Source organism: Pseudomonas sp. Hp2 (genome assembly GCF_006386585.1).
Lineage (GTDB): Bacteria > Pseudomonadota > Gammaproteobacteria > Xanthomonadales > Xanthomonadaceae > Pseudomonas_S > Pseudomonas_S boreopolis.
Window position 1 is genome coordinate 737,695 of sequence record NZ_VAHJ01000003.1, and the last position, 57,671, is coordinate 795,365.

Genomic DNA, 57,671 nt, shown 5'->3' on the forward strand with positions numbered 1-57,671 from the left:
CGCGCTGCTGCCGGCCGGCAGCCTGGACGCGCTGGTCGACCCGGGCGCCTACGGCCAGGCGCTGCCGAGCAGCCGCGCGGTCACCTTCGCGATCACGCACGACATCCCCAACAATGCCGGTTTCCGCTACGCGATCCTCGATCCGGTGGACGAGACCCTCGCCTACGCCTATCTGCTGGGCCGCGACGGTGGCGTCCCGATGGTCTATTCGGACAACAACGAGAGCGGCGACAACCGCTGGGTGAACGCCTACCTGCGCGAGGACATCAAGCGCATGGTCGGCTTCCACAACGCGATGCAGGGCAGCGACATGCAGGTGCTTTCGCACGGCGCCTGCCACCTGCTGTTCCGCCGCGGCAGCCTCGGCATCGTCGGGATCAACAAGTGCGGCAGCACCGTCAACGCCACGGTGGCGATGAACGGCAGCGTGCTGTGGTGGAACGTGGACTACGTCGACGCACTGGGCTCGGGCAGCGTGGTCAACATCGGCAGCGCCTCCTACACCTTCGTCCTGCCGCCGCGGCAGGCGCGGATGTGGCGGCGCTGAACGCATCCGCGGCGAGCCGGCCATGCGCAGCGGATGCGGCCCGCCGGCACTTGCCGGCCAGGCCGGAGGACGCGCAGCTCAACGGCCCCCGGCGCCGGCGGGAGCGTCGAGGCTGGCGCGCAGCGCCCCCTCCAGGCCAGGGTGCAGGAACGCGAACCCGGCATCCAGCGCGCGCGTAGGCAGCACGCGCTGCCCGGACAGCAGCAGGCCGGCCATTTCGCCGAGCGCGAGCCTCAGCGCGAACCCGGGCACGCGCAGCCTCGCGGGACGGCGCAGCACCGTCCCCAGCGTGCGCGCGAACACGCCGTTGGCGACGGGCCCGGGCGCGGTGCCGTTGAACGCGCCCTGCGCGCCCGGCTGGCCGATCAGCCAGATCGCCAGCCGCACCAGGTCCTCGCGGTGGATCCAGCTCATCCATTGGCGGCCGTCGCCCATCGGCCCGCCCAGGCCGAACCGGAACGGCGGCAGCATCTTCTCCAGCGCGCCGCCGCCGCGGTCGAGCACGATGCCGGTGCGCAACAGGCAGGTGCGCACCCCGAGCGCCGTGGCCCGCATGGCCTCGGCCTCCCAGTCGCGGCACAACCACGCCGCGAAGTCCTCGCCCGGGGCGACCGTCTCGTCCAGCGGGGCGTCGTCGCGCGGACCGTACCAGCCGATCGCCGAGCCGGAGACCAGCACGCGCGGCGGAGCCGGCTGCCGCGCCATCCAGGCCACCAGCCGGCGCGTGCCGTCGATGCGCGAGGCGCGCAGCACCTGCTTGTAGGCGTCGGTCCAGCGCCGGTCGAACAGCGAGGCACCGGCCAGGTTGACCACCGCATCGACGCCTTCCGCCTGTTCCAGCGCGACGACGAGGCGCGCTCCGGGTACCTGCGCGCGGGCCGGGTCGCGGGTCAGCACGCTGACGGCGTGGCCGGCCTCGTGCAGGCGCGCGCACAGCAGGCGGCCGATGAAGCCGGTGCCGCCGGTGACCAGGACGTGCATGTCGGCGATTCCGCTGGGAAGGGAACGCCAGTCTAGGCCGGGGAAGGCGGATCCTCGCTTGCGCGACGTTGACACCCGCAACCAATTTCACATTCATCGCGATGAAGCGATATTATTCTGGTCCCGTTTCCTCCCGTGCCGTCATGACCGCCCTCAGCTTCGAGTTCTACCCGCCCAAGACCGACGAGCAGCGCAGCCAGCTGGACCGTACGGCCAGCAAGCTGAAGGCCTACGCGCCCGAGTACGTCTCGTGCACCTTCGGCGCCGGCGGCTCCACGCTCAGCTACACCTCCGAGACCGTGCGCCACCTCAACCAGCACCATGGGTTCGAGGCCGCGCCGCACCTGTCGTGCGTCGGCGGCAGCCGCCAGGAGATCCGCGAGCTGCTCAAGCTGTACCGCGCCATCGGCTGCCGGCGCATCGTCGCGCTGCGCGGCGACCTGCCTTCGGGCATGGGCCACCCGGGCGACCTGCGCTACGCCTCCGAACTGATCGAATTCATCCGCAGCGAACACGGCGACGCCTTCCACATCGAGGTCGGCGCCTATCCGGAGACGCATCCGCAAGCCGCGGACGCGCTCACCGACCTCAGGCACTTCAAGGCCAAGGTCGATGCCGGCGCGGACGCGGCGATCACCCAGTACTTCTACAACGCCGACGCCTATTTCCACTTCGTCGACGCGGTGCGCGCGCTCGGCGTCGGCATCCCGATCGTGCCGGGGATCATGCCGATCTCCAACTTCAGCCAGCTGCGGCGCTTCTCCGAACAGTGCGGCGCGGAGATCCCGCGCTGGATCGCCAAGAAGATGCAGGCCTACGGCGACGACGTCGAAGCGGTGCGCGACTTCGGCGCCGACGTGGTCGCCGCGCTGTGCGAGCGGCTGCTGGCCGGCGGCGCCCCGTCGCTGCACTTCTACACGCTCAACCTGTCCAAGCCGACCAGCCTGGTACTGCAGCGGCTGCGCGGCTGAGCCGCCGGCGCCGATGGAGGACGTTCTCCCGCACCTGGACCGGCCGCGCACGGCAACGCGGCCTATCCCGATAGCGTCGGCAAGGCCTAAGCTGCGCGGATGCGTCCGATCCTCCTGCTGTCATTGCTGTCCGTGGCCGCGCCGCTCCATGCCCAGCAGATCCATCGCTGCACCGGCCCGGACGGAACCGCCGTGTTCACCGACCGCCGCTGCGAGGACGTCGGCGCCCTAGCGCGCCTGCCGCCCGCCCCCCGGCTCGACGGCGAGGCCGGCCTGTACCGCCACGGCTGCCCGCGCCGCTTGAGCGAACTCGTCAACGCGTTGCGCTCGGCCATCGACGCCCACGACGTGAACCGGCTGTCCAGCGTCTACCTATGGCCCTCTCTCTCCGACCAGGCCGCCAACCGCGTGCTGACGCAACTCGAAGCCATCGCCGAACGCCCGCTGGTCGATATCGCCCCGCTCTATCCGGAAGCCCGCGGACCGCTTCCGCCCGATGCCGCGACAGCCCCGCCCAGCTCGCCACGACCGTGGGGCCTGCGCCTGGAACAGACGCTGGCGAACAACAGCACGCCATCGCGCACGATCCTCACCCTGCGCCGGCAGTACAACTGCTTCTGGGTGAGCTTCTGAATCGAATCGCGTCGCACCGCCAAGCCAAGGCCCGTCGGGACCGGAGTCCCTCCCCACGGGAAATCCCGCAAGGGTCCCCGTTCCACGCCCCGGGAAGCCCCAGGAACATGCGAACCGGCCCACGAGCCGACAAAACCTGCCCCCAGAAAAACCCGGGCGAACCAGGGATTGCCGAAACGGCGTGCCACGGATTCGACGGATCGCCGACAATCCGAACTGCTAGCCTTCCAGCCCCGATCCACCGACCTGCGAGACACCGACATGCCAGTCAGCTACTCGATCAGCCTGCCCGACCCCGCACGCGCCCGCGGCAGCGATGCCTCCGTGAGCTTCACCGCGCACGGCGCGGAAGCCTTCGCGGAGCAGTTGCAGGCGGCCCTGGCCGACCCGTCCTGGTTCGAGCGCTGGCGCGCATTGCAGCCGGACCCGGACGAAGTGGACCCCAGCATGGGCATCACCGACCCCAACGCCCGGGTCGCCGGCGAACAGAAGGACCTGCGCATCAACCTGGTCGCCACCACCACCATCCCCGGCGACATCCTCAAGCATCGCATGCACGTGCTCGCCGGCTCGCACTGGGAACTGCGCAACGTGCGTTGAGCGCCGCTTTCTGCAGCAGTCGCTTTTCTGCGGGAGCGGCTTCAGCCGCGATCGGGTTTTCTCATTTGGAATCCCTGCACATGGATGTGCAGGCTGTTGCAGAGGGACCTGCATGCAAACCCCATCGCGGCTGAAGCCGCTCCCACGAATTCCTGGTCCTCAGATTTCGCGCGCGACGCGGCCGCCTCCCAGCGGCAGCCGCCACTTCAGGTTCACGCCCAGGGTGCCGAGCACGATCAGGCCCAGGCCGAGCACCTGCACCCCGCCGAGCCGGTGGCCGTACACCAGGTAGTCCAGCAGCAAGGTCACCAGCGGATAGACGAAGGCGACCACCGCGATCGTCGCCACCGGCAGGTGGCGGTACGAGGAATAGAACAACACGTAGACGATGCCGCTGTGGATCACGCCCAGGCCGGCCAGCCAGAACCAGTGCGGCCCGGGATGCAGCGCCGCGCCGTCGGCGAACCCCGCCAGCATCAGCGTGCCGACGCAGCATTGCACCGTGACCACCGCGAACGGCCGCTCGCGCCCGATGCGGCGCGACATCAGCAACGACGCGCCGCACAGCACCGCCGCCAGCAGGGTCAGGCCGATCCCGGCGAGATAGCCGGCATCCGCCTGGTGCAGCAGGCGCACCGGATCGGCCGAACCGACCACGCCGACGAACGCCAGCGCGGTCCAGCCCCAGTCGGCCGGGCGCGTACGCTCGCCCTGCACCAGCGCAGCCAGGATCAGCATCACGAACGGGAAGAAGTGGTAGACCATCGTCGCCACGCCGATCGACGAGCGCGCCATGCCGGCGAACAGCGCCACCCAGTTCAGCACCAGCAGCACGCCCGAGGCGATCGCCCCGCCCAACAGCGCGCGGTCGCGCCATAACCCGCGCAGGTGGCCGCGCGCCGCGCCCCAGGCCAGCAGGAACAGCGCGCCGAACAGGCAGCGGTAGAACACCGCGGTGATCGGGTCCTGCCCGCTCTCGTGCACGAACACGCCGACCGAGCCGATCAGCACTTCGCCCAGCAACAGTTGCAGCAGCGCGGTGCGCGAGGCGCCGCGTTCGGGGACGTCCATCGGGGAACTCCTGTGGGGAAGGGAACGTTCGCTCAGATCTCGATATGGCCCTGCAGGTACTGCACGGTGCCGCCGGCGACATGGACGCGCCCGCCGTCCACCCGGCAGCGCAGCAGGCCCGTGCGCGCCGAGGCCTGCAGCGCGACCAGTTCGTCGCGCCCCAGGCGCGCGGCCCAGTACGGTGCCAGCGCGGCATGGATCGAGCCGGTCACCGGATCCTCGGCGCCGCCGTTGGCCGGCCAGAAGTAGCGCGACACGAAGTCGTGGCGTTCGCCCGGCGCGGTCGCCGCGACGTCCAGCGGCGCCAGCGCCTTCAATCGTTCGAGATCGGGCGCCACCTCGCGCACCTGGCGCTCCTCGGCATACACCGCGATCCAGGCCTGCTCGTTGCGCAGCACCTGCTCGGGCGCGATCGACAGGCCGGCCAGCAGCGCCCGCGGCGCGCGCGCCACCGGCTGCGGGCGACGATTCGGGAAGTCCATCTCGAACCCCGCCCCGTCCTCGCTGCGCGATATCCGCAGCTCGCCGACCGCGGCGGCGCGCACGACGATCGGGAACGGCGCCAGCGCCCGTTGCGCGACGACGTGCGCACTGGCCAGCGTGGCGTGGCCGCAGAAGGCGATCTCGGTCAGCGGCGAGAACCAGCGGATCGCGAACGCGCCATCCGGCTCGCGGCGCAGGAACGCGGTCTCGGACAGGTTGTTCTCCGCGGCGATCGCCTGCATCAGCGCGCGCGGCAGCCAGTCCGGCACCACCACCACCGCGGCCGGATTGCCGCGGAAGCGCTCGTGGGCGAAGGCGTCGACGATGCTGATCGGAAGTTCCAAGGCGCGGCCCTGCAGGGGAGGAAGCACGGCGCGATGCCGGCGACAGCAGGCTAGCCGGCGTGGCGTGACCGGTACAGGATCAGTTATCGTGGAAATCGACCAGTACAGATCGGGCCGCCATGCTGCTCTACGAAGCGCTTGCCGCACAGTTGCGCGGACAGATCGCCGGCGGCGTGCTTCGCGCCGGCGAACGCCTGCCCTCGATCCGCCGCCTGGCGCAGGCGCATGGCGTCAGCGCCGCGACGGCGGTGCAGGCCTGCCTGCAGCTGGAACGCGAAGGCCTGGCGTCGGCGCGGCCGCGCTCGGGCTATTACGTGCGGCCGCAGGCCGCCGCCCCGCACAGCCCGCCGCCGCGCCGGCGCGCGCCGAGGACGGTCAGCAACCCCGCGCTCCACGGCCTGCTGGACATGCTGGCGCGCAGCGACCTGCTGCCGCTGCATGCCGCGGTTCCCGCCCCCGCCCTGCTGCCGGGCAACGCGTTGGCCGCGGCGCTGTCCCGGAACCTGCGCCGCCACCAGGCGCAGGCCCTGGACTACGCCCCTCCGCAAGGCCATCCCCCGCTGCGCCGGATGATCGCGCAGCGCTACGCGCAGCTCGCCACGGCGGTGAGCCCGGACGAGGTCGTCGTCACCGCCGGCGCGATGGAAGCGATCAGCCTGGCGCTGCGCACCGTCGCCGGACCCGGCGACGTGGTCATGGTCGAGACGCCGACCTACCACGGCATCCTGCAGGCGGTGGCGGCGCTGCGGTTGAAGGTGGTCGAACTGCCGCATCGTCCCGGGGGCGGGCTCGACCTGGCGCGGCTCGATGCGCTGCTGCAGCACTCGCCGGTGCGCGCCGCGGTGCTGGTACCGAACTTCCACAACCCGCTCGGCAGCGTCGCCAGCGACGCCGACAAGCGGGCCCTGCTCGCCAGCTGCGCGCGCCATGGCACGGTGGTGATCGAGGACGACATCTACGGCGAACTCGCCTGGTCGGGCGAGCGCCCGCTCCCTCTGCGGCATTTCGACGACCGCGGCCTGGTGATCACCTGTGGCTCGTTCTCGAAGACGCTCTCGCCCGGCCTGCGCATCGGCTGGCTGCTCGGCGCCGGCTGGACCGACGCCCTGGTGCGCGCCAAGTACTACGCCACGTGCGGCAATCCAGCACTGCCGCAGCTGGCGCTGGCCGACTACCTGCAACGCCACGACCAGGAACGCCACCTGCGCCGGCTGCGCCATGCGCTGTCCGGCAATGCGCGTCGCCTGCGCGCGGCCGTCGAACGGTACTGGCCGGCGGGCACGCGTTGCAGCGAGCCTGCCGGCGGATTGTCGCTATGGCTGCAATTGCCGCCCGGCGGCGACGGTGGCGCGCTGTTCGAGGCCGCGCTGGCCGAAGGCATCGGCATCTCGCCAGGCCCCCTGTTCTCCAGCCGCGGCGACTATCGCGACCACCTGCGCCTGAGCTGCGGCCTGCCTTGGGACGCGACGCTGGACGCGGCGCTGCGCCGGCTCGGCGAGCTCGTGGCCGCGCAATTGCGCTGAGCCCGCACGCGGCGCCGGCAACGCGGTCCGTAGCCCCCCGCCCTGCCCTGCCTGGCCGTGGGCGGCAAACCCGGCGAAATATATCGGAACGTTCGGGAAATATAACGACACGGAACGCATACAAAAGGAAAGCAATAGCCTCCAGAATCGGCACCTCCCCTGAAAGGACCGTGCCCATGCCATCGATTCCCGTACGGATCGCCCGGATCCCCCTTCTCGCCATGGCATTGTCCTGCGCGATCGCGTCCCCCGCGGATGCCGGCCCGCCTGGCGATGCGCTGCAGCCGAGCGGCCGTTTCGACGTCTATGCCGCGGGCGCGGCACGGACGCCGCCGATGGGCTTCAATCCCTGGAACGCGTTCCGCACCGAAGTGGACCAGGCCAGGATCCTCGGCGTCGCCGAAGCGATGCAGCGGCGCGGACTGCAGGCCGCCGGCTATCGCTACATCAACGTCGACGATGGCTGGTGGTTGCGCCGGCGGGACGACGGCGGCATCCAGATCCGGACCTCGATGTTCCCCATCGCCGGGTCGGCGGACGGGCGCACGGATTTCCGTCCCTGGACCGACCGCCTGCACGCAATGGGCTTCAAGGCCGGCCTCTATACCGACATCGGCCGCAATGCCTGCTCGCAGGCTTTCGACCGCCACAGCCCGAACCTGCCGGCCGGCAACGTGGCCGAGCGCGAGATCGGCCTGCAAGGGTTCGAATATTCGGACTTGAAGACGATGTTCCAGGACTGGGGCTTCGACTACATCAAGGTGGACGCCTGCGGCGTGGCCGATTTCGGCCCCGGCAGCACTCCGGTGCGCGAGGAACCCTACCGGCCGCTGCGCCCGCTGATCGTGCGCGACGATCCGGTGCGGACCGATGCCGACGCGCTGGAAACCCGCTACGAGCGCATCGGCCGCCTGCTCGCGGCATTGAATCCCGACAACGACTTCGTGCTTTCGATCTGCCCCTGGGGCCAGGCGGGCGTGCGCGACTGGGGCGGACGCCACGGCAATCTCTGGCGCACCAGCAGCGACATCGAACCGACCTGGGAAAGCATGCTGCACAACTTCGACACCGCGACGCGCCGCGAGTTGTACGCCGGCCCCGGCCGCTGGAACGACCCTGACATGCTGGCGGTGGGCCTGGGCGACTTCGACGCGGCCCACCTGGAACAGGCCCGCACGCATTTCTCGATGTGGACGATCCTGGCCGCGCCTCTGCTGCTCGGCTTCGACCTCGTGCACGCCCCGGATGTCCTGGTCGAACTGCTGTCCAACCCCGAGGTGATCGCGGTGAACCAGGACCCGGCTGGCAACCAAGGGATACTGGCCGTGGACGAGGACGGCGTGCAGGTGCTGGTGAAGCCGCTGGCCGGCCGCGGCGAACGCGCGGTACTCCTGCTCAATCGCGGAGAAAAGGACGCGGTGGCGCGCGTGGACCCCGTCCAGCTGAAGCTCCGCACGGGCGCGCCATACCGCGTGCGCGACCTGTGGGCGGGGCGGGACCTGGCGCCGGCGAACGCGGCCCTGCAGTTCCCGCTGCACCCGCGCCAATCGGTCCTGCTCAAGGTCAGCGGCACGCCGGTCGATCCGGAGGCCCGCCTGCTCACCGAGATGACGGCCCGCGTCCACGTGGCCGCCGGGGGCTATCCGCGCTACAGCTCGGCGCTCACGGAAGCCACGGGCATGCCGCGCGCCGACGCCACGCCCTACGGCCAACCGCTGCAGGTCGGAGGCAGGCGCTATCCGTACGGCATCGGAACGCATGCCGATTCGCGCCTGGAAGTCCTGGCCCAGGGCGAGTTCACGCGCTTCACCGCACGAGCAGGCCTGCAGGACGGCGCCGACGCGGGCCGCGTGGTGTTCCGCGTCTATGGCGATCGCCGGCTGCTGTTCGAGGGGACCTCCCGTCGCGCCGGAACGGCCCTGCGCATCGACGTTCCGATCGCGGGCGTGAAAGTCCTGGAGTTGGTGGCCGCCGCTCCCGACGCCAAGGACGGCGCGCTGCCGCCGCTGGTGAGCTGGGCCGATCCGCGGCTGCACTGAGCACGCCCGCTCCGCGCACGCCGCCGCGCGGAGCGGGATCGCCCACGGCGATCCAGTGGACCGGCACGCGCGTCGCTTCCGGTCGCGCGCGAGGAGCGCGGCGGCCCGCGGCGCCATGCGAACGCACCAGCGTCGCATCGCACGGACAAAAAAAGGCCGTCGCGCTGGGAGGATCGCGACGGCCATGGGGCCGTCCGGGCAGCACGGCCCGGACGGATGCCAACTTCAGAACTTCATCGCCAGGCTCAGCTTGAACGAGCGGCCATAGCGATAGTAGCCCTGCGACAGCAATGGATTGCCGTTGATGCTGTAGGTCTGCTCGTCGTCGAGCAGGTTGTCCCCGTCCAGCGACACGCTCAGGTGGTCGTTGATCGTGTACGACACGTGCGCGGTCAGCCAGGTCAGCTTGTCGGCCTGCTCGTTGTAGCCCTGCCCGAGGACATTCGTGGCGGTGACGAAACCGTCGGTGTGGTCGGCCTGCGCGCCCAGCGACCAGGCGCCCCGCTCGTACATCAGCCCCAGCGAGTACACCGCGGGCGCGATGCCCTCGAGAGGACGCTCCTCGCCATCGACGAAGCTCTTGGACCAGTTGCGGGTGTACTGCGCGCGGAAGCCGAAGCCGTTGGACCAGAAGTGCTGCAGGCCGGCCTCGATGCCGCGGACCTTGGCGTAGTCGCCGTTGATCGGGCGCATGATGTTGAACAGGTGCCCCGGGACCCCGATGTCCTGCCCGGTCTCCCAACTGGTGGTGATCTGGTTCTCGATGCGCTTGTAGAACGTGGCGACGTTGAAGATCGAGTTGTCGCCGAAGTACCACTCCAGCGACAGGTCGCCCTGCTTGGCCTCGTACGGCTTGAGGTCGACGTTGCCGCCGTAGACCTGGGTGAAGTCGCCCCAGGACACGCTTTCGGTGGTGCTGGTCGGCGCCAGCTGCTCCACCGACGGGCGCGCCATGGTCTTGGCCGCGCCGATGCGCAGCTGCAGCGCATCGGTGAAGTGCCACACGAAGTTGGCCGCGGGCAGGAAGAAGGTGTAGTCCGAATCGTTGCGGATCGCGGTGGGGTCCTCGTACTCGACCGTGTAGTTGAACGAGCCCAGTTCGGTGATGCTGGCGATCTTCGCGTCCCAGGCCTGCGCGCTGGTCTCGGTCTTGCCGAAGCGCACGCCGATGTTGCCATCCCAGCGCTCGCCGGACAGATCGGCCTGCAGGTAGAACGCGCGCGTTTTCTCCCCGACGCGGTAGCTCTGCAGCGGGTTCCAGCTGGGCGCGGCGGCGCTGTAGTCGTAGACGCCGCCACCCGGGCGCGGCTGGCCGTCGTAGGCCTGCAGCGCCCGCAGGTAGGCCGGCACGTCGAAGCCCAGGAAGCTGTGCGGGAACTGCGCGCGCACGCCGCTCATGAAGCCGGGCAGCGAATAGCTGTGATCGATCACCTGGCCTTCCAGGTCGCCGACATTGATCGCGTGGTCGCCGGAGTAATAGTCCGCCCCCCCATCGACCGCGTTGGTGACCAGGTCGCGCGACTTGTCGCGGTCGGTCAAGGTCACGCCGAAATGCAGCCGGTCAAGTGCGCCGCGGCCGACGAACAGGTCGCCGGACAGCGTGCCGCCCTTGATCTCGTCGCGGATGTTGTCGCCGGACAACTCCATGTAGTGGGTGTTGAAGTCCGAGTCGCCGAACTGCCCGTTCTGCAGCCCGCTGATCAGGTCGCGGCCGTCGTCCAGCCGGACGTCCACGTTCGGCACGGCCGCCCCGCTGAGGCTGACGCGGGCGGTGTTGGGCTGGTTCATGCGCAACACGACGTAGGTGTCCTGGCCGCCGGAGATGCGCTTGGAGGTGGAACGGTAGACGTCGCCGGCCAGGGTCAGGTCGTCGGTGACCCGCCATCGCGCGTTGGCGCCGTACAGGTCGGTGTCCACGACGCGATGCGTGGTCTGGTTCAGCACCTCCGGATTGAGGCGCATCTCCGGGTCCGCGTTGTCCATGGTGAAGCCGGTGACGATGCCGTCGCGCATGGTGATGTCCGACCAGCGGCCCGGCGCGTAGAGCGTGTAGTAGGACTGCTGGTAGCCGACCTGCGGCGAGTCCAGCCGCGTCTTCAGCCCGTCCACCACGAGACGGAAGTCGTCGTTCGGCCGCCATTCCAGCTTGCCGGTATAGGCGGTGCGCTTCTTGTCCTCCAGGATCGAGCCGACGCGGAACTGCCCGGGGGCGATCAACCCGTACTCGTCGGGGTCGAGCTCGCCGTTGCCGTTGGGGTCGATGTTGCCGCCCCAGGCGTTGCCTTCCCAATCACTGCCCGGATCGGGGTTGCGGGTCCAGCCGCCATCGTTGCCGGCCACGTCGGTGCGGTCGCGGCGATTGGCATAGACCGCGCCCACCAGGATGCCGATGGTGTCGTCGGCGAAGGTGTTGCTGAACACGCCGGAGAACTTGCGCCCGTTGAAATCGGACATCGTGTTGCGGTCGCCTTCCGCGCGCAGCACGCCGTGCATGCCCTTCTGGTCGAACGGGCTGGCCGAGCGCAGGTTGACCAGGCCGCCGATGGCGCCCTCGGTGTTCTGCGCCTCGGCGCCCTTGATGACGTCGGCGCCGCTGATCACGTCGGCCGGCAGCACGTCGTAGGCGAAATCGCGGCCGGCGCCGTCGGTGGCCAGGATGCGGCCGTTGAACGTGGTCAGGGTGTATTCGGGGCCGAGGCCGCGCACGCTGACCTTCTGGCCTTCGCCGCCGGCCGTGCGCGAGATCGCCACGCCGGTGATGTGGCTGAGCGAATCGGCCACGTTGTCGTCGGGGAACTTGCCCAGTTCGAGCGCCGTGATCGAGTCCTGCACGGTGGCCGAGTCCCGCTTGAGCTCCACCGAGCGCGCCAGGCTGGCACGCACGCCGGTGACCGTCACCGTATCGAGCGTCAGCGCCTGGTCCTGCCCCTCGGCGGAGGCCGGCGGGCTTTCCCCGCCGCTGGACTGGGCGAAGCTGCTGAACGGCATCAGCAGGGCGATGGCGATGCCTCGGCAGAGCATCGTGCGGTGCAGCTGGACAGTCTTCACGGGCCTCTCCTCCAAAGACGGTGACATCTGGCTGACTAACAAACGAAATCGAGCCTAAATGATGTTTCGTTTTATATCAATAGCGAAATTTAACGAAATAACGCATACTCGCGCCCTGAAAGGAGGTCCTTCGATGTCCGCCACCCGCGATACCAGCCAGCGCCGCCTGCAGATCAGCGAACTGGTGCGCCAGCACGGCAGCGTGCAGGTCGCCGCGCTCGCCCGCCGCTTCGGCGTGAGCATGCAGACCGTGCGCAAGGATTTGCGCTACCTGGCCGAACGCGGGGTGATGGCCCGCGCCTATGGCGGCGCCATCGACTCCAGCATGGTCGGGATGGCGCCCAGCGAGCCGCACTACGAGGCCAAGCGCACCGTCCACCTGGAGGAAAAGCGCCGCATCGGCCAGCGCGCGGCCGCCCTGGTCAAGCCGGGCGACACCATCGCCATCGACTCGGGCACCACGGCCATCCAGCTGGCCGAGGCCTTGCCGAACATCGAGGTCACCGTGGTGACCAACGACTTCGGCGTGCTCACCGCGCTGACCCCCAAGAGCAACATCCGCATCGTCATGCTCGGCGGCGAACTCCGCCGCAAGAACATGGCCTTCTACGGTGGCCTGACCGTCGAGGCCCTGGACGCGCTGCACGTGGACCGCCTGTTCCTCGGCGTCGACGGACTGGACCTGGAGCGCGGGATCACCACGCATTACGAGCCCGAGGCCATGCTCAACCGCAAGATGGTCGAGGCCGCACGCATGGTCGTGGCCATCACCGACAGTTCCAAGTTCGGCAGGATCTGCCTGCACAGGATCATCCCGGTGGGCGACCTGGACGTGCTGATCACCGACACCGGGGCGCCCGAGGACCTCCGCCAGGCCAGCCAGCACCTCGGCTTCGACCTGCAACTGGCCTAACGGCCGGCGCCGTCGGGCCGGTCCCGACGACCGGACGGCGCCCCCGATCGCCGCGGCTAGTGCCGCGGCGCGGCGAACTCTCGCACGGCGTTTTGGTAGTAGATCTTGTCGATGACCTCGCGCGGCAACGCCAGGCCCGGCACATCGGCATCGACCGCATCGATGTACTGGCTTTCGCCGGTGGCCAGGTAGCGCCAGTCGGAACGCCAGGCCGCTTCGGCGGAGCGCCTGAACTCGGCCGGATCGCCACCCGGCTCGAAGGTCAGGTCGGTGCCGTACAGCAACCGGTCCTGGTAACGAACGAAGAACCGGCGCACCTTCTCCCGGTCGCGCAACGACTGGTACTGCACTTGCCCCATGCGCGCGGCCAGGTCGACCGTGGCATTGGGGAAGCGATCGAGGAAGCCAGCCAGGCGATCGACGTCGTACTCCAGGCTGGCCATGTGCGCCCCGACGAAGCGCAGCCGCGGATGCGCCGCGACGAAGCGGTCGCGCGCGGCCATCAGGTCCTCGTAACCGGGCTGCTCCGGATGCAGGTACATGTGGTACTGCGGATGCCGGGAGAAATACTCGCGGTCGTTCCGGGTGGTCATTTGCGCCAGCGGCAGCCAGCAATTGTGCGGCTCGCCCTGGTGCGCGATCAGCGCCACGCCGAGCGCGCGCACCTGCTCGGCGACCGGCGCCAGCCCGGGATCGTCGAGCATGATCATGCGCCCCTGGGCGTCCTTCTCGACCATGCCGACGTTCTTCCATATCTTCACGGCGGTGGCGCCCTGCGCGACCGCCTGCCGCAGTCCGGCATCCACGCGCGCCTGCCAGCCGGGCGTGCCGAACCCCTGCATCGAGAACGTCGCCGCCCAATGCACGCGCGCCGGGTCGGCGCGGTGCTGCGCGAGCGCGATCTTGCGCTGCACGTCCAGCGGGGGAAAGTCCGGATAGTCCACGTTGATCGTCATCAACTCGAAGCCGTCCGCGCGCGCCAGGTCCAGGAAGGCCGCGTCATCCGCGTTGTAGTGCACGTGCGCGTCGTACTTGCGCACGCGCGCGAAGTCGTCCATCGAGTAAGTGCCCGCCCGCTCCGGCCCTGGCGCCTGCGGCGCCGGCGTCGTCGCGGCAAGGGCAACGCCGCACGACAGCGCGGCAAGCAGGCCGGCCACACGGGCGGCAGGGCGGGCGGCGAATGAAGCTGACATCATCGACTCCGTCGTTTCGGTAAGGTAACGAAACTTAGATACCACATATCGCAACAAATGTGTTGCATCCATCGCTTCGTTTGCACCAGAATGAAGCCTCCCTTTCATCAGGACAGGTCGCCATGCCCCCAATCGGACGCCGCTCAGTGCTCAAACTCGTCGGTGGCACGGTCGCCGGCGCCTCCCTGCCCCTGTCCGCGCTGGGCATCCCGCGCGCGCAGGGAACGGAGAGCGACGCGCCACGCGCCTCCATCGGCGACGGGGCGCTCGACCTGCAGTTCGATGCCGTCCTGCGCACCCGGCTGCTCGTCCGCGGACTGGACCTCACCGGCTACGAGGCCAGCGAGGTGTTGCTGCTCGGGGATGGCACCGGCGAACCGCGCGTCCTCGGCGAGTTCCGCTTCCGCGGGCAGCACAGCGAGCGCCTGCGCGGCGATCGCCACGGGCCCGGCAAGCGCCTGCGGGTGACCGGGCTCGCCGACAACGGCATCGAGAAGCAGGTCGAGGTGACCCTGCTGGAGCACTACCCGGGCCTGGCCCTGCTGCGCGTCACTTATCGCAACGCCGGCCCTGCCCCGATCGAGGTGGCGGGCTGGCGCAACGGCGCGCATGCCCTGGCCGAACGGCCGGGCGGATTCTGGAGTTTCTCCGGCGCCACCCACGCGGACCGGCGGGACTGGGTGCAGCCGCTCGTGGACGGCTTCGAGCAGCGCAACACGCTGGCGATGGATGCCTCCGACTACGGCGGCGGCACACCGGTGGCCAACATCTGGCGACGCGACGTCGGCCTGGCCGTCGGGCATGTCGAGACCGTGCCGCGCCTGCTCGACCTGCCGGTGCGCAAGCTCGGGAGCGGCGCCAGCATCGCGGTGGAATCGAACCAGCCGCTCAGCCTCGCCCCCGGCCAGGCGTTGACCACCGACCACTGCTTCGTGTGCGTGCACCAAGGCGACTTCTTCGCGCCGCTGGACCATTACCGGCGCTACATGCGCGAACTGGGCATCGCCGGCCCGCGCCCGCCGGAGTCGGCGTTCGCCCCGATCTGGTGCGCATGGGGTTACGACCGCGACTTCACCACCGAGCAGATCGTGGCGACCCTGCCCAAGGCGCGCGAGCTGGGCTTCGAATGGGCGGTGCTCGACGACGGCTGGCAAACCAACGAAGGCGACTGGAAGCTCGACCCGCGCAAGTTCCCGCGCGGCGACGAGGACATGCGTGCGTTCGTGCGCGCGGTGAAGGCGCAGGGCCTGCGCCCGCGGCTGTGGCTGGCCCCGCTGGCCTGCGATCCCGGCAGCGACGTGCTGCACGACCATCCGGACATGCTGTTGCTGGACCAGGAAGGTTCGGTGCAGAAGGTCAGCTGGTGGAATGCCTTCACCCAGTGCCCGGCCTATCAGCCGACCATCGATTTCTACGTGGAGCTGGTGCGCAAGGCGATCGCCGACTGGGGCTTCGAGGGAATCAAGCTGGACGGCCAGCACCTCAACGCGGTCGCGCCCTGCTACAACCCCCTGCACCGCCATGCCCATCCCACCGACTCGTTCGAACGGCTGGCCGATTTCTGGAACGCGATCTACCGTGCCGCGCACCAGGCCAACCCCGAGGCGGTGGTCGAACTCTGCCCGTGCGGCACCGCGTTCGCCTTCCACAACCTGCCGTCCACCGACCAGTACCCGGCCTCCGACCCGCTCTCGTCCTGGCAGGTGCGCCACAAGGGCAAGTCGGTGAAGGCGCTGTTCGGCGACACCAGCAGCTACGCCGGCGACCACGTCGAACTCAGCGACGGCGGCGACGACTTCGCCTCGAGCGTCGGCATCGGCGCGGTGATCTCGACCAAGTTCACTTGGCCGCGCGATACCGACCGGCCGACCCAGCCCTTGCCTCCCGGCGGCTTCGTTCTCACCCCGGAGAAGGAGGCGCTGTGGCGGAAATGGGTGGACATCTACAAGACCCACATGCTGCCCAAGGGCGAATACCGGGGCGAGCTGTACGACATCGGCTTCGACAAGCCCGAGGCGCACGCGATCGCCAAGGACGGCGCGATGTACTACGCCTTCTACGCCGACGCGTGGGAGGGGCCGCTGCACCTGCGCGGGCTGGGCAAGGGGCGCTACGCGGTGCGCGACCTCTTCAACGGCACCGAGCTCGGCCAGGTCGATGCGGCTTCCGGCACCGTCCAGGCGTCGTTCAAGCGTTTCCTGCTGCTGCAGGCCATACCGGCCGGGGCGCGCGCATGAGCGCGGCCGCGGTGGGCGGCGCGCGTCGGGCCTGGGTGTTGTACGCACTGGCGGTGGTCGCGCTGTGGGGGGTATGGGGGTCGTTGTCCGGGCTGTCGGCCGAGCACGGTTTCCCTGACACCCTGGTCTACTGCGTGTGGGCCGTGACGATGATCCCGCCGGCGCTGTTCGTGCTGTGGCGGGGCGGCTGGCGCCTGGACCGGCATCCGCGCGCGATGGCCTACGGGCTGCTGATCGGCCTGCTGGGCGCGGGAGGACAGCTGCTGCTGTTCCGCGCGCTCACGCTGGGCCCGGCCTACTTCATCTTCCCGATCATCTCCCTGTCGCCGGTGATCACCATCGCGCTGTCTTTCCTGCTGCTGCGCGAACGCACCGGCAGGCTGGGCGCCCTCGGCATCGTGTGCGCGCTGCTCGCCCTGCCCCTGCTCGACCTGTCGTTCGGCCGGGCCGATGCGCACGGCATGGGCTGGTTCGCCCTGTCGCTGCTGATCATGGCGGCGTGGGGCCTGCAGGCCTACTTCATGAAGCTGGCCAACCACACCGTCGGCGCCGACAGCATCTTCTTCTACATGACCCTCGGCGCGCTGCTGCTGGTGCCGGCCGCCTGGGCGATGACCGACTGGACGCAAGCGGTCAACACCGGCCTGGACGGCCCGTGGATGACGGCCGCGATCCAGATCCTCAACGCGATCGGCGCGTTGGCGCTGGTGTACGCCTTCCGCCATGGCCAGGCGATCGTGGTCGCCCCGCTGACCAACGCCGGCGCGCCGCTGGTGACCGCGCTGTTGTCGCTGCTGTTCGCCGGCGTGGTCCCCGGCCCGCTGAAGATCGCCGGCCTGGCGCTGGCCCTGGTCGCCTCGCTGCTGCTGGTGCTCGAACCGGAGCGCCCGGCCGCGCGCCCATCCTCCCCCTGACCCGGAAATCCCCGATGCACGCACTCCTGCAACTCGTCGCGCGCCACAAGCAGGGCCAGCCCTGCGGCGTCACCTCGATCTGCTCGGCCCATCCCCTGGTGATCGAAGCCGCGCTGCGCCGCGCGCTGGCCCGCGACCAGCCGCTGGTGCTGTTCGAAGCCACCTGCAACCAGGTCAACCAGGATGGCGGCTACACCGGCATGACCCCGGCCGATTTCGCCGGCTTCGTGCACGGCATCGCCGCCAGGGTCGGCTTCGATCCGGCGCGCATCGCGCTCGGCGGCGACCATCTCGGCCCGAACCCATGGACCGCGATGGACGCCGGGGCGGCGATGACCAAGGCCGAGGCGATGGTGGCGGCCTACGTCGCCGCCGGCTTCCGCAAGATCCACCTGGATTGCTCGATGGCCTGCGCGGATGATCCGCAGCCGCTGCCGGAGGCCTGGATCGTGGATCGCGCGGTGCGCCTGTGCGCCGCCGCGGAAGCCGCCTACGCACGGGCCGGTGGCGAACCGCCGGTGTACGTGATCGGCACCGAAGTGCCGGTGCCGGGCGGCGCGACCGAGTCCATCGAAGGACTGGCCACCACCACCCCGCAGGCCGCCCTGGCGACCATCGCCGCGCACCGCGAGGCGTTCCGCGCCGCCGGCCTCGAAGCGGCCTGGCAACGGGTGATCGCCTCGGTGGTGCAGCCCGGCGTCGAGTTCGACCACCATCGTGTCGTCGATTACGTCCCGGCCAGGGCGCGCACGCTCAGCGAGGCGATCGCCGGCGTACCCGGCATGGTGTTCGAGGCGCACTCGACCGACTACCAGACCCGCGGCGCCCTGGCCGCGCTGGTGCGCGACCACTTCGCCATCCTCAAGGTCGGCCCCGGCCTGACCTTCGCGTTGCGCGAAGCGTTGTGGGCGCTGGACGCGATCGAGGCCGAATGGATCGCGCCGGAACGGCGGGCGCGGCTGCGCGAGGTGGTGCTCGAACGCATGCGCCAGGAACCACGGCACTGGCGCAAGTACTACCACGCGGAAGGCGACGCGTTGCGCATCGACCTGCAGTACAGCCTCAGCGACCGCATCCGCTACTACTGGCCCGACCCCGCCATCGAGGCGGCGCGGGAGCGGCTGTTCGCCAACCTCCGCGCCGACCCGCCGCCGCCGCCGCTGGTCAGCCAATACCTCCCCCAAGCGTTGCATGCGCTCCGCAATGGCCCGGCCGGCGACGATGCCGTCCGGGATCCGGCCGCCCTGGCGATGGCGCACATCAACGCAGTGATCGACGACTACGACCATGCCTGCGACCCCCATGAAAACCACTGAATACCTCGGCATCCCGGAACCGGACCTGCTTGCGGCCGGAGCGGCCTCGACCGCGCGCGAGATCGAGCAGCAACCGGACATGCTCAGGCGCACCCATGCCATGGTCCAGGCGCTGCACGAACGCGTGCAGGCCTTCGTGGCGCCGGTCGCGCACGATGCGCGCGCCCGGATCGTCCTCACCGGCGCGGGGACCTCGGCCTACATCGGCCAATGCCTGGCGCCGCTGCTCGACCGCCAACTGGCGGCGCGCGTGGATGCCGTGCCCACCACCGACCTGGTCAGCAGCCCGGCGCTGTACCTGGACCCGGAGCAACCGTTGCTGCTGGTGTCCTTCGGCCGCTCCGGCAACAGCCCCGAGAGCCTGGCCGCGGTACGGATCGCCGAATCGAGGGTGCGCCAAGTACGCCACCTGGTGGTCACCTGCAATCCGGACGGCTCGCTTGGCCGCAGTGGCGCGCGCGAGGCGATGACCCTGCTGCTGCCGGAGGAGACCCACGACGCCAGCTTCGCGATGACCTCCAGCTTCAGCTGCATGATGTACGCCACGCTGCTGGCACTGGGACCGGCACGCGCGCTGGACGCGCGCATCGCGCCGCTCGCCGATGCCACCGGCCGCGTGATCGCCGAAGCGCGCCCGGCCCTGCAGGAGCTGGCGCTGGCCGGATACGATCGCGTCGCCTATCTGGGGAGCGGGCTGATGCAAGGTCTTGCGCGCGAGGCGGCGCTCAAGCTCGGCGAGCTCACCAACGGCGCCATCGCGACCTGTTTCGACACGCCGCTGGGCTTTCGCCACGGGCCCAAGACGTTCATCACCCCGCGCACCCTGGTGGCGGTGTTCGTCTCGAACGACCCGCTGACCCGGCGCTACGACCACGACCTGCTCGACGAACTGCGCAGGGACGGCTACGCCGGCCGGGTCATCGAGATCACCGCGCAACCGCGCGACGGCCTGGCGCGCGACACGGTGACGGTACCCGGCATGGCCGGCGCCGCCGACGTGGACCTGCTGTGGCCGTACGTGGCCATCGCGCAGGTCTTCGCGTTCCAGTGCTCGCTGGCGCTGGGCCTGTCGCCGGACAATCCCAACAAGCAGGGCATGGTGAACCGTGTCGTGCAGGGCGTGCGCATCCACGCCTTGGCCCCATGACGCGCCACGCCTGCTTCCTCGGCGTCGACGGCGGCGGCACCAAGACCCGGTTCGCGCTCATCGACGCGGCCGGGCGCCTGCTCGCCCAGGCCCAGCTCGGCACCGCCTACTACCCGCAGATCGGGCTGGAGGCGGTGCGCACCATGCTCGCGCAGGGCGTGGCGCAGGTGTTCGATGACGCCGGCATGGACCCGCAGGCGCTCGGCCATGCCTTCTTCGGCTTGCCGGCGCATGGCGAGGACAGCACGGTCACGCCGCTGCTGGACCGGATGCCGGCGCAGATCCTCGGCCACGCGCGCTACACCTGCGACAACGACACGGTGTGCGGGTGGGCCGGCTCCCTGGCCTGCACCGACGGCATCAACATCGTCGCGGGCACGGGGTCGATCGGCTACGGGCAACGCCGCGGCATGGCCGCGCGCGCGGGCGGCTGGGGCGAGGCGTTCTCCGACGAGGGGTCGGCGCACTGGATCGCGGTGCAGGGATTGAACGCGTACTCGCGCATGAGCGACGGGCGCCTGCCCAAGGGTCCGCTGCACGCCCTCGTCAACGACGCGCTCTCGCTCCGGCACGACCTGGACCTGTGCGCGCGGATCTACGGCGAGCACGCCAGCACGCGCAGCGAAGTGGCGCAACTGTCGATCCTGGTGACGCGCGCGGCCGAGGCCGGCGACCCGGTCGCGCACGCGATCTTCGCGCGCGCGGGGCGGGAGCTGGCGGAGATCGCCGAAGCGATCCGGCTCGCGCTGCATTTCGCCGACGACGAGGACGTGCCGCTTTCCTTCTCCGGCGGCGCGTTCAGTGCAGGCGAGCTGCTGCTGGCCCCTTTCCGCGACGCGCTGCGGGCGTTCCATCCGCGGTTCGACCTGCGCGCGCCGCGGCACGACCCCCACTACGGGGCGGCGTTGTACGCGGCGAAGCTGGCCGGCGTAGCCGTACCGGCCGGCGCGCGCGCCTGATCCCCGGCACGGCCCGCCGCCGCCGCGGCGTGCGACGGGCTCGCCGACGGGACCCATGCCACGCCCCGGCAGGATCGCCTCGGCTGCCGGCAAGGCTTCCTCCTGGTCCGGATCCGCTTCCCGAAAGGCGAACCGCCGGCATCCAGGGAATGGAAACGTCGAGTAGAATGCGTCCCCATTGGCGCGCCCCCCTGGCCCGCCACGTAAGCGTTTACGTCAATCAACGCGACCCCGCCCACCGGCGTGCCGCCGGTCGCGATACGGGTCGCCGGGCGCGTGCCCGTCTCGACCCGGTCCGGCCAGGCCGCAGATGGGCCCGCACGAGTCGCCCAATGAACATCCCGAATCCAAACGTATCCTCCTCCGCGCATACGGCCGTGCTGCTGCGGCTGTGCGTCGCGATCTTTCTCGGCTTCATGACCTTGTCGGTACCGCTCCCGGTGGTGCCGGTGCACGTGCGCCAGGCGCTCGGCCATGGCGATCTCGTGGTCGGCTGCATCGTCGCGGTGCAGTTCGTGGCCACGGTCTTCACCCGCAGCGTAGCCGGCCGCCTCAGCGATACCGCCGGGCCGGCGCGCGCCACGCGCCGCGGCATGCTGCTGCTGTTCGCGTCCGGCGTCGGCTACCTGCTGGCCGCGCTGGTTCCCGCCCTGCCGCTGGCCTGGCTGGTGCTTGCGCGGCTGGCCGCCGGCATCGGCGAGAGCCTGCTGGTCACCGGCACCCTGGCCTGGGGCATCGGCCACCTCGGCGCGGCGCAGTCCGGACGGGTGATGACCTGGGTCGGCACGGCGATCTTCGCCGCGCTCGCGGCCGGGTCGCCCGTCGGCGTCGCGCTGGACGCGCACGGCGGCTTCCTGGCGATAGCCGTGGCGACGTTGCTGTTGCCCGTGCTGTCGTACGCGGTCGCCGGCGGCGTCGGCGCGGTCGCGCCCGTCGGCGGCACGCGCCCGCCGTTGCGCCAGGTGCTGGCGCGGATCTGGTGGCCGGCACTGGGATTGGCGCTGCAAGGCGTGGGCTTCGCCACCATCGGGACCTTCGCGGTGCTGTACTTCAACGATCGCCAGTGGCCAGGCGCGGCCTGGCTGCTCAGCGCCTTCGGCATCGGCTTCGTGCTGGCGCGGCTGCTGGGCGGGCGCTTGCCGGACCGCTTCGGCGGTGCGCGCGTGGCGGTCGCGGCGATGGGCGTGGAAAGCCTGGGCCTGCTCACGCTCGGCCTGGCGGTCTCGCCATGGATGGGCATTGGCGGTGCGTTCCTGACCGGCCTGGGTTGCTCGCTGGTGTTCCCGGCGCTGGGCGTGGAAGTGGTGCGGCGCGTGCCCGCGCAAGTGCGTGCGACCGCGCTGGGCGGCTATGCCGCGTTCCAGGACGTGGCCTATGCCATGGCCGGACCGCTGGCCGGCCTGGTCGCCACCCATCTGGGCTATGCCGCGATCTTCGTCTGCGCGGCAGGCAGCGCCTTGCTCGGCGCCGCGGTGGCGGCGGGCCTGGCGATGCGCGCCCGCGCGCCTTGAGCGGGATCGACGGAAGCGCGATGACCGCCGATCCCCGCGGGGCGGGGACGGCGCGGAAGTTGCCGGCCCCGCCTGCGCGGGGCCGGCACCGGCTCAGTCCCGCAATGCGGCGGCGTGATGCGCCACGTGCTCGCCGATGAAGCTGGCGATGAAGTAGTAGCTGTGGTCGTAGCCGGGCTGCATCCGCAGCGTCAGCGGGTACCCGGCCGCCTGCGCCGCCTCGGCGAGCAGTCGCGGCCTGAGCTGGCTGTCGAGGAACTCGTCGGCCTCGCCCTGGTCGACCAGCAACGGCAGCCGCTCCTGCGCGGTCTTCAGCAGCTCGGTGGCGTCCCACGCTTTCCAGGCTTCGCGGTCGTCGCCGAGATAGGCGGAGAGCGCCTTCTCGCCCCACGGCACCCGCGCCGGCGCCACGATCGGCGCGAAGGCCGACACGCTGCGATAGCGCCCGGGATTGCGCAGCGCGATGGTCAGCGCGCCATGCCCACCCATCGAATGGCCGCTGATCGCACGCGCGCCGGTCGTGGGGAACCGCGCCTCGACCAGCGCCGGCAGTTCGTTCGCCACGTAGTCGTGCATGCGGTAGTGCGCCGACCACGGCGCCTGCGTGGCATCGACGTAGAAGCCCGCGCCCTTGCCCAGGTCGTAGCCTTCGGCATCGGCCACGTCGTCGCCGCGCGGACTGGTGTCCGGCGCGACGATCGCCACGCCGTGCTCGGCCGCGTAGCGCTGCGCGCCGGCCTTGGTGATGAAGTTCTGCTCGTTGCAGGTCAGGCCCGAAAGCCAGTACAGCACCGGCACTCTCTCCCGCTCCGCCTGCGGCGGCAGGTAGATCGCGAAGTTCATCGCGCAGCCGAGCGCTTCCGACGCGTGCCGGTACACGTCCTGCCAGCCGCCGAAGCAGGCGCGGTGTTCGATGCGTTCCATCAAGGACTCCTTCGAGGCGGGCCGATGCCGGTCAATAGTGGACGACGCTGCGGATCGACTTGCCTTCGTGCATCAGCTCGAACGCGCTGTTGATCTCGTCCAGGCCCATCGTGTGGGTGACGAACGGCGCCAGCTCGATCTCGCCCTTCATCGCGTCCTCGACCATGCCCGGCAGCTGCGAGCGGCCCTTCACGCCGCCGAACGCGGTGCCCTTCCAGGTGCGCCCGGTGACCAGTTGGAACGGCCGCGTGGAGATCTCCTGGCCCGCGCCGGCCACGCCGATGATCACCGACTGGCCCCAGCCGCGGTGCGCGCATTCCAGCGCCGCACGCATCACGTTGACGTTGCCGATGCACTCGAACGAATGGTCCACGCCCCAGCCGGTCATCTCGACGACCACCTGCTGGATCGGCTTGTCGTGGTCCCTGGGGTTGATGCAGTCGGTGGCGCCGAACTGCCTGGCCAGCTCGAACTTCGAGGGATTGGTGTCGATCGCGATGATGCGCCCGGCCTTGGCCTGGCGCGCGCCCTGGATCACCGCCAGGCCGATGCCGCCGAGGCCGAACACGGCCACGCTGTCGCCTTCCTGCACCTTGGCGGTGTTGTGCACCGCGCCGATGCCGGTGGTGACGCCGCAGCCGAGCAGGCACACGTGTTCCGGGTTGGCGTCCGGATTGATCTTCGCCAGCGAGACTTCGGCGACCACGGTGTATTCGCTGAAGGTCGAGCAGCCCATGTAGTGGTAGACCGGCTCGCCGTTGTAGGAGAAGCGCGAGGTGCCGTCCGGCATCACACCCTTGCCCTGGGTGGCGCGCACCGCCACGCACAGGTTGGTCTTGCCGGACTTGCAGAACAGGCACTGCCCGCATTCGGCGGTGTACAGCGGGATCACGTGGTCGCCCGGCTTCACCGAGGTCACGCCCTCGCCGACCTCCACCACGATGCCGGCGCCCTCGTGGCCGAGCACGACCGGGAACAGCCCTTCCGGGTCGTCGCCGGACAGGGTGAAGGCGTCGGTATGGCACACGCCGGTATGGGTGATGCGGACCAGCACCTCGCCGGCCTTCGGCGGGGCGACGTCGATCTCGACGATTTCCAGCGGCTTGCCGGGACCGAACGCGACGGCGGCACGTGACTTCATGGACGACTCTCCTGCGATGACGATTCGACGGAAGGCCGGCGCGGCGCCGGCCAGGGTTACTTGAGATAGGAGCGGACCAGGCCGAGCAATTCCTGCACGCGCTCGGCGCGTTGCGCGTCCGAGCCGGCAGGCTGGCCGAAGTCCTCGCGGATGTGCGCTTCCAGCACCTCGGACATCAGCCCGTTGACCGCGCCGCGGATCGCCGCGATCTGCTGCAGCACCGGCCCGCAGTCGGCCCCGCCTTCCAGCGCGCGCTCCAGGGCATCGCACTGGCCGCGGATGCGGCGCACGCGGGTGAGCACGCGCTTCTTTTCTTCCGGCGAATGCGGCATGGCCCCTCCTTATACTGGGGGGCAGTATACAGGGCGGGTCGGAAAAGGAAAGAAAAATGCCTGGCTCCCGCGGGGAACCAGGCATCGTCCGGTCTATCTGGGCGGCGCGCGCATCGCCTGCACCGCCTGCCCTCGGATCAGGGAGTATCGCGATCGGGACGCCGGAAGCCCTTGGCCTCCATGCACGCGTGCAACTTGTCGTGGTCCAGTTGGCTGGCGGCCGGCTTGTCGTCCGCAGCCGGCGCGGCGCCCGGTTCCGGCAGGCGCACGCCCTGTTCGGCCGTGCACGCCCGGAATGCCGCGGCCGCGGCAGGATCGGGCGGCGGCAGGCCGGGCCCGCCCGGGCCACGGCGCATGCCGACGTCCGGCGGCGGCCCGGGCGGATGCTCGAAGCCCTTGGCCTCGAGGCAGGCGTCCATCCTGGCGCGGTCCGGCCGCGCGCCGTCCCGCGGCGGCGGACCTTCGCCCGGCGCGGGCAACGCCATGCCCTGTTCCTGCGCGCAGGCCTGCAAGGCCTCGCGGAACGCGGGATCGAGCCGATCCGGCGGCGGCATCGGCCGCTCGGCCGAACGCGGCGGGGGACCGCCTGCATCCGGCCCGCGTCCGCACGTCGACGCGCATCCGCCCAACGCCATTCCCAAAAACACCAGCACGCCCGTGGTCATCACGGGCCTGCCTAGCCTTGCCATCTTCATCTCGGTTCTCCGTAGCCGTCCTGTGCGGGTTCGTGCCGGCGCCGTCGTGGCCCCCTTCCGCACGACGCCTGGCGCGAACGGATGATTCCGTTCGCCTTTGCCGCCGGTTTGTCATCGACGTTCGCGACGCTCGACGCAGGTGCGAAGCACGACATGGGCGGCTTCGATCCGGCAGGCGGCGGCACGTGCCGGCACCGCATTCCGCGGTGCGCGGGTCATCCGGTCGCAGAGCCACGGCGCATCGCCGGGCGACACGCATGCAAGCGCATCGCCACGCTCGCGCGAACAAGGACAAGGCAGGCGCATGGCGGCACGATCGCCACCACGTACGTACTTCTGCATCGACGGCGCCCGTCGCGGGCGCGCGCGGAACCGGTCAGCCTTCCGCGATGCCGGCGGGCTGCGCGTCCAGGGCCTGTTCCCCATCGGCCACGTGCGACAGCACCGCATGGCAGAAGCGCGCCGAGAACGCCTGGTCGTTGAGCACGAAATGCTCTCTCGCGCGCGCCGACAACTCCGCCAGCCGCGCCTCCGGCAACGCCAGCGCGCGCTCCACCGCCGCCTCGATGCCGGCCGCATCGACGTAGTAGTAGGACGCCAACTGGCGGCGGCGCGAGGACGTCGGCGGGATCAGGATGCCCCGCTCCTCGGTGACCAGTTCGTTCATCGGCTCGGCGCCGGTGGCGAGGGTCACCGCGCCCACGCTCATCGCCTCCATCAGGTAATGGCCGAAGCCCTCGGTCTCGGAGGGGCACAGGTGGAACAGGTGCGCGTTCTGCAGGTGGCGCAGCTGCGCATCGTCCAGGTACTCGAGCCGATGATCGATGTTGGCCGCCCGCACCTGCCCGCCGGCGGTGCGCGGGTTCTGCACCACGGTCAGCAGCGGCCACTCGGGATGGCGCCGCCAGGTATCCAGCACCACCTGCGTGCCCTTGGCGGAACTGCGCCCGGCCAGGTGGAAGAACGCGCGCTGGCGCGCGACGCCGGGATCGTGGCGGTCCTCGCTGGTGAATCCGATGAAACGGGTGCGGAACCCCATCGTGCGGAAGATGCGCTCGGCATGTCGCGTCTTGCACAGCACTGCCTCGAAGCGCGACAGCAGCGGCAGCCACTTCGGCAGCAGCCATTCCGGGTTGGGCACCAGCAGGTTGCGCGCGGCCAACCGCAGGCAATGGGGATACACCCGCTCGGAGAAGACCTGTACCGGCACCTTGCCGCGCAGCATGCGTTCGCCCCACAGCCCGGCGGTGCGCAGGCGGGTCCGCATGCCGGTGCCGCCGAAGCCCACCTGCTCGACGGTCATCCCGGCCGCGCGCAGGGCCTCGCTCATCAGCGCCAGGTCGCGGGTCAATCCGACGCCGTTGTCGCGGCTGATCAGCCTGATATCGGGGGGAGACATGTGCGCGCGGCCGGGGTAGCAATGGGACGGGACCTGCAGAATCCCATGCTTCGGCGTCACCCACTTGACTGACACATTGCAGCCCCTGGCACGAATTTGTCATGCATTGACAAGCCCGCTCCGTATGATGCCGGCTCCAGCTTCCCGCCCGGTCCCGGCCCTCCCCCGGCCGCCGGCCCCGGGGGCCCCATCACCTGCCTCCGGACGGACCATGGACATGCAATCTTCCGTACTCGTGGTCGACGACGACCCCGACCTGCGCCGCCTCATCAGCGACTTCCTGGGCGAGCACGGCTACCACGTCCAGGCCGCCGAGAGCGTGCCGGAGATGCGCCGGCTGATGGCTCAGCGCCGCCCCGACCTGATCATCCTGGACGTGATGATGCCGGGCGAGGACGGGCTCAGCGCGGCCCGCGCCCTGGCCAGCGAGCGCGGCTCGCCGGCGGTGATCATGCTCAGCGCGCTCGGCGAGGACACCGATCGGATCATCGGGCTGGAAGTCGGCGCCGACGATTACCTCAGCAAGCCCTGCAATCCGCGCGAGCTGCTGGCCCGGGTCCGCGCGCTGCTGCGGCGCAGCCAGGCCAACGCCGAGCTGGCCGAGACCCGCGGCAACGTGTACGAATTCGCCGGCTGGCGCCTGGACCTGGTGCGCCGCGACCTGCGCGACCCGACCGGCGTGTTCATCAATCTTTCCGACGGCGAGTTCGCGCTGCTGCGCACCTTCGTCGAGCACCCGCAGCGCGTACTCAGCCGCGACCAGTTGCTCGACTACTCGCGCGGCCGCGACACCGACGTCTACGACCGCGCCATCGACAGCCAGATCAGCCGCCTGCGCCGCAAGATCAACGAGCGCGTGCACACCGAGCTGATCCGCACGGTCCGCAACGAAGGCTACATGCTGCTGCCGGCCGTCAGCCGGCTATGACCGGCGCCAAGCCCCGGCGCCGGCTTTCGATCTTCGCCCGCACCTTCCTGGTGCTGGCGATCGCCCTGGTGCTGGCGCAAGGCGTCGGCGTCGGACTGATCCTGATGCGCACGCCGATCTTCGCCACGCCGGTGCATCCGCCGGAGATCCTCGCGCTGCTCAGCACCAGGATGCCGGCCGCCAACGCCGACCTGCAGGTCAGCACCCAGTCCTCGCCGCCGGAAGCGCCGGCGGGGCACCATCGCGACCACTTCATCGAACGATTGATCGCGCACTGGCTGGGCATGGACGTCAAGAGCGTGCGCTTCTATCGCGAAGGCCGGCCGCCGGCCTTCCTCTCCGTCGTGCAGGAAGACGGCGATCGCGCGCCCATGGCCCCGCCACGGATCGATTCGCGCGGCGAGGCCGGGGACGACTTCCTGCCCCATGGCCGCCCGTTCGAAGACCCCTCGCCGCTCTACGACATCAAGGGGATCCCGGACGAGCCCTGGCACGAGATGCCGGTTCCCGGCTTCTCGCCCAGCTCGCCGCTGCTGGCCGGCTTCACCGCCGCCGCGCAGCAGCCGGACGGCACGTGGCGCGTGGTCACCGCGCCCGGCCGCCAGTTGTCCGGTGCGTTCAAGTTCCAGGTGGCGGCGCTGTTCTGCTGCGGCCTGCTGCTGATGCTGCCGCTGGCCTGGCGGTTCTCGCGCGCGCTGTCCGCGCCGATCCGGCGCTTTTCCGAAGCGGCCGACCAGCTCGGCCGGAATCCGGATGCCCCGCCGCTGGAACGCAGCGGCCCGGCCGAACTGGTGCAGGCCGCCGATTCGTTCAACGCGATGCAGGCGCGATTGAACCGGATGATGCACGAGCGCACCCAGATGGTCGCGGCGATCGCGCACGACCTGCGCACGCCGCTGGCGCGCCTGGCGTTCCGCATGGAAGCCGCGCCCGAAGCCCTGCGTGAGAAGACCCTCGCCGACATCGACGAGATGAAGGCGATGATCTCCGCGGCCCTGGACTTCATCAAGAACGATGCGCGGCGCGGCCAGCGTTCGCGCGTCGATTTCCAGCTGCTGGTGGAAAGCGTGGTCGACAACCTGGCAGACACGGGCGCGGACGCGCGGCTGGTACCGGGCGATTCGGTCGACGTCGAGGGCGACCCGCTGGCGCTGCGGAGGATGGTCACCAACCTGGTGGAGAACGCGCTGAAGTACGGCAAGCGCGCGCGCGTGCAGGTCCACCGCAACGGCGACCAGTGCCTGCTGTGGGTGGACGACGATGGCCCGGGCATCGATCCGGCGCAGCGCGAACACCTGTTGCTGCCGTTCGTGCGCGGGGAAAGTTCGCGCAACCGCGACACCGGCGGGATCGGCCTGGGCCTGGCCGTGGCCAACAGCATCGTCCTGGCGCACGGCGGGCAGATCGACCTGGACAACCGCCCCGAGGGCGGCCTGCGGGTCACCGTGCAGCTGCCGTGCCACGAGGCTTGAAGCCCGGGGCTCGGGACCGGGAAAAGCATCCTTGCCTGGGCCCGGCCATCAAGCGACCTGATGCTTTTTGCAGGGTTTCTTGGGAATTTTTTTTGTGGGAGGGACTTCAGTCCCGACGGATGGCCGGCAAAGCCCCGTCGGGACTGAAGTCCCTCCCACAGCGGCATTCGATCCGAAGCAGGCTTGCCGCCTTGCCGAATCCCCCAGTCCGCGGCACCGGGCAAAGCATCCTTGGCCGGACCCGACCATCAAGCGACCTGATGCTTTTTGCAGGGTTTCTTGGGAATTTTTTTGTGGGAGGGACTTCAGTCCCGACGGATGGCCGGCAAAACCCCGTCGGGACTGAAGTCCCTCCCACAGCGGCATTCGATCCGAAGCAGGCTTGCCGCCTTGCCGAATCCCCCAGTCCGCGGCACCGGGCAAAGCATCCTTGCCTGGACCCGACCATCAAGCGACCTGATGCTTTTTGCAGGGTTTCTTGGGAATTTTTTTTGTGGGAGGGACTTCAGTCCCGACGGATGGCCGGCAAAACCCCGTCGAGACTGAAGTCCCTCCCACAGCGGCATTCGATCCGAAGCAGGCTTGCCGCCTTGCCGAATCCCCCAGTCCGCGGCACCGGGCAAAGCATCCTTGCCCGGACCCGGCCATCAAGCGACCTGATGCTTTTTTGCAGGGCTTCTTGGGTACTTTTTGTGGGAGGGACTTCAGTCCCGACGGATGGCCGGCAAAACCCCGTCGGGACTGAAGTCCTCCCACAGCGGCATTCGATCCGAAGCAGGCTTGCCGCCTTGCCGAGCTCCCCTGTCACCAAGCCCCGGCCACGGCTCCTGATAAGGCCCGTCGGGCTGGAGCCCCTCCTGCGACAGCGTCCGATCCGGCGCCGGCTTTCCCGGGTCCCGGGCCCGCCCTCAATACGCGAACTCGGCGAACACCGGATCGACGCTGCCGTTCCAGCGGCCCTCGAACAACGCCAGCTTGCGTTCGGCCGGGGTCAGGCCGCTGTCGGCGATTTCCTGCAACACGTCCAGGAAGGGCGTCTCGTCCTGGCCGTCGGCGTTGCGGCGCGCGCGCCGGCGCAGGCCCTCGCGCGAGATCCGCAGCGCTTCCAGGGCCAGCTCGCGCACGGTCGCGCCGCGGAACGGCAGCTTCAGCGCGTGCCTCGGCACGCCATCGCGCAGCGCATGGCGTTCCTCCAGCGAGAAATCCTTGACCAGGTCCCAGGCCGCATCCAGCGCCGCATCGTCGTACAGCAGGCCGACCCAGAACGCCGGCAGCGCGCACAGCCGCGCCCACGGGCCGGCATCGGCGCCGCGCATCTCCAGGTACTTCTTCAGGCGCACTTCCGGGAACGCGGTGGTCGTGTGGTCGGACCAGTCGCGCAGGGTCGGCAGCGCGCCCGGCAGCGCCGGCAGCTTGCCGGCGAGGAAATCGCGGAAGCTCTGCCCGCTGGCATCGACGTAGGTGCCGTCGCGGTAGGAGAAATACATCGGCACGTCGAGCAGGTAGTCGACGTAGCGTTCGTAGCCGAAGCCATCCTCGAACACGAAATCCAGCATGCCGGTGCGGTCGGCATCGGTGTCGGTCCAGATGTGCGAGCGGTAGCTCAGGTAGCCGTTCGGCTTGCCCTCGGCGAACGGCGAATCGGCGAACAGGGCGGTCGCGATCGGCTGCAGCGCCAGCGACACGCGGAACTTCTTCACCATGTCCGCCTCGGACGCGTAGTCGAGGTTGACCTGTACCGTGCAGGTGCGCGTCATCATGTCCAGCCCGAGCTGGCCGACCTTGGGCATGTAGGCGCGCATGATCCGGTAGCGGCCCTTCGGCATCCACGGCATGTCCGCGCGCGCCCATTTCGGCTGGAAGCCCATGCCGAGGAAGCCCAGCTGCAGTTCGCCCGCCACCTCGCTGACCTCGCGCAGGTGCTCGCCGGTTTCCTCGCAGGTCTGGTGGATGTTCTCCAGCGCCGCGCCGGACAGCTCCAGCTGGCCGGCCGGCTCCAGCGTCACCGAGGCGCCGTCGCGGGCGAGCGCGATGGTGCGCCCGGCTTCCTGCACCGGCGTCCAGCCGAAGCGCACCAGTCCGTTCAACAAGGCCTCGATCCCGCGCTCGCCGTCGAACTGCGGCGGGCGCAGGTCGTCCAGGCGGAACCCGAACTTCTCGTGCTCGGTACCGATGCGCCATTGCGACGCCGCCTTCTCGCCGGACGCGATAACCTCCACGAGCTGGCGTCGGTCTGTGACGGGCGTATCGGCGACGTGGCTTGGGCTCGACAAGGGCGGACTCGCAGGTTGAAGGTGGAACGAAGTGGGGACGGGCCGCCGCCACCGCAAGGGCCGCACTATAGCGTGAGCCCGGCGGGCGCTACGTTGCGGCAACGGCGTTACAGATTTCCGCCATTCCTCTCGCTTTCGGCGCCCCTCCGCCCTCCGATCCGCAAGGAGCCTGCATGGGATCCCAACCCCGCCCGACCTTACCGCGGCACCGCGAGCGCCATCGCGGCGACCGCGTCGGCTGGCTGCGCGCCGCGGTGCTGGGCGCCAACGATGGCATCGTCTCGGTCGCCGGCGTGGTGGTCGGCGTGGCGGCCAGCGGCAGCGACGCGCGCTCGGTGCTTGCGGCCGGCATCGCCGCCACCGTCGCCGGCGCGATGTCGATGGCGGCCGGCGAATACGTATCGGTGCAGTCGCAGGCCGACACCGAGCAGGCGGACCTGAGGATCGAGCGCCGCGAACTGCGCGAGGACCCGCACACCGAGCTGGAGGAACTGGCCGGCATCTACCGCCAGCGCGGGCTCGATCCGGCCCTGGCCCGGCAGGTCGCCGAACAGCTCACCGCCCACGACGCCCTGGCGGCGCACGCGCGCGACGAACTCGGCATCACCGACACCCTGCGCGCGCGCCCGCTGCAGGCCGCGCTGGCCTCGGCCGCCGCCTTCTGCTGCGGTGCGGCGCTGCCGGTGGCGACGGCCTTGCTGGCATCGCCCGGGGCGGTCTCCCGGACGACCACGATCGCCACCCTGGCGGGCCTGTCGATCACCGGCGCCTGGGCGGCGGCGATGGGCGGCGCCCCCGCCTGGCGCGGCGCCCTGCGCGTGACGTTCTGGGGAGCGCTGGCGATGTTCGCCGCCAGCCAGATCGGCCGCCTGTTCGACATCGCCGTGTAGGCCGCGTCATGGCGCGGCGCCTCCTGCACCGCACGCAAGCGGGTCAGAGGGTTCCCTGCGCAGCGGCGATCAAGCCGTCAGGAACGGCCGTGCTCGGCCGCCACCGGCGGCTCCAGCTCCAGCCAGCCCTCCACCACCGCCCGCAGTTCGTCCACGCCCTGCCGCGACTGCCCCGAGAACGCCTGCACGCCGACGCTGTCGGCGAAAAGCGATGCCAGTTCCTTGCGCACCTTCTGCAGCGCCTGCGCCTGCTGCCCGCGCCCGAGCTTGTCGGCCTTGGTCAGCAACGCGTGGGCCGGCAGTCCGCGCGCGGCCGCGTAGCCCAGCATCTGCAGGTCGTACTCCTTGAGCGGATGGCGGATGTCCATCACCACCACCAAGCCGCGCAGCGCCTGGCGGGTCCGGAAGTAGTCGTCGATGAAGGCCTGCCAGTGCACCTGCAGTTCCTGCGGCACCTTGGCGTAGCCGTAGCCGGGCAGGTCGACCAGGCAGCGGCCGGGCTGCACCTCGAAATACACCAGTTGCTGGGTGCGCCCCGGCGTCTTGGACACCCGCGCCAGCGCGTTCTGGCGGGTCAGCGCGTTCAGCGCGCTGGACTTGCCCGCGTTGGAGCGGCCGGCGAAAGCCACCTCGAAACCGCCGTCGGGCGGCAGCTGGCGGGCGTTGTGGGCCGAAAGGAGGTAGCGGGCACGTTCGATGAGCTGCGACATCCGCATAGGATCGCATGTCCCCCGCCTTGCTGCGCCGTTCGTTGACCGATGCGCGGCGCCATGCCGATAATCCGGACGCCTGCGGAGGCAGCGCCCCCACGCCCGCAGTCCAGGTCCATACGGAGCTTTAGCTGATGCGCCATGCTCGCGTTCTTGCCTTCACTGCCCTTGCCGTTCCCGTCATCGCGGCGGTCGCGTTCGCGCAGTCCGCGGTGACGCCCGTCCCGGACAACGCGCCGGTGCGGGTGGCGCCCTTGGAGATCGACCTCTCCAAGACCACCTGGGGCGATGCCAAGGCCGGCCAGGCCAAGGCGGCCGCCTGCGCGGCCTGCCACGGCCCGGACGGCAATCCTTCGGTCGACATGTACCCGCGCATCGCCGGGCAGAGCGAGCGCTACATCGCGCACCAGATGGCGCTGATCGCCAACGGGCAGCGCACCGGCGGCGCAGTCGCGGCGATGGTGCCGTTCGTGAAGGACCTCACGCCCCAGGACATGCGCGACATCGGCGCGTATTTCGCCACGCAGAAGGCAAGCGCCGGCCTGGCCGACGACACCGTGGTCGCCGAAGGCCCCTACAAGGACATGAAGTTCTACGAGATCGGGCAGAAGCTCTACCGGGGCGGGGATCCCTCGCGCGGCATCCCGGCCTGCATGGCCTGCCATGGCCCGACCGGGGCGGGCAACCCGGGCCCGGCCTACCCGCACATCGGTGGCCAGCACGCCGCCTACGTGGCGCGCCGGCTGCAGGAATACCAGTCGGGCCAGACCACCGAGACCGATCGCCACCTGTTCGACATCATGGCCCAGGTCACCCATTCGCTGACCGAGCAGGAGATCCAGGCCCTGTCCAGCTACCTGCAAGGCCTGCACGACCGGGCCGACGACGAGGCGGCCGCGGCGACCCTGCCGGCCGCGCCGCCCGGACGCTCGTGAACCTCGGGCCGCCGCGGCGGTCCAAGCGCAGGTCCCATCCAGGCGCCGGTCATCGACCGGCGCTTGCTTTTCACCCCACGGAGCACGCATGAAACTGCCATCCCGACTGCTGATGATCCTGCTCGCGTTCGTCCCCCTGGCCGCGGTCGCGGCCGCCCCGGCACCGGTCGCCGGGCAGGACTACGTCGAGATCGCCGACGGCCAGCCCTACCAGCCGCTGGACGGCAAGATCGAGGTCGCCGAGGTGTTCGGCTACACCTGCCCGCATTGCGCGCACTTCGAACCGCGGCTGGAGCAATGGGTCGCGCGGCTGCCGAAGTACGTGCGCTTCACCCCGGTGCCGGCCGCGTTCGGCGGGCAGTGGGACGCGTTCGCGCGGGCCTACCTGGCCGCCGACCTGCTGGGCGTGGCGAAGAAGAGCCACCTGGCGATGTTCCAGGCGATCCACGACAAGCACAGCATGCCGATGCAGAACGTCGCGCCCGAAGAGCTGGCCGCGTTCTACGCCGACTACGGCGTGCCGCAGCAGCAGTTCATCGATACGCTCAGGAGCGACGAGGTGGAGGCGCGCCTGAAGGCCGCGCGCGAGTTCGCCATGCGCAGCGGCGTGCCGGGCACGCCCTCGATCGTCGTCAACGGCCGCTACCTGGTCCGCGGCAAGGACTTCGACAGCCTGCTGCGGGTGGCCGACTGGCTGATCGCGCGCGAACACGCCGGCGCCTCGCGGAAGTAAGATCCCCGCACCTGGAGGCACGGCGCCCTCGCGAGGGCCCGCCATCAATACCCCGCGCATGGATGCGTGGCGCCGTTGCGAGGGACTCGCAACCAACTCGTGCCATCATGCGTCCCCTGGCCGGCCGCCGGCCGCCATCCCGTTTCCCGTTGGAGATCCATTCGATGAAGAGCCGTTTTGCCCTGACCCTGATGGCGATCCTGCCGGTCCTGGTGGCCTGCAAGGCCCAAGACGGCAGCGCCGATACCGTCGCGGCCACCCCGGCTACGCCGGCCAGCGCCCCGGCCGAGCAGCCCGCCGCCACGCCCGCCCCGGCGACCCCCGAGGCGCCGGCCGACGCGGGCGCCGAGCAGGCCGCCGCCCCGGCCCAGGAGGCCGGCCATACCCCGGCCGCCAACCCGCCCTCGCCGCCGAGCGGCCCGGAACCGGTGGCCGGCACCGACTACGTCGACATCGAGGGCGGCCAGCCCTTCCAGCCCGCCGCCGGCAAGATCGAGGTCGCCGAGGTGTTCGGCTACGTCTGCCCGGCCTGCTTCCGCTTCCAGCCGCTGATCGGGCCGTGGAAGGCCGGCCTGCCGTCGGACGTGAACTTCGTCTACGTGCCGGCGATGTTCGGCGGCACCTGGGACGACTACGCCCGCGCCTTCTACGCGGCGCAGACCCTGGGCGTGCAGGAGAAGACCCACGAAGCGCTGTACCAGGCCATCCACGTCGAGCAGACCCTGAAGGGCGAGCGCGGCCGCGACTCGGTGCAGGACATCGCCAACTTCTACGGCAAGTACGGCGTGGACCCGAAGAAGTTCGCCGACACCATGGCCAGCTTCGGCGTGCAGACCCAGACCAACCGCGCCAAGCAGTTCGCCACGCGCAGCAAGATCACCGGCACGCCCTCGCTGATCGTCAACGGCAAGTACCTGGTCAAGGGCACCAGCTACCAGGACATGCTGCGCATCGCCGACCACCTGATCGCGCGCGAGCGGGCCGCCGGAGCGAAGTAAGCCCGGAACCGTCGTGAGCGATTCGGAAACGCGTACCCTGCGGGTGCTGACCGCCAACATCCAGGCCGGCTCCAGCACCCGCCGCTACAGCGACTACGTGACGCGCAGCTGGTCGCACGCCCTGCCGATGGGGCGCAAGCGCAACAGCCTGGACGCCATCGCCAAGCTGGCGGGCGAGCGCGACATCGTCGGCCTCAACGAGGCCGACCCCGGCAGCCTGCGCTCGGGCTTCACCAACCAGACCCACTACCTGGCCGAGCGCGCCGGCTTCAATTACTGGAGCCACCAGCCGAACCGGCGCATGGGCGGCGTGGCCTCCAGCGCCAACGGCCTGCTCAGCAAGCTCGAGCCGGTCGAGGTGCAGGACCATGCCCTGCCCGGCCGGATCGGCGGGCGCGGCATGTTGCTGGCCAAGTTCGGCGAAGGCCGCCAAGGCCTGGCGGTCGCGGTGGCGCACCTGTCGCTGGGCGCCAACTCGCGCAAGGCGCAGTTGGCCTTCATCGCCGAACTGCTCTCCGAGCACCCCAACGCGATCCTGATGGGCGATTTCAACTGCGTGGCCGACCGCCCGGAAATGCAGCCGCTGTATCGCCATACATCGTTGCAGCCGCCGGGCTGCGTGATCCCCAGCTTCCCGAGCTGGCGGCCGGAGCGCGCGATCGACCACATCCTGGTCAGCGACGGCCTGACGATCGGCAAGACCGAGGCCATCCCGGCGGCCTTCTCCGATCACCTGGCGATCGGCATGGACGTGAGCGTGCCGCGGAAGCTGTTGAAGTGAGGGCCGGCGAGGCGCCGGCCGCATCTTCGGCAAGGCCCTGTCGCGACTGAAGTCGCTCCCACAGAAAGCGAAGCGCGGCATTCGCGGGGCGCGGCCCGCCTCCATCGCCGATTCGCCTGCCTCGCCTTCCCCTGGAATCGCGCAAGCCGCGACGGGGATTTCCCTGGGGAGCCCCGTCGCGGCCTGCGCCGTTCTTGCGGAATGCCTCAGAACTTCAGGTCCGCCCGCACGTACCAGTAGCGTCCCTGCGGGATGTCGTAGGTGGACGCGTCGTAGCCGTTGAGCGAGCACGACAGGCAGATCGGCGGATCCTTGTCGAACAGGTTGTTGACGCCGGCGGTCAGCTGCAGCCCGTTGAGCCAGGCGAAGCGATAGCCCAGCTGCACGTCGTGGTAGGTGACCGCATCGAGCGTGTTGGTACCGGCGGCCTGGTTGCTGCAGACCGGGAAGGCCACCGCGTCGCCGCACTGCTCGGTCAGCTCGGAGATGTGGCGCACCGTCCAGGCCGCGTTCCAGTTCCCCAGCGACCAGTCCAGCGAGGCGTTGCTGGTCCACTCCGGGATCGAACTGTCGACCACCTCGATGCCCGGCCCCTGCGGCTGCCGCTGCCCGGCCGCGCCGGTGGCCTCGTAGCGGCCCACGAAGGTGTTCTGCCACTTCACCTTGAAGCGGCCGAGCGCGGTCTCCGGCAGCGTCCAGAACAGGTCCACGTCCCAGCCGTCGGTCTTGATCGAGCCGAGGTTGGTCAGGCGGTTGTTGAAGCCGTTGATGCCGCCGGTGGAGGCGCGCGTGATGCCGCCGCAGTAGGTCGGATCGAGCGTGTCCACGCACAGGTCGAGTTGGGTCTGCGCATCGATCGCCTGGATCGCGCCGTCGACGTGGTGGCGATAGAACGTCACTTCGATGTCGAAGCGGTCCGACCAGGCCGCGTTGCTGCCGAACCACGGGCTCCAGACGAACCCGGCGCTGAAGCTGCGCGAGCGTTCCGGCTCGAGGTCGCGGTTGCCGCCGGTGGTCACCGAGATCTGCGAGTTGGCCTGCTGGTAGCCGGCCGGCACGCCGAGCGCGGCGCAGTTGGCCGCGCTGCCGCGCGGCGGCGTGCCGCCCAGGCCGATCGAGCAGGGATCGGAGAGCGTCAGGTCGGCGCGCGCCGCCGAGCCGTACAGCTCGCCGATGGTCGGCGCGCGGAACCCCTCCGCGTAGCTGGTGCGCAGCACGAACTCGTCGGTCACCTGCCAGCGCAGGCCGTACTTGGGCGTGAACTCGCCGCCGAAGGTCGAGTAGTCCGAATAGCGCCCCGCCAGGCTCAGGTCGAGCTTCTCGCCCAGCGGCGAGTCGGCGAAGATCGGCACGCTCAGCTCGAGGTAGGCCTCGTTGACGTCGTAGCTGCCCGAGGTCGGCAGCGACGGCACGCCGTTGTAGTGGCCGGCCACCGTCAGCGGATCCGGGCGATACCAGCCTTCGTACTTGCGATGCTCCAGGCCGGTGGCGAAGGAGACCGGGCCGGCCGGCAGCCGGAACAGCTCGCTGCTGAGGTTGGCGGTGAACAGCGTCAGCTCGTTCTGGCTGCGGTCGCGCACCACCGGCTGGATCCAGCGCAACATCTCCGGCGTGATGCTGCCGGCGCCGCCGAAGATGTCCAGCGGCACGCAGCCGGCCACCGCCGCGCACGCGGCCGGGTCGCCCAGCGCCAGCGCGATGTTGTAGATGTTGTAGCTGCCGTAGTTGGTCTGCTCGGCCTTGTTCTTGCTGTACATCGCGTTGATGTCCCAGAACCAGGTCCGGTCGGCCGATTCGAAGCTGCCGACGAAGCCGGTCCCGACATACGAGGTGTCCACGCGCTGTTCGAAGATGCGCGCCCCGCCTTCCACGGGGCGCCGGCCGATCATGATCAGGTTGTCGGACGAATCCAGGTCGAACCCGAACGGGTTGTACGGATTGAGCGCCGAAATGAAGACGTTGTCGGCCAGCGGATTGCCGGTGCCCGCGTCGGGCCCCAGGAAGATCGGCTCCGGCGCGGCGCGGTTGACCGATTCGCGGCGGTTGCCCAGCGCCTTGAGGTACCACTGCACGTCGTCGTTGAAGAAGAAGCGGAACTGGCCGAACACGCCCTTCCGCTCGGATGGCGTCAGCACCATGTTCTCGGCCGCGAAGTTGTAGCGGTCGGCGGTGGAGAAGCAGTGGTAGTCGTCGCTGCGCGCGCAGCCGGCGCTGCCGTCGTAGGACGGCGCCCCGGACCGGCCGCCGTTGAGCGTCAGGTCCTGCTCGGCACCGGTGTTGGGATCGACGAAGACGAAGCGCCCGTCCGGCGTGGCCGAGCTGCCGAAGGCAAGCCCGGTGCCCGGGGTCGGGTAGTACGACTGGCGGCGATCGCGCGCGTACACCGGATCCTGCTTCACGTAGCTCGCGCCGAGGAACAGGCTGGTGCGCTCGGTACGGGTGCCCCAGGCAAGGTCGAAACCGCGGTTCTCGCCGTCGCCCTTGCCGTACTGCCCGTAGTTCAGCGTGATCTGCGCGCCGTCGAACTCGCGCCGGGTGATGATGTTGACCACACCGGCGATCGCGTCCGAGCCGTACAGCGAGGACGCGCCGTCCTCCAGCACCTCGATGCGCTCCACCAGGGCCAGCGGGATCGTGTTGAGGTCGGTCGAGGCGCCCACGCCGGAGGCGGAGGACTCGTTGATCCAGCGGATGCCGTCGACCAGCACCAGCACGCGCTTGGCGCCCAGGTGGCGCAGGTCCACCTGCGCGGAACCTGCGCCGACGCCGCTGCCGTCCGGCGGGAAACCGAAGTTGCCGGACGAGTTGAACTTGGCGTTGAGCGCCGAACCCGAGCCGGTCAGTTCCTGCAGCACCTCGCCGATCGAGGTCAGCCCCGTGCGCTCGATGTCGTCGCGGGTCAGGGTCTGGATCGGCACCTGGCCCTGGACTTCGGCGGTCTTGATGCGGGTACCGGTCACCTGGACGCTGTCCAGCGTCTTGGTCTCGGTCGTCCCGGCGTCCTGGGCCCGTGCCAGCAACGGCAGGCAGAACGCCGCGCCCAGCAGGGCGTGGCTCAAAGGATGGCGGCGCAGGTACTTCATCCGGCTCTCTCTCCAAAGGGGATGGGAAGGCCGCCACGTTCCCCCTGCGCCGCAGCGGCTGACCCGACTTGTAAACAAATCGTGAATCGATGGCAAGCGGCGGCACACAACGACACGTGGTTGGCACGCAGCCGGCACGTCGGTCCATCACGCCTGTTCAGCGCGCAGCGGCGATACTGCCGCGATGAAGCGGACCCTGACCCTGTTCATCCTTTCCATCGCCGGCCTGCCCGCCTTCGCCGGCGCGCAAAACCTGGAAGCGCAGCGGCCGGCCATGCGCAGTGCGCTCGAGGCCGCCGATGCCGGCCGCCTCGAGCCCGACGAACTCGCCGCGTTCTCCAGCCATCCGCTCTATGGCTGGCTGCAGTACGCCAGCCTGCGGCGCAACATCGACCGCATCTCCAACGCCCAGGCCCAGGACTTCCTCAAGCGCTACGCCGGCCAGCCGGTCGCCGAGGCGTTCCGCGGCGCGTGGCTGCCCGCGCTGGCCCGCCGCCAGGACTGGAGCGCGCTGCTGGCCAACTGGAAGCCGACCGACAACGTCGGCCTGCGCTGTGCCGAGCTCAATGCGCGCCAGGCCCTCGGCAAGGCCGACGCGCAATGGGTCGCCGATGCGCAAGCCCTGTGGTCGAGCAGCGGCAAGTCGCTGCCGGACGCCTGCGACCCGGTGTTCGCGGTGCTGGAGGCGCGCGGTGGCATGACCGACGCGCTGCGCTGGCAGCGCGTGGAAGCGGCGGCCGACGCGCAGCAACCGGCGGTGATGCGCAGTGCGGCCCGCGGGCTGCCGGCGGCCGAGCTGGCCCAGGCCAACGACTACGCGCAGTTCCTGGCCCAGCCCGATACCCGGGCGCTGCAGTGGCCGAAGACCGATCGCAGCCGCCGCATCGCCGTCGACGGCCTGGCCAAGCTGGCCAAGGCCGACCCGGACGCGGCCGAGCGCCTGTTGCCGCAGGTCGCCGGCGCGCTCGGCTTCAGCGACGCGCAGCGCGGCCAGGTGCTCTACCAGATCGCGCTGTGGACGGTGGCGTCCTACCTGCCCGATTCCGCGCGCCGGCTCGACGCGGTGCCCGAGGCGGCCTACGACGAGCGCCTGCACGAATGGCGCGCACGCGAGGCGATGGCGCGCGGCGACTGGCCGTCGGCGCTGGCGGCGATCCGCAAGATGCCGGCTTCGCAGCGCAACGACTCGCGCTGGCAGTACTTCGAGGCGCGGTTGGCGGAGAAGACCGGCGATGCCGCGGCGGCCCAGGCCCTGTACCGCCGCGCCGCCGGGCAACCGACCTTCCACGGTTTCCTCGCCGCCGACCGCCTGCAACAACCCTACGCGCTGTGCCCGTGGCAGCCGAACGACAGCGCGCAGGCCAAGGCCGCCGTGGCGCGCGATCCGGCGCTGGTCCGCGCGCTGGAGCTGTACAAGCTCGACCGCGCCGGCTGGGCGACCCTGGAATGGAACGACGCGCTGACCCGCTTCGACGACACCCAGCGCCGGCTCGCGGTGGAAGTGGCCGGCGACAACGGCTGGTTCGACCGCGCGGTGTTCGCGCTCGGCAAGCAACCCGACGAACAGCGCCTGTACGCGCTGCGCTTCCCGCTGCACCACGACGACACGATCCGCCGCGAAGCCGCGCGCAACGCGCTCGACCCGGCCTGGGTCGCCGCCGAGATCCGCGCCGAGAGCGTGTTCAACCCGAACGCGCGCTCGCCCGCCAACGCGATGGGCCTGATGCAGGTCCTGCCCGCCACCGGCGCGAGCGTGGCCAAGTCGATCGGCCTGGCCGGCTATGGCGGCGCGTCCAGCCTGTACGACCCGGACACCAACATCGCCATCGGCACCGCCTACCTGCGCCAGCTGCTGGACAAGTACGGCGGCCAGCCCTACGTGACGATCGCGGCCTACAACGCCGGCCCGACGCCCGCCGCGCGCTGGCTCGGCCAGCGGCCCAGCCACGACCCGGACATCTGGATCGAGACGATCAGCTACAAGGAGACCCGCGAGTACGTGGCGCGCGTGCTCGCCTTCAGCGTGATCTACGACTGGCGGCTCAACGGCGACGCCCTGCCGCTGAGCGACCGCCTGCTCGGCAAGCTGGTGGACACGCGCAAGAAGTTCGTCTGCCCGTCGTCGGCCAGCGCGGGCGGTCGCTGAGTGGGCCTGGTCGCGTGGTGCCTGCTGTTCGCGGCGGCCAGCGGCCTGGCCTGGTGGATAGTGAATGGCGGCGGCGCGGACTGGATGGAAGGCTGGAAGGCCGCGCTTCTCCTCGACGGCCCTTTCGCCGGCTTCTGGAACGCCGAGCAGATCCGCCTGTACGTCCTGCTGCTGTGGCTGGCCGGGCTGGTGTGGTTCGTGATCGGGCTGTTCGTGCCCGGGGCGCGCGGATTCGGCTGAACGCCGCGGCGCATGCATGCCTTCAGGCATCATGGCGGGCATGAAGATCTATCTCGTGGGCGGGGCGATCCGCGACGAACTGCTGGGCCAGCCGGCCGGCGACCGCGACTGGGTGGTGGTCGGCGCCACCCCGCAACGGATGCTCGATGCCGGCTACAAGCCGGTGGGTCGCGATTTCCCCGTGTTCCTGCATCCGCGGACCGGCGAGGAGTACGCGCTGGCGCGCACCGAGCGCAAGAGCGGGCGCGGCTACCGCGGCTTCGTGGTCGATGCCGACCCGTCGGTGACGCTGGAAGAAGACCTGCAGCGGCGCGATTTCACCATCAACGCGATCGCCCGCGACGAGGCGACCGGCGAATTGGTCGATCCCTACGGCGGCGTGCGCGACATCGAACGGCGCGTGCTGCGGCACGTCGGTCCGGCCTTCGTCGAGGACCCGCTGCGGGTGCTGCGCGCGGCGCGCTTCATGGCCCGGTTGGCGCCGCTGGGCTTCGGCGTCGCCGGCGAGACCCTGGCGCTGATGCGCGAGATCGCCGCCGGCGGCGAACTGGACGCGCTGGTGCCCGAGCGCGTGTGGCAGGAACTGCGCAAGGCGCTCGCCGCGCCGCAGCCGTCGGCCTTCCTGCGCACGCTGCACGACGCGGGCGCGCTCGCCGCGATCCTGCCCGAGGTCGAAGCGCTGTACGGCGTGCCGCAGCGCGCCGAGTTCCATCCGGAAGTGGATACCGGCCGCCACCAGGAACTGGTCAGCGACATGGCCGCGCGGATCGCGCCCGGCGATGCGCTGGTCGGCTTCGCCGCGCTCGTGCACGACCTCGGCAAGGCGCTGACGCCGCGCGAGGAGTGGCCGCGCCACGTCATGCACGAGCAGCGCGGCGTCGCGCCGGTGCGGGCGTTGAGCGAGCGCCTCAAGGTACCGGCCGACTACCGCGACCTGGCGGTGATCGCCTGCCGCGAGCACCTCAACGTGCACCGCCTGCCCGAACTGCGCGACCGCACCGTGCACGAACTGCTGCAGCGCTGCGACGCCTTCCGCCGCCCCGAGCGCATCGCGCAGCTCGCCAAGGTCTGCGAGGCGGACAAGCGCGGCCGGCTGGGCAGCGAGGATGCCCCCTATCCGCAAGGCCCTGAGCTGCAACGCCTGCACGCCGCCGCGATGGCGGTCAACGCGCGCGACCTCGCCGCACGAGGGCTGCAGGGCCCGCAGATCGGCGAGGCGCTGGCGAAGGCGCGGATCGCCGCGATCGCGCAGGCGCGGTCGGCCGCGTAGGACCCCGCCGCCCGGCCGAGACCCTGCCGGGATCCGGAGCCCCGGATATTCATGGCGCTTGCGGGATTCCTTCCATCGTCGCCCCCGCGAAGGCGGGATCCGGCGCCTTGCACGGGAACGACGGCGGATGTCCGCGGGCCCTCGCCTACATCTTGAAGTTGAGGCTCAGCATGTAGGCCCGCCCGTTCTTGTAGATGTAGTACGGGTGGTCCTTGCTGCCGATGTAGCTGTAGTAGGTCTCGTCGAGCAGGTTGCTGCCTTCCAGCGAGATGCGCAGGCGATCGTTGATCTGGTAGCCGATGGAAGCGTCGAGCTGGGTGAACGCGTCGGTCATCTGCTGGCCGTTGAGGCGGCCGATCTGGGTGAAGTATTCCGAACGCCAGCCCAGGTTGATGCGCGCGCTCCACTTGCCCTGCTCGTAGTACGGGCTGAGGTTGTAGGCGTTGCGCGAGTTGTAGGGCAGGCTGAAGTCGCCGTCGGTGCTGGCTTCGGAATAGGTGTAGTTCGCCACCACGCCGAGACCGTGGCCGAAGTTGTGCTGGAAGTTGGCCGACACGCCCTTGACCCTGGCGTTGCCCGCATTGGTCGGCACCGAGGTCAGGTAGGTGCTGGAACCGCCGGTGGTGGTGTTGAGGAAGGTGCGTTCCTCCACCGTGGTCAGCACGTAGTTGGAGATGTCGCGGTAGAACAGCTCGGCGCTGAGCAGGCTGCTGGGGGTGAAGTACCACTCCAGCGAGGCGCCGTAGTTGTTGGACTCGTAGGGCTTGAGCCCCGGATTGCCGGTGGAGGCGGTCAGCGTGGTGTTGTCGGTGGCGACGTAGGGCGTCATGTTGGTGTAGCGCGGCCGCGCGATCACCTTGGCCGCGGCCAGGCGCAGGATCAGGTCGTCGCGCAGGTCGTAGGCGAAGTTGAACGACGGCAGCCACTTGCCGTAGCTGCCGCGGTAATCGACCGGCGTGTAGCCCCCGTCGGCGTCGTAGCTGTAGCCCTCGGTCGAGTCGCGCGTGTGCACGTAGCGCACGCCGACGTTGCCGCGATAACGATCGCCCGAGAAGTTGCCCTGCGCGTACCAGGCGCGGATCTGCTCTTCGATGCCGTAGCTGGCGCTGTAGCTGAAGTCGAGCGCGTCGGCCCCGTCCAGGGTGCCGGCGTAGCGGCCGATGGCGCCCTTGTCGATCGTGGCCCAGTGCTGCATGTCCTGGCTGGTCGAGATGCCGTCGAGGTACCCGGACGGCGTGGACCCGCCGTAGAAGCCGGACAACGTGGCGTCGCCGTCGAAGTTCCAGGTGGTGCTGTACGAGGTCTGCCCCATCGCGTGGTTGCTCGCCTTGATGCCGGTCAGGATCTGGGTGAACGGCCCCCACTCCACTGCATGGTCGAAATCGAGCTGCAGGTATTTCTCTTGGTCGTACTGCGGGCTGTGGCTGGCCGAGAGATTGCGCAGCCGCATGTGCGACGGGTCGGTCGGGTCGAGGTCGTAGTCGATCGACGTGCTGCGGTGGTCGATGCCGTAGCCGTAGCCGCCCAGCGAGGCGAACTGGATGCCGTAGATGCGCTCGGCGCCGCCGGTGGAACGCGTATAGCCGGCCTGGCCGGACGCGTTCCAGCCGTCGCCGTGCCAGTCGGCGCGCAGGTTGATGCTGCCGGTCTTGACCTCGGTGTTGCGCAGGTAGCCGTCGAGGTAGGTCACCGAGTCGTTGCCGAACGTGCCGGAGGTCGCCACGCCGTTCTCGAAGCCGAGCGAGGTCGCATCGGCGGTGTTGGAACCCCAGTAGGCGTAGTGGCTCTGGTTGTAGTTGTCGAAGGATTCCTTGACGTACAGGCCGGTGAGGTTCAGCTCGAAATCGCCGTCGGGCTTCCACTGCAGCGCCGCGGTCACGCCGTCGCGCTTGCGGGTCTGCTCGAACAGCGCGGTGTTGAGCGAGGTCGGGTACTGGCCGGTGTTGCCGCCGACCACCGACGCGGGGAAGTCCGCGCTGGCCACCTCGTCGTAGCCGAAGATCTCCACGCCATCGCGGCGCAGCACCTTCTGCGAGTGCATCACCGACGCCAGCACGCCCAGCGTCTCGTCGCGGTTCTTCCAGCTGTACAGCAGCGAGGCGTTCGGCTTGCCTTCCTCGGAACGGTCGTTGTAGCCGTAGCTCACGGTGCCGGTGAGCGTGTTGCGGTCCAGGTCGAGCGGCTTGCGGGTGTGCACGATCACGGTGCCGCCGATCGAGCCTTCGTCGATGCGCGCTTCCGGCGTCTTGTAGACCTCCATCAGCCCGACCACCTCCGGCGCCAGGATGCTGTAGTTGAACGAGCGGCTGTCCGGGTCGTTGGGATCGCCGCCCCAGCTGGTGGAAGCGATGGTCTGGCCGTTGAGCAGCACGCGGTTGAGTGCCGGGTCGGTGCCGAGGATGCTGACCTTCTCGCCTTCGCCGAACTGGCGGTCCACGGTGATGCCGGACAGGTGCGAGAGCGATTCGGCGACGTTGGTGTCCGGGAACTTGCCGATGTCCTCGGCGCTGATCGCATCGACGATGGCGTCCGCGTTGCGCTTGACGTTGAGCGCCTTGCCCAGGCTCGCCTGGTAGCCCACCACCTTGACCGCGTCCATCGTGGTGACGTCCTGTCCGGAGGCGGCGGCCGGCGCGGCGGCCTGGCCGGCGCTCGCATCGGCGGCGGCCGGGACCTCCTGCGCGGCGGCGAGCGCGGGATGGACGACGCCGCCATAGACCAGGCCATGCACGGCCAGCGCCAGCGGCGCGGTGCGCATGCGGCGCAGCCAATGCGAAGAGCGGGGTGGAGCGGACAGGGAGCGGGGCGGGTTCAACGTCATGGTCGGACCTTCTGGCTATGCGGTGACGGATGCGCGATGCGCGCGGCATGCACCGCCCGTCCCCCTGTCCGGACGGCGGCGGCAGTGGGTTGTGGCGCCGCGGCAAGCACGGCGTGGAACGTCGTCGAGAGGGCCGCACCTCCGCTGATAACGTTATCTTCCGAGGGCGTATAGGTATCCCGTTTTGCAACGCCGCTGCAACGTTCGCGGCGGAGACAACGTGATCTTCCGTCAGGTCTCCTTCATGATCCCGCTGCTGCGGCGTGACCGGGCGCACGTTTGTGCCCGCCGCCCCGGTGGGCGGCGAGTTGGGGTTGCTGCGTTGCGGGAGGCGGTGCGCGCCGGCGCCTGCCGAGCGGGCGCGGGCGGGGATCGGCTATGCGCGCTGTCCGGCGATCCAGGTCTCCAGCACCTGCAATCGCGGGTCGAGCAGCACCAAGTCCGCCTGGTAGCCGGGCGCGATCGCGCCGAGGCGGTCGCCGAGGCCAATGCACTGCGCGGGATAGGTCGAGGCCATGCGTGCGGCCTCGTCCAGCGGCACGCCGAGCAGTTCGACGGTGTTGCGCACCGCGCTGGCCATGTCCAGCGCGGAACCTGCCAAGGCGCCGGCGGCATTGCGCACCACGCCGTCGATCTCGGTGATGGTCTCGCCGTACAGGTCGAAGCTCGGGCTGTCGGCGCCGACCATCGGCATCGCGTCGGTGACCAGCAGCAGCTTGCCGCGCGGCTTGGCCGCCAGCGCGACGCGCAGGCTGGCCGGATGCACGTGGACGCCGTCGACGATGATGCCGCACCAGGTGTCGCGGTCCTCCAGCGCGGCGCCGACCACGTTGGGCTCGCGCCCGGCCAGCGGCGACATCGCGTTGAACAGGTGGGTGAAGCCGCGGATGCCGGCGGCGATGCCGGCGCGCGCCTGTTCGTAGGTGGCCGCGGTATGGCCGGCGAACACGATCGCGCCGCGCGCGACCAGCGTGCGGATGTCCTCGGCGGGCACGCGCTCGGGCGCCAGCGTGATCAGGGTGACGCCGTTGTCCAGCGAGGTGTCGACTTCGATCTCGCGCGCATCCGGCACGCGGAACACCTTCTCGTCGTGGGTGCCCTTGCGCGCCGGGTTGAGGTACGGCCCTTCCAGATGGATGCCGAGGATGCCCGGCACGCCCTGCGCGATCGCTTCGCGCGTGGCCCGGATCGCCGCGGCCATCTTCTCGGCGGTGTCGCTGATCAGGGTCGGCAGCAGCCCGGTGGTGCCGTAGCGCCGGTGGGCGCGCGCGATCGCGGCCAGGCCCTCGGGCGAGGCGTCGTTGTTGAACAGCACGCCGCCGCCGCCGTTGACCTGGATATCGATGAAGCCCGGCAGCAGCGTGCCTCCGCCCAGGTCGACGCGCTGCGCCGCGGCGGCCGCGCGCGGATCGCCGGCGGCCACGACCGCGGCGATCTCGCGCCCGTCGAGCAGCACCGCGACGTCCTCGCGGAAACCCGCCGGCGTCAGTACCCGGCCATTGACGAGGGCGACGGGCGTGTTGGCATCCTTCATCAGACGGTTTCCGTGACCTTGTTGAGGTGCGGCGGCAGGTCGGGGTTGTAGCCCCGGCGCAACGCCAACGCGTTGATCGCGCGGTAGAAGCTCTGGACGGTCAGCAGCGGCGTGCACACCGGGTGCGGAGCCCCGGCCAGTGGCAGCGCCAGCGCCTGGCCGCGGGCCGGCGCGCTGCCGTCCGCCAGCCACACCTGCGCACCGCGGGCGCCGAACTCCTCCGCCAGCGCGCGAGTGCCGGCGCCGGTTTCGTCCGGCTGGGCGAAAGCCAGCACCGGGAATCCGGGGCCGACCAGCGCCATCGGCCCGTGCTTCACTTCGGCCGAGCTGTAGGCCTCGGCATGCAGGCCGCAGGTTTCCTTGAACTTGAGCGCCGCTTCCTGCGCCGCGGCCAGGCCCAGGCCGCGGCCGAGCACGAACAGGTTGCGCGCATCGACCAGGCCTTCGGTGAGGCTGCGCCAATCGGCCTGCCAGGCCGCGCCCAGGGCGGCCGGCAGCGCATCCAGCGCCTCGAGCAAGGCCGGGTCGTTCTTCCACGCCGCCCCCAGCTGCAGGATCGCCGCCAGCGAGGCGAGATAGCTCTTGGTCGCGGCCACGCTCTTCTCCGGCCCGGCGCACAGCGGCAGCACGGTGTCGGCGAGTTGCGCCAGCGGCGAGTCCTCGACGTTGACCAGCGCCACCACGCGCGCGCCGGCGGCCTTGGCGGACTCGGCGTTGCGCAGCAGGTCCGGGCTCTTGCCGGACTGCGAGATCACCAGGTACAGCGCGCCCTCGAGCTTGAGCGGCGAGGCGTAGACCGAGCCGACCGACGGCGAGGCCGAGGCGGTGACGATGCCCAGCTGGGTCTCGAACAGGTACTTGGCGTAGGTGGCGGCGTGGTCGGAGCTGCCGCGCGCGCAGGTCACCACGAACGGCGGCGGCGCCTGCCGCAACGCGTCGGCCAGCGCCTGCACGGTGGCCCGGTTGCGGGCGAACTGGGTGGCGACCACGTCGGCGGCCTGCGCCGCCTCGCGGAACATCAGCGTATCGGTCTCGTTGGGCAATGCCATTGGGAAGGATCAGGTCGGTTCTGTTGGAAGGGGACGCGGCGGCGAGGGTTGCAGCGGCGCGGTGGAGCCGCGCACCACCAACTGCGGGACGAAGCCGCGGTTCTGCAGTTGCACCGCCTGCTCGTCGTAGGCGTCGCTGCGCAGCTGGCTGATCAGCAGGCGCGCGGCATGGCGCGCGATGTCCTCGGTCGCCTGCTTGGCGGTGGTCAGCGCCGGCCACGACTGGCGCGAGAACGGGCTGTCCTCGAAGCCGGCGATCGACAGCTGGTACGGCACGTTCATGCCGGCCGACTTGGCCGCGGCCAGCACGCCGGCGGCGATCTCGTCGTTGCTGCCGAAGATCGCGGTCGGCGGCTCGCGCAGCGACAGCAGCCGGCGCGCGCCGCGGAAGCCGTCGTCGAAGGTGTAGTCGCCCTGCACCACCAGGTGCTTGTCGAGCGGGATGCCGTAGTCCTTCAGCGCCGCCTCGTAGCCGGCGTAACGCTCGCCGCTGGAACGGTGCTGCGGGCCGCCCCACAGGAAGCCGATGCGCTGGTGGCCGAGCTGGATCAGGTGCTCGGTGATCTCGTAGGCGGCGTCGCGGTCGTCGATGTAGACGCAGGGACCGTCGCCCGGGTCCTCGGTGGCGGCGATGATGCGCACGTGCTTGATCCCGCGCGCGCCCAGCCCGGCCAGCAGCTCGGGCCGCTCGGACATCGGCGCGGTCAGCACCAGGCCGGCCAGGCGCGAGCGCTGCACCCACTCGGCCAGCTCCTCGGCCAGCAGCGGCGAGGTCGAGTCCACCGGGTTGATCTGCAGGCCGAAGCCGGTCTCGCGGCAGGCCGCGAGCACGCCGTTCTGCACGCCGATGATGTGGTACGGGTTGGGGTTGTCGTAGACCAGCCCGATCACGAACGGCGTGCCGCTGCGCAGGTTGCGCGCGGACGGATCGGGTTCGTAGTCCAGGTCGGCGATCGCGCGCAGCACGCGCGCGCGCGTGGCCTGCATCACCGAGGGTTCGTTGTTGATCACGCGCGACACGGTCTTCAACGAGACCTTGGCGCGTTCGGCGACATCCTTGATGGTCGGTCTGCGCATGTTCTGGTCCTGGCTGCCTGATCCGCCCATGATGCCCGGATCAGCGCCGCTCCGCCGGCAGGCCGGCGCGGTGCCCGAGCATCGAGTAGAACAGGATGTACAGGTAGCACGGCACGGTCAGCAGGGCGAACACGAGCTGGAAGTCCAGGTATTGCTTCAGCACCGCGAACAGCTGCGGGATGATCGCGCCGCCGGCGATGCCCATGACGAGCAATGCCGAGCCGGCCTCGGTGAAGCGGCCCAGGCCCTTGATCGCCAGCGGGAAGATCGCCGGCCACATCATCGCGTTGGCGAAGCCGAGCGCGGCGACGAAGCCCACCGAGAGATAGCCGTGGGTGAACAGCGCGCCCAGCGAGAACGCCACGCCCAGCAGCGCGGAAACGCTGAGGTAGCGCGCCTGCGAGATCACCCTCGGGATCAGCACCAGCCCGGCCAGGTAGCCTGCCAGCATGGCGCCGAGCGTGAACGCGGTGAATACCTTGGTGCGGTCCAGCGGCAGGTCGAAACCACGGCCGTAGACGCCGATCGCATCGCCCGCCAGCACTTCCACGCCGACGTAGACGAACAGGCACAGCACGCCCAGCCACAGGTGCGGGAACTGGAAGATGCTGCTGCGCTGGCCCGCGCCGCTCGCCATGGCGGGCGTCGCGTTGGCCTCGGACGCCTTGATCTCCGGCAGCGGCGACAACAGCACGCCCAGCGCCACCACCACCAGCAGGCCGGCCATCGCCAGGTACGGCGCATGGATCTTGGCGGCGAAGGCGTCGAGCAGCTGCTCCTTGGTCGCCGCATCGGCCGCCGCCACCTGCGCGGACAGGTCGCCCACGCCGTGCAGCACCACCGTGCCGATCACGATCGGCGCCAGGATGCCGGCGACCTTGTTGCAGATGCCCATCACCGCGATGCGCCGCGCCGCGGTCTCGATCGGGCCGAGGATGCTGATGTACGGATTGACCGCGGTCTGCTGCAGCGCCAGTCCGCTGCCGATCACGAACAGGCCGACCAGCGCGCCGGGATACCAGCGCTGCGTGGAGAACTCGCCGAACGCGGCCGCGCCGATCGCCATCACCACCAGGCTCAGCGCCAGCCCCTTCTTCATGCCGGTGCGCTTGAGGATCCACGACGACGGCAGCGCCAGGAAGAAGTAGGACAGGTAGAACACCATCAGCACCAGGAAGGCGTTGACCTCGTCGAGGTCGAAGGCCAGGTGCACGAAGGTGATCAGCGGTCCGTTGACCCAGGTCAGGAAGCCGATGATGAAGAACAGCAAGCCGACGATGGCGATCGAAGCGAGGGTATTGGCTGGCCTGGCGGGTGACATGGATCGGCGGGCTCCTGCGGAGGGGCGGTGGGTTGGCGCGCGTTCTCGGCGCGCTCTAGCGCCTGAGTTCGGCGACGAAGTCGTAGTAGTCGTTGTGGCAGTAGGTATCGGTCAGCTCGATCGCGCTGCCGTCGCGGGCATAGCCCACGCGCACCACGTGCAGGATGGCCTCGCCGGTGCGCATCTTCAGGTGCTCGGCCAGCCGCGCCGGCAGGTTGAGCGCGCGGAAGTACTGCAGCGCGCGCACCACCGGCGTGCCCTGCGCATCCAGGTAGGCGTAGAGCGAGTCGCCCACCCGGTCCGGGTCCGGCACGATGCGCTCCGGCAGCACCGCCTGTTCGTAGGCCATCACGCGGTCGTCGGCGCTGCGCAGGCGGGTCAGCGCCGCCACCGTCGAGTCCGGCGACAACCCGAGCCGCATCAGTTCCTCGCCGTGGGCCGGGCGCAGCCGGCGGTCCAGCCAGCGCGTCCCCGGTTCGTAGCCCTTGAGGCGCAGCGTCTCGCTGAAGCTGGCCAGGCCGCTCAGCTGGTGCTGGATGTGCGAGGTGACGAAGGTGCCGGCGCCCTGCCGGCGGGTGACCAGCCCCTGCTCCACCAGGGCATCCACGGCCTGGCGCAGGGTGACGCGGGAGATGTCCAGCCGCTCGCAGAGATGGCGCTCGGCCGGCAATGCCTCGCCACTTTTCCAGCGGCCTTCGCAGATGCTGTCGCCGAGCTTGGCCGCCAGTTGCAGGTACAACGGCGTGGGTGCCGACGAGTCCAATACCAGCTCGTCGAGCCTCTTGTCGTGCTCCCGCTTGGACTTGGCCATCCCTCTCCCTCGTGGACGCTAACTCATTAGGTCCAATATATTACCAATTTGGGATTTGTACACCCCGAGGCCGGGGCTGACCGCCCAGGCCAGGCCTACAGGCGCACGTAGATCCGCCGCCGGTCCATCCACCAGGCCAGCGCCCAGCACAGCAGGGTGTAGGCCAGCGCGCACAGCAGCGAGCCGGACGGCCCCGGCGCGATCCGCTGGAACAGCGCGATGCCGAACCAGTCGTACAAGCCCATGCCGGGGGCGACCTGCACCAGCTGCAGGGTCACCACGAACAGCTCCGAGAACAGGTAGATCGCCAGCGGGTTCTTGCCCAGCACCGTGAAGAAGCCGCTGCCGCGCCGGTGGCCGCGCAGCTCGATCCAGGCCACCAGCAGCGCCAGGCCGACCAGGTCCAGGCCCACGGTCAGCAGCACGAACGGGCCGGTCCACAGCTTCTTGGAGACCGGGAACCAGGGGTTCCACAGCAGGGCCAGCGCCACCAGCGATGCGCCGGCGGCCAGCATCCACCCCACCGCGCGCGGCGTCTTGCCGGCCGTGCGCAGCCATTGGCCGGCGAGGTAGCCGCCCAGCACGTTGGAGGTCGCCGGCAGCGCGCCGAGCAAGCCTTCCGGGTCGAAGCCGCCGTCCTTGCGATACAGGTGGTCGCGCCCGACCAGCCACAGGTCCAGCCGGGTACCGGCATTGGCGAGCTTGTCCAGTTCCAGGCCGGGCGTGCCGAACAGGTACAGGATCGCCCAGTACGCGAGCGGCAATGCCAGCGCCAGCCACGGCAGCGCCCTGCCGGGCAGGTAGCGCGCCGCGAGCGCGGCCAGCAGGTAGCAGATCGCGATCCGCTGCAGCACGCCGAACACGCGGGTCTGGTCGAACGGCTTGAACGCCCAGTGCCCGTCCACCGGATGCACGAACGGGTACCAGTACATCAGGAATCCGCACAGGAAGATCAGCGCCGCGCGCTTGGACACCCGCCGCAGGAAGTCCGCCTCGCTACCGTCCGGCGCGGCGAAGCTGAGCGCGTTGCCGGTGACGAACAGGAAGGTCGGGAACACCAGGTCGGCCAGCGTGAACCCGAACCACTCCGCGTGCACCAGCTGCGGATAGGCATGGGCGCCGGGGCCAGCGGTGTTGACCAGGATCATCAGGAAGATGGTCAGGCCCCGCAACACGTCGAGGGAGAGGAAGCGCTCGCGCGTGGCGGCCGGGACCGGGGCGACGGCCAGGCTCATGGCGCGGCCTCCAGCTGCAGCAGGGCGCGAATGCCGGCGAACGCATCGCGCGGCGGGCCGCCCGGCGGCGGCATCGCGCCCGACTCCGCCCACCGCCGCTCCCATTGCACCAGCTCGCGGCCGAACGCGGCCTCGTCGAACGCCGCGCCCGCCTGCTGCGCGGCGCGATACGCATCGAGGAAGCGCGTCCAGCGCTGCAGGTAGAAACCGTCGTACATGCCCTGCCACGCCTTGGACGCGTAATCGGCCAGGTTGCCCTCGCCGCCCCACACGCTGACCTGCGCGCGCGCGTTGGCGACGTAGTAATCGGCAAGCCCCGCATCGCCACCGGCATAGGCACGCGCCTGCGCGGTCCAGCTTGCCAGGCTCTCCTGTTGCCCACCGACCAGTCCGTCGATCCCGCGCACGAGGGCCACCGCCTTCGCCCGCGCCGCGTCGCCGGCGGCGAAATCCTTGTCGCCATACGCCCGCACCGCCTGCTGCAGCAACTCGTCCACGCGCAACGTCAGGTAATGGCGCGCGTAGTCCACCAGGTCGTAGCGGAACAACGGCGCATCGCGGTAGCGCGGCGCCTGCGCGAGCAGCGCCTCGATCGCCCGCCGCAGCCGCACCGGATCGCCGGGCTTGTCGTCGAAACCGGCGACCGCGGCGGTGGGACGCTTGAACAGCAGGTAGCCGCCGGCGCGCTTGTTCCACCAGCGCGGGCTCCAGTAGCGCGTCGCGTACACCGACGCGCGCAGGTCCTGCCATGCCGCCAGAAGATCGGCATCGCTGCGGCCGTAGCGGGCGCGGCTGTATTGCTCGATCCACTGTTCCCACGGCCGCGCAGTGCCGTCCCAGGCCAGGTCGTAGAGGTATTCGTAGACGATGGAATTGTTGTGCAGGCCCTCCGGGAACACGCCGAAGCCGGCCAGCTGCCGATGCTGCGGATCGGCCAGCAGCGCCTGCAGGTCCCGGCGGTAGAAATCGAAATCGCCGTAGACCGGATTGCTGCCGCCGTAGTTGTGCACGTAGCCGTAGATCCACTGCTTGCCGTCGAACGCCTGCGAGGCCTTCCAGGTGCCGGGATAACGGTCGTTGCCGATATCCAGCACCAGCATGCGCGCATCGGGCACCCTGCTCAGGAACGCGGCGATCGCCTCGGGCTGCCAGAACTCGCGGTCCGCCCCGAACAGCCAGCCCTGCATCACCCAGGTCGCCTTGGGGTTGGCCTGCGCGATCGAGCGGTAGATCGCCTCGCCGTACTGCGCCAACCGCGCATCGCGCTGCGCCGCGGGCACCGCCTTGGCCTTGGCCGCCTCGGTGTTGGCGGTGCCGTCGCCGTACTTGGCGGCGGCCACGTCGCTGCCGTCGTCGGCCACCGGCGGCAGCATCTCGTTGAAGGCGTCGGCCAGGTAGAACTCGCCCTCGCCGTAGGCCTGCGTGTACAGCTCGATGAAACGCTTGGCGATGCGCGCGAACAGCGGATCGGCCGGGTCCAGCCAATAGGTTTCGTGGAAGCCCTCCCAGGCCCGCATGCGGTAGATGCGCGCCTGCGGATGCGCTTGCGCGAACGCCTTGGGCACGTAGCCCGCGAACGCCGGCAACACCGGCTTCATGCCGAGCTCGCGCATGCGCGCCAGGATCCGCTTCTGCAAGGCCCGCTTGTCGTCGATCCAGCGCTGCGGCAATGGCGCGCGATAGCCCTCGATGTTGCCCATGCGCTGCCACGGCGCGAACGCCGGCCCGGAGAAATAGCCGGCAAGCTCGGCATCGGCCACGCCGAACTCGCGCCACAGCCGCTGCCAGATCGCCTCCTGGCCCTCCATCGCCAGCGGCATGTCGATGCCGTGCAGCGCCATCCAGTCGATCTCGCGCTGCCAGCGCGGCCAGTCCCAGAACGGCGTGGTGTAGCCGTAGGTGCAGGTGTTGAGATAGGCGCGATGCTTAAAGGGCGTGCCCACCCTGGATCCGGCGAAGTCCTCGAAGCGCTCGGGCATCGCGATCCGGTCGCCCTCCCAGCTGATCGAGGCCGCGCCGATCGAGTTCAGGTAGGCGTAGGCGCCATGCGCCAGCGCCACCGGATCGGAGCCTTGCACGTTCAAGCGTCCGCCCTGCGCATCCACGCGGTACCACGCATGGCCCGTTTCGCCCGCCCGGGGACTGAGGGTGATGCGCGCGGCGGCCTCGGCACCGAGGCTGCGTTCCAGCACCTGGTGGGCGGCCTCGTTGGCGCGTGCGCCACCGGCCAGCATCGAACAGGCCAGGAGCATCGACAGAACGGATGCGGGACGTCGAGTGAAGCCTTCTACGTTCAACTCATTCCTCCTGCGGCATTTGGCTCTCGACCGTAACGCTCGACGCCCGGAATCCCTCTCCCTCCGGGGTGGGCACCGCTTGTGCGCCATCGGCACCGGCCCGAAGGGAGAAGGAAAACGCAACGCGCTACAAGATCTCCCACTTCATCGTCAGGTAGTAACTGCGCCCGGTGACGCCGGTCATCTGCCAGATGTCGCTGGCCTGGTAATAGGCCTTTTCCTTCTGGTCGGTCAGGTTGACCGCGCCCAGCGAGAAGCTCAGCTTGTCGTTCATCTGGTAACCGAGCTGCGCGTCGAGCTGGGTGCGCGCCTTCATCACGTGGCCCGCATAGGCGAAGAAGCTGTCCGAGCGCGTCTGGTAGTACTCGCTGCGATGCGTCGCCGACAGGCGTGCGCTGAACATCCGGTTCTCCCAGAACGCGGTGGCGTTCCAGGTCTTCTCCGACAGGTTGCTGATGACGAAATCGTCCTTGTAGCCGGGGATCACCCGCGTGAAGTTGGCGGTCACGCCGAATCCGTCCACCGGCAGCCAGCGGTTCAGCGACTGCGTCCACGACAGCTCGTAGCCCTTGAGATAGTTGGTCTCGTCGCTGTTGAAGGTCTTGGTGAATTCGTAGACCTCGCCATTGGTCGCCACGCATTCGCCCGCCGCGTTGCCGCTCAGCGACACGCCGCCGTAGCTGGCCGGGCAGATGTTCTGGTTGTAGGTGCCGTTCTTGATCGCCTTCCAGAAGCCCGACAGCGACAGGCCGCCGCCATCGTAGTACCACTCCACGCCTAGGTCGGCCTGGTTGGCGGTCATCGCCTTCAGGTCGGCCGAGCCCAGCGTCACCGAGTTAAGCGTGCGACCGTCGGTCAGCAGGCTGGTTTCCTCGGTGGTGGCGATGGCCGTGCTGCTGGTCAGGATCGGGCGCACCAGCACCTTGGCCGCCGACAGGCGCAGCAGCAGGTCCGGGCGCATCTCCAGCACGACGTTCAGGCTCGGCAGCCAGTTGTGGTAGCGATAGGTGGAGTTGGCGGTGCCGACGATGTTGTTGGCTTCCTCGTTCACCGCGTCGGGCTCGGTGATCCAGGTATCGGTGTCGCGCTTGGTGTTCTCGTAGCGCAGGCCGAGGTTGCCGCGCAGCGGCATCGAGCCGATCTCGGTTTCGATCCTGGCCAGCGCGTAGCCGGACCAGATGTCGTTGGTGATCGAGTAGCTGCTCTGCGGCGCGAACACCACCGGGATGGTGACGCCCTCGGCCGCCAGCGCAGCCTCGTAGGCGGCGATGTCGGGCACGATGAAGGCGTGCTGGATGGAGTACAGCCCCCCGAGGAAGCCGGTGTCCACCGTGCCATGCTCGGACATGCGCGGCAGGTCGGCCGGATCGGCGTCGCCGATGATGTAGCGGTCGCGCCGCCACACGTCGCGGTCCAGCGTCTCGCGCCGGTACTTGGCGCCGAACTTGACCGAGCTCAGCCAGCCCCAGCCCAGCCAGCGCTCTGCATCGAGCTGGAAGGAGTCCTCCTGGTTCTCGACGTGCCGGATCGCGCCGTTCGGGTACTCGTTGCGGACCATCGTGTAGGGGTCGTACCAGCTCCCGTCGGCCAGGTCGTTGGACACGCTGAACGCGGGACTGGACGGGTTGGAGATGTCGAGCAGGCTCGAGTCCACCACCACGCCGAGGATCGCGGCGGCCTCGCTCTCCTCGGTCTTGCCCACGGTGTGGTTGAGCGCCCCGGTCAAGGTCCAGTCGCCGGGCGTCCACTTGAAGTCGTAGGTGAGCATCTGCGAGGTCCAGTCGTGTTCCTCGAGCTGCCGGTTGTTCTCCATCCGGTAGTCCTCGGCCAGCACCTGCGTGGCATGGCCGTTCTCCACCGCCTGCACGGTCTCGGTGCCCGAGCTCAACAGGAACACCTGCTGCTTGATGTCGTTCCGGGTCTCGTCCTTGCTGTAGAGCCAGGTCAGGCCCATCTCCAGGTTGTCGGCGGGTTGCCACTGCAGCGCGCCGTTGAGCATCCTGCGCTCGGTGTCGCGGTCGATGCGACGGTAGCGGGTGCGGGTCGGCATCAGCACCGAGTCGCCGCCGTAGGTGCCGGTGCCCCAGCGGTCGATCCAGAAGTAGTCGGCACGGTCCTTGAGCTTCTGGTAGCCGGCGTTGAGGAA

Annotated in this window: 45 protein-coding genes (2 of these 45 only partly in view); 23 read left to right on the plus strand and 22 right to left on the minus strand. The window is 70.0% G+C overall.

Annotated elements, in window-relative coordinates; genetic code table 11:
* On the plus strand, positions 1 to 547 hold the 3' end of the coding sequence (locus FD678_RS12815) for an alpha-amylase family protein (RefSeq protein ID WP_140723970.1). 881 nt of this gene lie to the left of the window's left edge; 547 of the gene's 1,428 nt are visible here — the last part of the coding sequence; the start codon falls outside the window, past its left edge; its stop codon occupies positions 545 to 547.
* Positions 548 to 625: 78 nt separating this feature from the next.
* On the opposite strand, the gene FD678_RS12820 is transcribed toward FD678_RS12815, so the two are convergent.
* A complete protein-coding gene (locus FD678_RS12820; RefSeq protein WP_140723973.1) occupies positions 626 to 1,528 on the minus strand; it encodes a TIGR01777 family oxidoreductase in 903 nt (300 codons plus the stop codon).
* Between the two features lie 143 nt (positions 1,529 to 1,671).
* Here FD678_RS12820 and metF point away from each other — a divergent pair, with 143 nt between their 5' ends.
* From metF to FD678_RS12835, 3 genes are all read left to right on the plus strand, one after another.
* Positions 1,672 to 2,499 carry a methylenetetrahydrofolate reductase [NAD(P)H] gene (gene metF / locus FD678_RS12825; protein ID WP_140723976.1) on the plus strand — a complete coding sequence of 276 codons (828 nt, stop codon included), beginning with the start codon at positions 1,672 to 1,674 and terminating at the stop codon, positions 2,497 to 2,499.
* Between the two features lie 99 nt (positions 2,500 to 2,598).
* Positions 2,599 to 3,132: a DUF4124 domain-containing protein gene (locus FD678_RS12830; protein ID WP_140723978.1), complete on the plus strand. Its 534-nt coding sequence runs from the start codon at positions 2,599 to 2,601 to the stop codon at positions 3,130 to 3,132.
* Positions 3,133 to 3,393: 261 nt separating this feature from the next.
* Positions 3,394 to 3,732, plus strand: coding sequence for a hypothetical protein (locus tag FD678_RS12835; protein ID WP_140723981.1), 339 nt, complete (start codon positions 3,394 to 3,396; stop codon positions 3,730 to 3,732).
* Between the two features lie 159 nt (positions 3,733 to 3,891).
* On the opposite strand, the gene FD678_RS12840 is transcribed toward FD678_RS12835, so the two are convergent.
* The gene (locus FD678_RS12840; RefSeq protein WP_140723984.1) at positions 3,892 to 4,803 is read right to left on the minus strand and encodes a DMT family transporter; all 912 of its coding nucleotides are present in this window, start codon (positions 4,801 to 4,803) and stop codon (positions 3,892 to 3,894) included.
* 32 nt (positions 4,804 to 4,835) lie between these two features.
* On the minus strand, positions 4,836 to 5,630 hold the full coding sequence (locus FD678_RS12845) for a PhzF family phenazine biosynthesis protein (RefSeq protein WP_140723988.1): 795 nt from the start codon (positions 5,628 to 5,630) through the stop codon (positions 4,836 to 4,838).
* 119 nt (positions 5,631 to 5,749) lie between these two features.
* On the opposite strand from FD678_RS12845, the gene FD678_RS12850 reads away from it, so the two are divergent.
* Positions 5,750 to 7,153 (plus strand): aminotransferase-like domain-containing protein, encoded by a 1,404-nt coding sequence (locus FD678_RS12850; protein WP_140723991.1) that lies wholly within the window; start codon positions 5,750 to 5,752, stop codon positions 7,151 to 7,153.
* A 221-nt stretch (positions 7,154 to 7,374) separates the two neighbouring features.
* A complete protein-coding gene (locus tag FD678_RS12855) occupies positions 7,375 to 9,192 on the plus strand; it encodes an NPCBM/NEW2 domain-containing protein (RefSeq protein WP_177497774.1) in 1,818 nt (605 codons plus the stop codon).
* Between the two features lie 225 nt (positions 9,193 to 9,417).
* On the opposite strand, the gene FD678_RS12860 is transcribed toward FD678_RS12855, so the two are convergent.
* Positions 9,418 to 12,240 (minus strand): TonB-dependent receptor, encoded by a 2,823-nt coding sequence (locus FD678_RS12860; protein WP_218569683.1) that lies wholly within the window; start codon positions 12,238 to 12,240, stop codon positions 9,418 to 9,420.
* Between the two features lie 133 nt (positions 12,241 to 12,373).
* On the opposite strand from FD678_RS12860, the gene FD678_RS12865 reads away from it, so the two are divergent.
* On the plus strand, positions 12,374 to 13,153 hold the full coding sequence (locus FD678_RS12865) for a DeoR/GlpR family DNA-binding transcription regulator (protein WP_140723997.1): 780 nt from the start codon (positions 12,374 to 12,376) through the stop codon (positions 13,151 to 13,153).
* Positions 13,154 to 13,209: 56 nt separating this feature from the next.
* Here the strand turns inward: FD678_RS12865 and FD678_RS12870 are convergent, their stop codons facing one another.
* A complete protein-coding gene (locus tag FD678_RS12870; protein ID WP_140724000.1) occupies positions 13,210 to 14,346 on the minus strand; it encodes an amidohydrolase family protein in 1,137 nt (378 codons plus the stop codon).
* Between the two features lie 146 nt (positions 14,347 to 14,492).
* Here FD678_RS12870 and FD678_RS12875 point away from each other — a divergent pair, with 146 nt between their 5' ends.
* From FD678_RS12875 to FD678_RS12900, 6 genes are all read left to right on the plus strand, one after another.
* Positions 14,493 to 16,583, plus strand: a complete 2,091-nt coding sequence (locus FD678_RS12875) for a glycoside hydrolase family 36 protein (protein ID WP_218569684.1) — start codon at positions 14,493 to 14,495, stop codon at positions 16,581 to 16,583.
* Complete coding sequence (locus FD678_RS12880; protein WP_140724006.1) at positions 16,580 to 17,497, plus strand: DMT family transporter; 918 nt, start codon at positions 16,580 to 16,582, stop codon at positions 17,495 to 17,497. Before FD678_RS12875 ends, FD678_RS12880 begins: the two co-directional genes overlap by 4 nt.
* 14 nt (positions 17,498 to 17,511) lie before the next feature.
* The gene (locus tag FD678_RS12885) at positions 17,512 to 18,813 is read left to right on the plus strand and encodes a D-tagatose-bisphosphate aldolase, class II, non-catalytic subunit (protein ID WP_140724010.1); all 1,302 of its coding nucleotides are present in this window, start codon (positions 17,512 to 17,514) and stop codon (positions 18,811 to 18,813) included.
* Positions 18,800 to 19,960: an SIS domain-containing protein gene (locus FD678_RS12890; protein WP_140724013.1), complete on the plus strand. Its 1,161-nt coding sequence runs from the start codon at positions 18,800 to 18,802 to the stop codon at positions 19,958 to 19,960. The genes FD678_RS12885 and FD678_RS12890 overlap by 14 nt, the downstream gene beginning before the upstream one ends.
* The gene (locus tag FD678_RS12895; RefSeq protein WP_140724016.1) at positions 19,957 to 20,919 is read left to right on the plus strand and encodes an N-acetylglucosamine kinase; all 963 of its coding nucleotides are present in this window, start codon (positions 19,957 to 19,959) and stop codon (positions 20,917 to 20,919) included. The genes FD678_RS12890 and FD678_RS12895 overlap by 4 nt, the downstream gene beginning before the upstream one ends.
* A gap of 332 nt (positions 20,920 to 21,251) precedes the next feature.
* The gene (locus FD678_RS12900) at positions 21,252 to 22,430 is read left to right on the plus strand and encodes an arabinose transporter (protein ID WP_140724019.1); all 1,179 of its coding nucleotides are present in this window, start codon (positions 21,252 to 21,254) and stop codon (positions 22,428 to 22,430) included.
* Positions 22,431 to 22,523: 93 nt separating this feature from the next.
* Here FD678_RS12900 and fghA read toward each other — a convergent pair whose 3' ends face one another.
* The 5 genes from fghA to FD678_RS12925 all read right to left on the minus strand — a co-directional run bounded on the left by fghA (position 22,524) and on the right by FD678_RS12925 (position 26,921).
* Positions 22,524 to 23,354, minus strand: a complete 831-nt coding sequence (fghA, locus tag FD678_RS12905; RefSeq protein ID WP_140724022.1) for an S-formylglutathione hydrolase — start codon at positions 23,352 to 23,354, stop codon at positions 22,524 to 22,526.
* 31 nt (positions 23,355 to 23,385) lie between these two features.
* The gene (locus tag FD678_RS12910; protein ID WP_140724025.1) at positions 23,386 to 24,495 is read right to left on the minus strand and encodes an S-(hydroxymethyl)glutathione dehydrogenase/class III alcohol dehydrogenase; all 1,110 of its coding nucleotides are present in this window, start codon (positions 24,493 to 24,495) and stop codon (positions 23,386 to 23,388) included.
* 56 nt (positions 24,496 to 24,551) lie between these two features.
* Complete coding sequence (frmR, locus tag FD678_RS12915; protein ID WP_140724028.1) at positions 24,552 to 24,827, minus strand: formaldehyde-responsive transcriptional repressor FrmR; 276 nt, start codon at positions 24,825 to 24,827, stop codon at positions 24,552 to 24,554.
* A 137-nt stretch (positions 24,828 to 24,964) separates the two neighbouring features.
* On the minus strand, positions 24,965 to 25,381 hold the full coding sequence (locus tag FD678_RS12920) for a hypothetical protein (RefSeq protein WP_140724031.1): 417 nt from the start codon (positions 25,379 to 25,381) through the stop codon (positions 24,965 to 24,967).
* 517 nt (positions 25,382 to 25,898) lie between these two features.
* Positions 25,899 to 26,921: a glycosyltransferase gene (locus FD678_RS12925; protein ID WP_140724034.1), complete on the minus strand. Its 1,023-nt coding sequence runs from the start codon at positions 26,919 to 26,921 to the stop codon at positions 25,899 to 25,901.
* Positions 26,922 to 27,132: 211 nt separating this feature from the next.
* On the opposite strand from FD678_RS12925, the gene FD678_RS12930 reads away from it, so the two are divergent.
* The gene (locus FD678_RS12930; RefSeq protein WP_140724038.1) at positions 27,133 to 27,849 is read left to right on the plus strand and encodes a response regulator; all 717 of its coding nucleotides are present in this window, start codon (positions 27,133 to 27,135) and stop codon (positions 27,847 to 27,849) included.
* A complete protein-coding gene (locus FD678_RS12935; protein WP_140724041.1) occupies positions 27,846 to 29,321 on the plus strand; it encodes an ATP-binding protein in 1,476 nt (491 codons plus the stop codon). Before FD678_RS12930 ends, FD678_RS12935 begins: the two co-directional genes overlap by 4 nt.
* 908 nt (positions 29,322 to 30,229) lie before the next feature.
* Here the strand turns inward: FD678_RS12935 and FD678_RS12940 are convergent.
* Positions 30,230 to 31,660 carry a glutamate--cysteine ligase gene (locus FD678_RS12940; RefSeq protein ID WP_256661924.1) on the minus strand — a complete coding sequence of 477 codons (1,431 nt, stop codon included), beginning with the start codon at positions 31,658 to 31,660 and terminating at the stop codon, positions 30,230 to 30,232.
* 107 nt (positions 31,661 to 31,767) lie between these two features.
* Between FD678_RS12940 and FD678_RS12945 the strand changes: the two genes are divergently transcribed.
* Positions 31,768 to 32,484, plus strand: a complete 717-nt coding sequence (locus FD678_RS12945; protein WP_140724047.1) for a VIT1/CCC1 transporter family protein — start codon at positions 31,768 to 31,770, stop codon at positions 32,482 to 32,484.
* Between the two features lie 77 nt (positions 32,485 to 32,561).
* On the opposite strand, the gene yihA is transcribed toward FD678_RS12945, so the two are convergent.
* Positions 32,562 to 33,194, minus strand: coding sequence for a ribosome biogenesis GTP-binding protein YihA/YsxC (gene yihA / locus FD678_RS12950; protein WP_140724050.1), 633 nt, complete (start codon positions 33,192 to 33,194; stop codon positions 32,562 to 32,564).
* A gap of 134 nt (positions 33,195 to 33,328) precedes the next feature.
* Between yihA and FD678_RS12955 the strand changes: the two genes are divergently transcribed.
* The 4 genes from FD678_RS12955 (at position 33,329) to FD678_RS12970 (ending at position 36,641) form a co-directional block, all read left to right on the plus strand.
* On the plus strand, positions 33,329 to 34,129 hold the full coding sequence (locus FD678_RS12955) for a c-type cytochrome (protein WP_140724054.1): 801 nt from the start codon (positions 33,329 to 33,331) through the stop codon (positions 34,127 to 34,129).
* Positions 34,130 to 34,217: 88 nt separating this feature from the next.
* Positions 34,218 to 34,862, plus strand: coding sequence for a thiol:disulfide interchange protein DsbA/DsbL (locus FD678_RS12960; RefSeq protein WP_140724057.1), 645 nt, complete (start codon positions 34,218 to 34,220; stop codon positions 34,860 to 34,862).
* A 164-nt stretch (positions 34,863 to 35,026) separates the two neighbouring features.
* Positions 35,027 to 35,860 carry a thiol:disulfide interchange protein DsbA/DsbL gene (locus tag FD678_RS12965; protein ID WP_140724060.1) on the plus strand — a complete coding sequence of 278 codons (834 nt, stop codon included), beginning with the start codon at positions 35,027 to 35,029 and terminating at the stop codon, positions 35,858 to 35,860.
* Positions 35,861 to 35,873: 13 nt separating this feature from the next.
* Positions 35,874 to 36,641 carry an endonuclease/exonuclease/phosphatase family protein gene (locus tag FD678_RS12970; RefSeq protein WP_218569686.1) on the plus strand — a complete coding sequence of 256 codons (768 nt, stop codon included), beginning with the start codon at positions 35,874 to 35,876 and terminating at the stop codon, positions 36,639 to 36,641.
* A gap of 206 nt (positions 36,642 to 36,847) precedes the next feature.
* On the opposite strand, the gene FD678_RS12975 is transcribed toward FD678_RS12970, so the two are convergent.
* The gene (locus tag FD678_RS12975; RefSeq protein ID WP_140724063.1) at positions 36,848 to 39,724 is read right to left on the minus strand and encodes a TonB-dependent receptor plug domain-containing protein; all 2,877 of its coding nucleotides are present in this window, start codon (positions 39,722 to 39,724) and stop codon (positions 36,848 to 36,850) included.
* A gap of 184 nt (positions 39,725 to 39,908) precedes the next feature.
* On the opposite strand from FD678_RS12975, the gene FD678_RS12980 reads away from it, so the two are divergent.
* From FD678_RS12980 to FD678_RS12990, 3 genes are read left to right on the plus strand one after another with little or no spacing between them, the layout of a single operon-like run.
* Positions 39,909 to 41,870 carry a transglycosylase SLT domain-containing protein gene (locus tag FD678_RS12980; protein ID WP_140724066.1) on the plus strand — a complete coding sequence of 654 codons (1,962 nt, stop codon included), beginning with the start codon at positions 39,909 to 39,911 and terminating at the stop codon, positions 41,868 to 41,870.
* Positions 41,871 to 42,110 (plus strand): hypothetical protein, encoded by a 240-nt coding sequence (locus tag FD678_RS12985; RefSeq protein ID WP_140724069.1) that lies wholly within the window; start codon positions 41,871 to 41,873, stop codon positions 42,108 to 42,110.
* Positions 42,111 to 42,150: 40 nt separating this feature from the next.
* Positions 42,151 to 43,380: a multifunctional CCA addition/repair protein gene (locus FD678_RS12990; RefSeq protein ID WP_140724071.1), complete on the plus strand. Its 1,230-nt coding sequence runs from the start codon at positions 42,151 to 42,153 to the stop codon at positions 43,378 to 43,380.
* A 145-nt stretch (positions 43,381 to 43,525) separates the two neighbouring features.
* Here FD678_RS12990 and FD678_RS12995 read toward each other — a convergent pair whose 3' ends face one another.
* The 9 genes from FD678_RS12995 to FD678_RS13035 form a co-directional block, all read right to left on the minus strand.
* Positions 43,526 to 46,138: a TonB-dependent receptor gene (locus FD678_RS12995; RefSeq protein ID WP_140724074.1), complete on the minus strand. Its 2,613-nt coding sequence runs from the start codon at positions 46,136 to 46,138 to the stop codon at positions 43,526 to 43,528.
* Between the two features lie 439 nt (positions 46,139 to 46,577).
* Complete coding sequence (gene nagA, locus FD678_RS13000; protein WP_140724077.1) at positions 46,578 to 47,735, minus strand: N-acetylglucosamine-6-phosphate deacetylase; 1,158 nt, start codon at positions 47,733 to 47,735, stop codon at positions 46,578 to 46,580.
* On the minus strand, positions 47,735 to 48,784 hold the full coding sequence (locus tag FD678_RS13005; RefSeq protein WP_140724082.1) for an SIS domain-containing protein: 1,050 nt from the start codon (positions 48,782 to 48,784) through the stop codon (positions 47,735 to 47,737). Before FD678_RS13005 ends, nagA begins: the two co-directional genes overlap by 1 nt.
* Before the next feature lie 9 nt (positions 48,785 to 48,793).
* Complete coding sequence (locus tag FD678_RS13010) at positions 48,794 to 49,861, minus strand: LacI family DNA-binding transcriptional regulator (protein ID WP_140724085.1); 1,068 nt, start codon at positions 49,859 to 49,861, stop codon at positions 48,794 to 48,796.
* Positions 49,862 to 49,901: 40 nt separating this feature from the next.
* Positions 49,902 to 51,182: a sugar MFS transporter gene (locus tag FD678_RS13015; RefSeq protein WP_140724089.1), complete on the minus strand. Its 1,281-nt coding sequence runs from the start codon at positions 51,180 to 51,182 to the stop codon at positions 49,902 to 49,904.
* Positions 51,183 to 51,237: 55 nt separating this feature from the next.
* Entirely contained in the window at positions 51,238 to 51,993 is a 756-nt protein-coding gene (locus FD678_RS13020; RefSeq protein WP_140724092.1) for a GntR family transcriptional regulator, read from the minus strand.
* Positions 51,994 to 52,088: 95 nt separating this feature from the next.
* Positions 52,089 to 53,228, minus strand: coding sequence for an acyltransferase family protein (locus FD678_RS13025; protein ID WP_140724096.1), 1,140 nt, complete (start codon positions 53,226 to 53,228; stop codon positions 52,089 to 52,091).
* Positions 53,225 to 55,480 (minus strand): alpha-N-acetylglucosaminidase, encoded by a 2,256-nt coding sequence (locus FD678_RS13030; protein ID WP_140724099.1) that lies wholly within the window; start codon positions 55,478 to 55,480, stop codon positions 53,225 to 53,227. The genes FD678_RS13025 and FD678_RS13030 overlap by 4 nt, the downstream gene beginning before the upstream one ends.
* A 172-nt stretch (positions 55,481 to 55,652) precedes the next feature.
* Positions 55,653 to 57,671: the 3' portion of a TonB-dependent receptor gene (locus tag FD678_RS13035; protein WP_218569687.1), read on the minus strand. Its footprint extends 621 nt past the window's final position; the window shows 2,019 of its 2,640 coding nt (coding positions 622–2,640); its start codon lies beyond the right edge, outside the window — the gene reads right to left on this strand; its stop codon occupies positions 55,653 to 55,655.

Excerpts from the sequence above, each read along its gene's own strand:
- FD678_RS12820 (WP_140723973.1), bottom strand. The coding sequence starts at position 1,528 with ATGCACGTCCTGGTCACCGGCGGCACCGGCTTCATCGGCCGCCTGCTG.
- metF (WP_140723976.1), top strand. The coding sequence starts at position 1,672 with ATGACCGCCCTCAGCTTCGAGTTCTACCCGCCCAAGACCGACGAGCAG.
- FD678_RS12830 (WP_140723978.1), top strand. The coding sequence starts at position 2,599 with ATGCGTCCGATCCTCCTGCTGTCATTGCTGTCCGTGGCCGCGCCGCTC.
- FD678_RS12835 (WP_140723981.1), top strand. The coding sequence starts at position 3,394 with ATGCCAGTCAGCTACTCGATCAGCCTGCCCGACCCCGCACGCGCCCGC.
- FD678_RS12840 (WP_140723984.1), bottom strand. The coding sequence starts at position 4,803 with ATGGACGTCCCCGAACGCGGCGCCTCGCGCACCGCGCTGCTGCAACTG.
- FD678_RS12850 (WP_140723991.1), top strand. The coding sequence starts at position 5,750 with ATGCTGCTCTACGAAGCGCTTGCCGCACAGTTGCGCGGACAGATCGCC.
- FD678_RS12855 (WP_177497774.1), top strand. The coding sequence starts at position 7,375 with ATGGCATTGTCCTGCGCGATCGCGTCCCCCGCGGATGCCGGCCCGCCT.
- FD678_RS12865 (WP_140723997.1), top strand. The coding sequence starts at position 12,374 with ATGTCCGCCACCCGCGATACCAGCCAGCGCCGCCTGCAGATCAGCGAA.
- FD678_RS12870 (WP_140724000.1), bottom strand. The coding sequence starts at position 14,346 with ATGTCAGCTTCATTCGCCGCCCGCCCTGCCGCCCGTGTGGCCGGCCTG.
- FD678_RS12880 (WP_140724006.1), top strand. The coding sequence starts at position 16,580 with ATGAGCGCGGCCGCGGTGGGCGGCGCGCGTCGGGCCTGGGTGTTGTAC.
- FD678_RS12885 (WP_140724010.1), top strand. The coding sequence starts at position 17,512 with ATGCACGCACTCCTGCAACTCGTCGCGCGCCACAAGCAGGGCCAGCCC.
- FD678_RS12890 (WP_140724013.1), top strand. The coding sequence starts at position 18,800 with ATGAAAACCACTGAATACCTCGGCATCCCGGAACCGGACCTGCTTGCG.
- FD678_RS12895 (WP_140724016.1), top strand. The coding sequence starts at position 19,957 with ATGACGCGCCACGCCTGCTTCCTCGGCGTCGACGGCGGCGGCACCAAG.
- FD678_RS12900 (WP_140724019.1), top strand. The coding sequence starts at position 21,252 with ATGAACATCCCGAATCCAAACGTATCCTCCTCCGCGCATACGGCCGTG.
- fghA (WP_140724022.1), bottom strand. The coding sequence starts at position 23,354 with ATGGAACGCATCGAACACCGCGCCTGCTTCGGCGGCTGGCAGGACGTG.
- FD678_RS12910 (WP_140724025.1), bottom strand. The coding sequence starts at position 24,495 with ATGAAGTCACGTGCCGCCGTCGCGTTCGGTCCCGGCAAGCCGCTGGAA.
- frmR (WP_140724028.1), bottom strand. The coding sequence starts at position 24,827 with ATGCCGCATTCGCCGGAAGAAAAGAAGCGCGTGCTCACCCGCGTGCGC.
- FD678_RS12920 (WP_140724031.1), bottom strand. The coding sequence starts at position 25,381 with ATGCCGCCGCCGGATCGGCTCGATCCCGCGTTCCGCGAGGCCTTGCAG.
- FD678_RS12925 (WP_140724034.1), bottom strand. The coding sequence starts at position 26,921 with ATGTCTCCCCCCGATATCAGGCTGATCAGCCGCGACAACGGCGTCGGA.
- FD678_RS12930 (WP_140724038.1), top strand. The coding sequence starts at position 27,133 with ATGGACATGCAATCTTCCGTACTCGTGGTCGACGACGACCCCGACCTG.
- FD678_RS12935 (WP_140724041.1), top strand. The coding sequence starts at position 27,846 with ATGACCGGCGCCAAGCCCCGGCGCCGGCTTTCGATCTTCGCCCGCACC.
- FD678_RS12945 (WP_140724047.1), top strand. The coding sequence starts at position 31,768 with ATGGGATCCCAACCCCGCCCGACCTTACCGCGGCACCGCGAGCGCCAT.
- yihA (WP_140724050.1), bottom strand. The coding sequence starts at position 33,194 with ATGTCGCAGCTCATCGAACGTGCCCGCTACCTCCTTTCGGCCCACAAC.
- FD678_RS12955 (WP_140724054.1), top strand. The coding sequence starts at position 33,329 with ATGCGCCATGCTCGCGTTCTTGCCTTCACTGCCCTTGCCGTTCCCGTC.
- FD678_RS12960 (WP_140724057.1), top strand. The coding sequence starts at position 34,218 with ATGAAACTGCCATCCCGACTGCTGATGATCCTGCTCGCGTTCGTCCCC.
- FD678_RS12965 (WP_140724060.1), top strand. The coding sequence starts at position 35,027 with ATGAAGAGCCGTTTTGCCCTGACCCTGATGGCGATCCTGCCGGTCCTG.
- FD678_RS12975 (WP_140724063.1), bottom strand. The coding sequence starts at position 39,724 with ATGAAGTACCTGCGCCGCCATCCTTTGAGCCACGCCCTGCTGGGCGCG.
- FD678_RS12980 (WP_140724066.1), top strand. The coding sequence starts at position 39,909 with ATGAAGCGGACCCTGACCCTGTTCATCCTTTCCATCGCCGGCCTGCCC.
- FD678_RS12990 (WP_140724071.1), top strand. The coding sequence starts at position 42,151 with ATGAAGATCTATCTCGTGGGCGGGGCGATCCGCGACGAACTGCTGGGC.
- FD678_RS12995 (WP_140724074.1), bottom strand. The coding sequence starts at position 46,138 with ATGCGCACCGCGCCGCTGGCGCTGGCCGTGCATGGCCTGGTCTATGGC.
- nagA (WP_140724077.1), bottom strand. The coding sequence starts at position 47,735 with ATGAAGGATGCCAACACGCCCGTCGCCCTCGTCAATGGCCGGGTACTG.
- FD678_RS13005 (WP_140724082.1), bottom strand. The coding sequence starts at position 48,784 with ATGGCATTGCCCAACGAGACCGATACGCTGATGTTCCGCGAGGCGGCG.
- FD678_RS13010 (WP_140724085.1), bottom strand. The coding sequence starts at position 49,861 with ATGCGCAGACCGACCATCAAGGATGTCGCCGAACGCGCCAAGGTCTCG.
- FD678_RS13015 (WP_140724089.1), bottom strand. The coding sequence starts at position 51,182 with ATGTCACCCGCCAGGCCAGCCAATACCCTCGCTTCGATCGCCATCGTC.
- FD678_RS13020 (WP_140724092.1), bottom strand. The coding sequence starts at position 51,993 with ATGGCCAAGTCCAAGCGGGAGCACGACAAGAGGCTCGACGAGCTGGTA.
- FD678_RS13025 (WP_140724096.1), bottom strand. The coding sequence starts at position 53,228 with ATGAGCCTGGCCGTCGCCCCGGTCCCGGCCGCCACGCGCGAGCGCTTC.
- FD678_RS13030 (WP_140724099.1), bottom strand. The coding sequence starts at position 55,480 with ATGCTCCTGGCCTGTTCGATGCTGGCCGGTGGCGCACGCGCCAACGAG.